The following is a 44,719-nucleotide window of genomic DNA, read 5'->3' as shown; positions in this document are numbered from 1 at the left end:
GGCATCCATCTCATGCTGGATGGGTTCCGCACCGAACAGGACGACCTGACCGACAAGATGGCCGAGCGCATCACCGCGCTGGGCGGAACCGCCTATGGCACCACCCAGGACATCACCAAGAGCAGCCAGCTCACCCCGTATCCAACCAACATCTACCGTATCGCCGACCATCTTTCGGCATTGATCGACCGCTACTCCGTCTTCGCCAACACGGTGCGCGAGAACATTGACGAGACCGACGAGGCGGGCGACCCGGACACCGCCGACCTTCTGACCGAGGTCAGCCGCGCGATCGACAAGCAGCTCTGGTTCCTCGAGGCCCATGTGCAGGAGCCGACCGGCGAGATGCGCGACGGCGACGGCAAGGGCGAGCGCTGAAACCCGAGATCCCGGCCCCTCACTCATGAGGGGCCGGGCGAAATACGGTCAGGACTTGTTCGGCGCGCCCAGCGTGTCGTTGGTCACCAGATCTCCGACGCCGATCCCCAGCTTCGCCGTCAGGCCACCCTGGAGCTCCAGGGTGGCCTTCGCGATTCCGCCGCTGTCCACATTGGCCATGCTGTAGGGCACCGTGTTTTCGGCGATATGCAGGATGCGGTTGTCCGGGCCGATGAACACCATGTCCTCCGGCACAGGGCAGTTCTTCATCCACATCTGTTGCTGCTGCGGCTGCGGCCAGACGAATAGCATGCCGGTATCGGCCGGGATGTCCGTGCGGAACATCAACCCGATCTCCTGCTCACGCGGCGTCGCGGCGATCTCCACCGTGAACGGGTGACGGGTGCCGTTGGCGCCGGTGATGGTCAGAGCCTGCTTCTTCAAGGCTGGCTGGGCGGCGGTGATCGGATCGGTCTGCGCCCAGGCCGGAAGGCCGGACACGGCGACACCCAGGCCCAGGACAACGGCCAGCATCGAGCTTTTCATCAACTCATCCCCATCAAACCGGCCAGATGCCGGATCTCGTCGCGCACAGGACCCTCGCGCGGCGCGTCTTGCAAGCGGGTGATCCAGTGTTCGGGCACGGGACGGTTCCGCAGGCGCGGGTAGCGCAGCGCCCCCAGCACCGATTGCGCCGCCGGCGGCAGAAGGTCCGGCACGACGAGACCGTTCAACCGGGCCCAGAACAACGCCCAGCACCGCCCGGCCGAGAACGGGTTGTAGCCCCCGCCGCCGGTCAGGATCATCGGCACGTCCAGCGCTTCGGCCAACCCGTGCAGAGCGGACACGACATCGGCCAGCGCCCCGTTGGACAGGGACAGACGCGAAAGCGGATCGTCCTCCAGCGCGTCCGCACCGCCCTGCACCAGGATCGCGTCCGGCCGATGCGCGCGCACCAGCGGCAGAATGGCGTGATCGCGCAGGACGCGAAGCTCGCTGTCGTTGAAGCCCGCGGGAACCGGGAGATTGCGCGCGCCGCCGCCGCCGCGATCCTCCACCGTGCCGGTGAACGGCCAACGCCCGGCCTCGTGCAGGCTGATCGTCAGAACACGATTGTCGGAAGCGAACGCATCCTGCACGCCGTCCCCGTGATGGGCGTCGAGATCCACATAGGCGATGCGTTCGCGGCCCAGCGACTGCCAGACCAGCATGCCGATCACCACGTCGTTCAGATAACAGAAGCCGGATGGCTGAGCGGGGCGGCCATGATGGGTGCCGCTGCCCGGGCAATGCACCACGCCGCCGCCGGCGGAAAGACGCGCAGCCAGAGCCAGACCGCCGGCGCCGGTCATCGGCCGGCGGAACATCTCCTTGTAGATCGGATTGGCGCCCAGCCCAATCCGAAAACGCTCCGCCACCGCCGCACTCACCGACTGCTCCCGCTCGGCGGCTTCCAGCGCGTCAAGATAGGCCGGATGGTGGAAACGCAGCACATCGGCGCGGTCCGCCAAAGGCGCGTCGACCAGACACGCCTCGTCCACCCAGCCGAGCGCACGGATCAGATCCAGCGCCACGGTGACGCGCGGCACCGACAGCGGATGCCAGTCGCCGAACGACGAGAAGCGGGTGATCTCCCCGCCGATCAGAACCGGCCGGAGGCGCGAATCGGGCAGGATCAGTTCTGGACGAACGGGTTGCTCGCCCGCTCCACGCCGATCGTGCTGGCGTCGCCATGCCCGGGAACGATCGTCACGTCGTCGCCCAAAGGCAGCAGCTTGGCCCGAATGGCGGCGATCAGCGCCGGACCGTCGGAGTACGGGAAATCGGAGCGGCCGACGGAGCCCTGGAACAAGGTGTCGCCGACCAGGGCGAAGCGATGCGCGCGGTCCACGAACACCAGATGCCCCGGCGTGTGGCCGGGAACATGCAGCACCTCCAGCGTGCAGCCGGCGAAATCCAGCGTCTCGCCCTCGGACAGATAGCGGTCCGGCGCCACGTCGCGCATGCCGGTGAGGCCCCAGCCCGACGCCTGGGCGGCCACCGTTCCCAACAGAAACGCGTCGCGCCTGTCCGGGCCGATCACCGGTACGGGGCCCGCCGGGAGCGGCGGAAGCGATGCCCGCAACTCGTCGGCCCCGCCGACATGGTCGAGATGGCCATGGGTGAGCAGGATCGCATCGATGGTCAGGCCCAGCCCGCGCACGCGCTCGAGGATCAGCGGAACGTCCCCGCCCGGGTCCACCACCACGCCGCGCTTGCTCTCCGCGTCGAACAGGATCTGGCAGTTCTGACGCAGGGGCGTGACGGGAACGATCTCGAGGCGCGGTGTCGGCACGGGCAATCCTTGGTCTCTGCCGGTCGATGATGAACGAGCAGACGCCGCCACGCCACAGCACCGGGGCGCAGGCCGCTCGGTCGGAAACGGCGTGCGGCAACCCTGTCCGCCAGGCGGACGAGCGGGAGAAGGGCCGCACCATTGACCGTCCATCCGGCTGACGCCACCAATGCGGCGTTCCAGGGAAACGCGCCGTCACGCGTCGTTTCGCCCCGGCGCCCGCGCGACCCCGTCGCAGACTGGCCTCGCCGGACGTGTCTCCGAAGAACGGGGCGACGAAGAACGGGGCCGATCCCGGCGCGCCCCTCACCGACCCAACCAAGGAGTTTCCTCATGGCCAAGATCCTGCGCACCGAGCCGAACGCCGTCATGTCCCGCGCCGTGGAATATCACGGCTTCGTCTTCACCCAGGGCATGGTGGCGCGGAACCTCGACGGCGACATCACCGCCCAGTCCCGCGACGTGCTGGAGCAGCTCGACGCCCTGCTGGAAGAGCACGGCACCGACAACACCCGCATCCTGCAGGCGCAGATCTGGCTGAAGGACATCGCCGATCGCGAGACCTTCAACGGCCTGTGGCAGAGCTGGCTGCCGGCCGGCGAGGCCCCGGCCCGCGCCTGCGTCCAGGCGATCCTGGCCGACCCGCGCATGCTGGTCGAAGTGATGCTCATCACGACCAAATGATCGCGACGGTTCCGGAACGGTAAGCGACTTGTCAGCAACTGTTGCATGAAAGCTGCTGTATTCATGCAACAGTTGGCGACAAAATCGAGGCGGTTGCGCAACGGTTCGATGGCCGACCGTCCGGGACTCGTGCAGAACGGACTCAATTCCTAAAATATTCCGTGAGGAAGCAGTTTTTTTGACGAATTGACGCCGAATTCGAGTTCGTTTGCATGCACGTCTTGCCAGGGTTGCATGAGCCTTGTTACCAGCCGTTCACGAGACGGTGAGGCAGGAGCCCTTCATGCAGGCGACCACGATCAAGACCATGGTTCGCGCCTCCGTGCTCGCCATCGCCTGCATCGCCGGCACCCAGGCCGCCGAGGCTCGCACCCATCATGCGACGCATCACGCCGGCCACCACGCACGCCACTACGCGATGAACCATGGCGGCGGCGCCGTGATCCAGTGCGTGGCTTTCGCCAAGTCGAATTCCGATATCGAACTGCGCGGCAACGCGGCGAACTGGTGGCAGAACGCCGAGGGCGTCTATGCCCGCGGTTCCGCTCCCGAAGTCGGCAGCGTGCTGAACTTCCGCGCCAACGGCCGCATGCGCCTGGGCCATGTCGCCGTGGTGACGAACGTGGTCGACAGCCGCACCATCCAGATCGACCAGTCGCACTGGAACGCGCGCGGCATCAGCCGCGACGTGTCCGTGGTGGACGTCTCGGAGAACAACGACTGGACCGCCGTGCGCGTCGAGCTGGCCCATAACGGCACCTACGGCTCGATCTACCCGACCTACGGCTTCATCTACGCCCGCCCGGACACCGGCCGCATCGTGACCGCCCGCAGCGACGTCATCGCGCCGAAGCTGGGCGCCGCGCCGTCCGATCTGCGCGGCAGCGTGACCGAGGTCGCCGAGGCGCCGGTGCTGGCGCGTGGCGTGATCACCCAGGGCACCGACCTGTCCGGCGCCGTTCTGAGCGACGACGCGCCGAACCGCGACCTGCGCTGACCACGCCGGGCAGCACCCCGCCCGACATTATATTTCACGGCGCAACTTAATCCCGCCCCAATCCGGCGCGTAGTCTCGGCTCCCCTCCCCGAGCGGACCGAAACGGATGCGCGACCCTCGTTCCCCGACCCGACCCTTGCGACGCGCCGCCCTTGCGGCCGCCACCGCGCTCGGCCTGCTGGCCTCCGCCGGCGTCGCCCTGGCCGCACCGGGAATTACCAGCGAAAACATCAACATGCGTGCCGGCCCGGACGTGGCCTATCCGCTGGTGGCGTCCCTGCCGCAGGGCATGCCGGTCGAGATCTACGGCTGCCTGTCCGGCTGGAACTGGTGCGACACGCAGGCCGGCGGCGCGCGCGGCTGGGTGGCCGGGGCCGGTCTGGCGCTGATGGTCGAATCCGAGCCCGAGCCGCTGGTCGGCTATGGCCCCCAGATCGGGCTGCCCTTCATCGGGTTCGATTTCGGCCGGTACTGGGGCCACCACTACCGCGATCGCCCGTGGTTCAGCCCGGAGGATCGCTGGCATGATCGTCCCTTCCCGGGTCCTGTCGGAGGACCGGGCGATCCCGAAGGCGGCCGGTTCCAGGGCGGGCCGATCCATGGCGGTCCCAATCTCGGCGACCCGGGCTATCGCGGCCCCTGGCATCGCGGGCCGGACGGACATCCGCCGTTCATGGGGCCGGGCGGGCATCCGCTCCCGGGCGGACAGGGCGGGTATCGGCCGCAACCCGGCGGGCCCGGCTGGGATGGGCCGGGCGGGCATCCTCTGCCCGGTGGACAAGGCGGCGTTAACCCGCCGCCGCCCGGCGGGCCGGGTCCAGGCCCGGGCCGACCCGGTGGTCCCGGACCGGGACCGGGCGGTCCCGGCGGCCCTGGTCCTGGTCCTGGTCCTGGCGGACCTGGACCCGGCCCGCATCCGTAACGGAGGCGTGCAGGCCCTCGTCGCTAAGGGCGGCCAGCGCGATGATAGGGATGACCGGTGCTGATCGCGCGGGCGCGGTAGAGCTGTTCCGCCAGCAGGCCGCGTACCAGCATATGCGGCCAGGTCATCGCCCCCAGAGACAGGCTGGCATCGGCGCGCGCCATCACGCTGCCATCCAGCCCTTCCGCGCCGCCGATCATGAAACACAGCGGCCGCCCGCTGCCGAGCCAGGACTCCAGACGCGCCGAGAAGCGCAGGCTGTCCGGCTGCTCGCCGCCCTCGTCCATCGCCACCAGCAGCGCCCCGTTCGGCAGAGCCGCCAGCAGCGCCTCCGCCTCGCGACGCTTGATCTCGGCCGGCGCGCCGCGCCCTTCCGGCACCTCCACCAGATCGAGCTTCGGTTGCAGACGCTGGCGGTAGCGCTCCAGCAGATCGCGCTCCGGGCCCGGCTTGATGCGGCCGACCGCGATCAGCCGCACGGGATCAGGCGGGCTCCGCGCCGGGTTCGTCGGCGTCCGCCGGCTCGTCCAGTTCGCGGCCCCACATGCGCTCCAGCGCGTAGAGGGCGCGCGCTTCCGGCTTGAACAGATGCACGACGATGTCGCCCGCATCCATCAGCACCCAGTCCGACCCGCCGGCACCCTCGATGCGGATGCGCTTCAGGCCGGCTTCTTCCAGCTTGGTTTCCAGATGGGCGGCCATGGCGCTGATCTGACGGTCGGCGAGGCCGGTGGCGATCACCATGCGGTCGGCGAACGAGGTGCGGCCGGTCAGGTCCAGCACCACGATGTCCTCGGCCTTGTCGTCTTCCAGGCTGGTGGTGACGATGCCCAGATATTCTTCCAGCTTGGACGGCTCGATCGGCGTGCGCGCGGCGCGGCGCCCGCCGCGCGGGCCTGCGGCGGCGGCCTTCTTCGCCGGGGTGGCCGGCGCGTCGGCGGCGGTCTTCTTGGCGGCGCTCTTTCTGGGGGCGGTCTTCCTGGAGGTGACGGTTTCCTCCGCGCCGGACTCGGGCGCTGCGGTCACCGAAACGTCGTCCGTGCTGGGTGCCGTCTCGGCGGCTGGCTTCCTGGCGATGGTCCCGTACTCCCGATGCGGATCGAACAACGGAAAACCTCTTCGGCCCGCTGCGTCCTTCCTGATCTCTGGGCGCTTTATCGGCTTCCCGCGTCCGCAGGCCAAGTGTTGTGTGCGGCCTTCCGCAATGCGGTCGCGGAAATGTCGGTCTCGGGCGCCGGCAGGAAGCTCCAGGCCGGGGCGTCCAGCGCCGCGAGCACGGTGGCTTCCCGCGCCGGACGCCGCGCGCGGGACAAGGCATGCGCGGCGTGCCCGGCCAGGGCGCGGTGGTTGTAGGACGGCCGCGGCAGCACGGCGATCGGCATCAGGGCCGCGATCTCGCGCCAGCGCCGCCAGTTCGGCAGCCCGTCCAGCCCGTCCGCCCCCATCAGCCACACGAAGCGCACGCGCGGAAACAGCCGCACCAGCGTGCGCAGCGTGTCGATGGTGTAGCGCGTATGGATCATGCGCTCGATGTCGGTCGCTACCACGCGCCTGCCATCGGCGATCGCTTCCGCGCTGCGGAGCCGTTGCGCGATCGGCGCCATGCCGGCGCGCGGCTTGAGCGGATTGCCGGGCGAGACCATCAGCCAGACCTGATCAAGCTTGAGACGGTGCAGGGCCAGCTCGGCCACCTGACGATGGCCGGCATGGGCGGGATTGAACGACCCGCCGAGCAGGCCGATGCGCAGCCGGCGCTTGTCGCCCCAACGCGGCACCGCCGTCATGAGCCCGGACCGTCCGGCTCAGGCCCGGGTCTGCCCGGTGCCGATCACCTCGTAGCGGAAGGTGGTGAGCTGCTCGAGCCCGACCGGGCCGCGCGCATGGACGCGGCCGGTGGCGATGCCGATCTCGGCGCCGAAGCCGAACTCGCCGCCGTCGCAGAACTGGGTGGAGGCGTTCCACATCACCACGGCGCTGTCCGTGCCGCGGAGGAAGCGGCGCGCGGCCTCCTCGTCCTCGGCGACGATGGCCTCGGTATGCGAACTGCCGTGACGGGCGATATGCGCCAGCGCCCCGTCCAGATCGTCCACCACGGCGATCGACAGCACGGCGTCGAGCCATTCGGTGTCGAAATCCTCCGGCGCCGCCGGATCGAGCGTCGGCACGGCCGCGCGAGCGCGGGCATCGGCGCGGAACCGGCAGCCGAGCGCCTGGAGGTCGGCGACGATGGAGGGCAGCAGCGAGGCGGCGACCGGCGCGTCGATCAGCAGGGTTTCGGTGGCGCCGCACACGCCAGTGCGTCGCATCTTGGCGTTACAGACCAGTCTGCGCGCCATGGCGGGATCGGCGGAGCGATGCACGAAGGTGTGGCAGAGCCCCTCGGCATGGGCCAGCACCGGCACACGCGCTTCGGTCTGTACGCGCTCCACCAGGGAACGGCCGCCGCGCGGGATGATCAGATCGACCTTGCCGGATGCACCGAGCATCGCCGCCACATGGGCGCGGTCCGCATCCGGCGGCACCTGCACCACGGCCGCCGGCAGCCCGGCCGCTTCGAGCCCCGCCACCATCGCCGCATGGATCTCGCGGGCGCTGTGGAGGCTGTCGGAGCCGCCGCGCAGCAGCACCGCATTGCCGGATTTCAGGCACAGACCGGCGGCATCGGCGCCGACATTGGGACGGCTCTCGTAGATCATGCCGATCACCCCCACCGGGGTGGCGACGCGGCGCATGCGCAGACCGTTCGGGCGGGTCCATTCGGCCAAAGTGCGGCCGAGCGGGTCCGGCAGGGCGGCGATCTCTTCCAGCCCACGCGCCATCGCATCGACGCGCTCCGGGGTGAGTGTCAGACGGTCGATGAACGCGGAACTGGCGTTCGACGCAGCGACATCCTTTTCGTTCGCGGCCAGGATCGCTTCCTGCCGGGCCCGCAGCGCGGCGGCCGCCTGCTCGAGCGCCGCATCGCGCTGCGCGCGCGTGGTTCCGGCCAGGATGCGGGCGGCCGCGCGGGCATCGGCGGCGGCGCGGTCGATCCAGCTCGTGTCGGCAGTCATCGGGAAGATCCTGTTAGGAAAGCGGCCGGACATTCCGGCAGCGGAAGGGGCGGAATCGACCAGCGTCCCGCCGCCCGAACGAAGGGTTCATCCTTCCGGTTGCGATTCGGGACGTCAACCGCCCGGGCGTGGAGACAGGAAGAGTCTTCTTTTTCTGAAGAAAAAGAAGCAAAAAGACTTTTGTCCATTGAAGTTTGAAATACCGGCTCGTTCCGGCTCCAAGCATTCAAAAGTTCTTTGGTTCTTTCTTCCAAGAAAGAACATATCTTCTGTTCTCCTCCTACGCAGGACGTTTTCAACCCTCGGGCGCGCGCATCCGGCCGGCCAGCACACGGCGCAACGGCGACAGGTTGCCGACCCGGAGCGCCGCGTCGCGTAGCAGACGGGCCGGCAGCGCGTCGCCATTGGCATAGAGCCGCATGATCGCCTCGGCGCCGGCGAAGAAGAACCGGGTTTCCGCCCGGTGCGCCGCCTCGTAGCGACGGAGCCCGGCAGGATCGGCGATGTCGCGCCCGGCTTGCAGCGACTCGCGCAGCGCAGCGGCTAGAGCCTGCTGCCCCAGCAGGCCGAAATTGAGCCCGTGCGCGGTGGTGGGATGCACACCCACGGCGGCGTCGCCGAGCAGGGCGAAGCGGGTGGACACGAAGCGGCTCGCGTAGGCGCTCAGCACCGGCACCGCGTGACGCCGCCCCGCCGGGCGCATCACCCCGAGCCGTCCCCGGTAGCGCTCGGTGATCTCGCGGCCGAACGCCGCCTCGTCCATCGCCAGCAGCGTTTCCGCATCCTCCGGCGGCACGGTCATCACCACCGAGGAGCGGCCGCCGTTCAGTGGCAGGGTGACCAGGGTGCGTCCGTATTCGAACCAGGCGGTGGCGACGGCCTCGTTGGGCAGGTCGTGAGTCACCGGACAGACCAGCATGTGCTGGCGATAATCGTGCAGGCTGGCGGAGATATTCTGCTGTGCGCGCAGGGCGGAGCGTCTGGTGTCCGCCGCCACCAGCAGGCGGCATCGGAGCGTGCTGCCGTCGGAGATCCTGGCCGCGATCCGGGCCCCTTCCGCCCGGCCGGCGACGACAGAGCGGCCCGACAGGAGGGTGACGTCGGGATCGCCGGACACGGCGGCGAACAGCGCCCGTCGCAGCCAGTGATTGGGGGCGAAGCGCCCGATCAGACCGTCCGCGCCCGGCTCGCCGAATTGCAGGGCATAGTCGGACGGGCCGTTCAGCACGCGCATGCTGCGCAGGGGGGCGATCGCGTCGGCCGGGATGCGGTCCCAGGCTCCGGCGGCACGGAGGATCGACACCGAATGGTCGGTCAGGGCGATCTCCCGCCCGTCATCCGCTGGATCGGCGAGAACGGCTTCCGGCTGCGGGTCCACCAGCGCGATGCGCAGTCCGGTGCCGCGCAGGGAAGCGGCGAAGGCCAGCCCAACCGGCCCGGCACCGGCCACCACGATGTCGAAGCGGCTGCCCGCCCCCCTTGCTCCGGCTGCCCCTGGCCCGGCTGCCCCCACCCCGGCTGGTTTTGTCATCGCTCCGGCCACCCGATCCATTCCGCCGCAGCTTTAGGCGCAAATCGCGACGCACGTCACCTGCGGGCGGCCGCGTCCCGTCATGCTCAACGGGACGCCGGGCTCGCCGGGGCGAAGCCGACCACGCCGTGCGAATCGTCGAACACATAGGTGTAGCCGTTGAGGAACCGCACCCCGGTGTTCACGAACGTGCTTTTCCAGTCCGGCTTGCTGCCGTCATTGCCGACCAGGGTCACGGCGGCAGGCGCCATGCCGCCGGTGCTGCCGCTTTTGAACCGGTATCCCACCGGCTGCCCCGCCGCGTTCGCCAGCGTGATGGCGATCGGCGTTCCCGCGACCAGGGTGGAGTCGGTCGAGGGCTTCGCAGTCGGATCGGCCGATGTCGCGGGCACGCGCACGCCGCCGGAGGTTGCCGAGGGAACGGTCATCAGCATGGTGTTGATGCCGGTATCGAGCAGCATGTTGCCGGTCACGGCCGGCTTGTCGCCGAGCACGATGCTGGCCTGTTGCGGCAACCACTCGCCCGGCAGGTTCGGATTGGACTTCAGCACCGTCAGCGTCGTGCTGTTCTGCGCCACGTCCGTCGCGTCCAGACCGATCTTCACGCCGAAGGCGGTGACGATGTAGCCGTTCACCGCCGACGGGGTTTCCAGATGCAGGAACGGATTGAATCGCCGCGTTCCGGTCTGGCCGTCCGCCGATGCGCGGCCGAAGCCGATCCCGACCATGCCGATTCCGCTGGGCGCATGGTTGGGCGTGCAGTGCCGGGCCTTGGGGGTGCATTCCTCGTCGATCACCGCCAGCACCGGCACAGGCGCCGAGGTCACGGAGCGTGTCGTGCCGTTCGAGGATGCCGCACCGGAGACGGTGATCGGCCGGTTCACGGAGATTCCGTACATGATCCGGCCGGACGAGGAGTAGCCGATCGACTGCAGCTTGCCGAGATCGAGCCGGGTGGTGTCGATCGGCCCGGGAGCGGAGCTGTTGCTGCCCGGCGGCAGCGCGGCGTTGATCGCCCTGACGATGTCCGGCTGCGATTTCCAGTCCGGGAACAGGTCGTAGAGCGACACCACCACGCCGGTCGATCCGGTATCCATCACCGCCCGGGTGCCGTGTCCGCTGATGCTCAGGGCGAGCTTGGGGGCGACCTGCCTGTCGGTCGTGAAGGTATCGTCGACGAAGCGCAGATAGCGGGGGCTGGCGGCGATGTCCGCCGCACGCGCCGGCGAGGCGATCGGCGCCAGGCCCAGAACCAGGGCCGGCACGGCGAAGCGGACGAGATGACGAGAAGCTCGAAACACGGCGATGTCCTTTCCTGCCGACGGAACCGTCGGCAGGAGAAGATGGCCGGCTAATGCTTACGATATCCTTACAGGGACGCCGTTTTCGGGACCATCGCCGCCGGCAGCCGGACACGGAAACAACATCCCTCGCCTTCCGCGGATTCGAGTTCGATCCGCCCCCCGTGCGACAGCACGATGCGCTGCACGATCGCCAGCCCCAGACCCGCGCCGCTGCGATCGCGCCGGTCCTTGCGCCAGAATCGCTCGAACACCTTCTGCTGCCAGGGCTCGGGAATGCCCGGCCCGTCATCCCGCACGACGACCGTGCCGTCGGGCTCGACGGAAACGTCGATCGTCGTGCCGGGACCGGTGTGGTTGATCGCGTTCTCCACCAGATTGCGCACGACCTGGAACAATTCCTGTTCGCGCATGCGTACGCGTCGCGGCGCCGTAGCGACGTCCTGCAGGCCGAGATCGCGGCGCCCCGCGATCGCCATCGGCGCCAGGGCTTCGAGAACGGCGTTGCACACCGCGACCGGATCGGCGCTGGCGGCATCGTCCACCACGATCTGTTCCAGCGAGGCGATCTCCAGAAGCTGCGCGACGATTCGGGTCATCACCGAGACATCGTCGAGCAGAACGCCGCGCGCGGCATCCGCCGGCAGCATCTCCATGCGCGCCCGCAGCACGGCGAGCGGCGTGCGCAGCTCGTGCGCGGCATCCGCGGCGAAGGCGCGCTGGAGTTGGTAGGCCGCTTCCACCCGGTCCAGCGCATCGTTGTAGGCGTCGGCGAGCGGCATCACCTCCTGCGGCAGCGCGTCGGTTTGCAGGCGGCGATCGATGCCGTCGCCGCCGCCGGCTTTCGCGGAGCGCCGCACCAGCTCGGCCATGTGCGACAGCGGCGCCAGCACGCGGCGCATGATCACGAGGTCGATCGCCAGCAGCGCCGCCAGCACGAGCAGCGTGACCGCGCCGGAATACCGCAGGAAATTGCGCAGGATGTTGTCGAACACCACGCCCGGCGCGGACAGGTTCCAGCCGAGCGCCAGCCAGTAGAGATGGTTGTCGAGGCGGAACGGGCGGATGATGGTGGACAGCACGGGTTCCTGCCGCGCCAGCGTCAGGAAGCGCACATGCGCGATCCGGTTGAGATGCACCAGACGCGACGCGGCCGGGTCCGCGCTGCGCAGCAGGATGTCGCCATCGCCGTTCAGCACCGCGAAGACGAACACCCCGCTGGCCCGCTGCGACAGCGGCGTTTGCGCGTAGTCGATGGCGAGACGGCCGTCCGGTGCGGCGGAGATGCCGGCGATGATCTCCGCCGATTGTTGCAGCAGGATATGCCGGGTGATGGTGCGCGTCCGGTATTGCAGCAGGGCGTTGGCGGCGCCGATGGTGAGCAGCGCGCAGGCGACGATGCCCACCGCATGCAGGGACAGGATGCGCGCCAGAAGCGAGCGGCTGCGCGACCGCCGCCGAGCGATCATGCGGCGCCTCCCGTCGCGGTGATCAGGTAGCCGACGCCGCGTATGGTATGGATCGCCACCGACGCGCCGTGCTGCTCCAGGCGCTTGCGCAGGCGGTGCACGTACACCTCGACCGCATTCGAGCCGAGATCGTCGTCGGCGCCGAACAGCTGGTCCTCGACGATGGATTTGGGCACGACGCGGTCGGCGCGGCGGAGGAGCAGTTCCAGGAGTTGCGTTTCCCGCTGCGGCAGATTGAGCGAGAGCGTGCCGATCCTGGTTTCGCGCGAGACCGTGTCCAGCGACACATCCGCCAGCGACAGGCTTTGGCCGAGCAATGCGCCGGGACGTCGCAGCAGCGCGGTCAGGCGTGCCTTCAACTCCTCGAAGGCGAACGGCTTCGCGAGATAATCATCCGCACCGAGATCGAGCCCCTGCACCCGTTCGGCGACGGAGCCGCGCGCTGTGAGCACCAGAACCGGCAGCGCCTTTCGGGCCGCGCGCAGGCGGCGCAGCAGATCGAGCCCGTTTCCGTCCGGCAGGCCGAGATCGAGAATCACCGCGACGTAATCGCGCGACAGCAGAAGCGCATCGGCATCGCCCAGCGTGGCGGCATGATCGACGGAGAAGCTGGCGCGCAGGAGTTGCGCCGTCAGCAGGCCGGCCAGCTCGGCATTGTCTTCCACCAGAAGCAGGCGCATCGCGACCGTATCCGCCCAGGGATCGGCTGCGACCGGCACATCGCCGTTCTGCCCGTTTCGATCCGGCGGCAGGATGAAACGCTCCGGCGCCATCGGCAAGGCATCCGGCGCACCCTGGCATCCGTCCGGATCGGGCGGCTCCGGGACGGGCCCGGGGGCGCGGCGCCGATCCGGCGGAAGGAAACGCCGCCACCATCCCGTCATCCTAGCCGCGCAAGGGGCCGTCGGGACGATGGAACACCGGCGCCGCGCCCTGGATCAGCAGTTCCTGCCAGCCCGTTTCCGCCACCGCCCTTCTGGCGGCCGGCGCCGGCTGCCGCGACGGGACGGGCTCGGCGGGCGCCGTGTTGGCGATGCCGACGGCGGCGGCCATGAATAGTGGAAGCAAAGGAAGAAGGGTCATGACGTCGCCCTCAGTAATAATAGTGATGATAGTAAGGATGATGCCAGTATCCAATATAGTAAGGTCGGGGCGGTACCACGACACAGGCGGACAGGGACAGCATCGCGGCGACGAGGACGATCGGCCGTGCGGCGCGCAGCAGGGTGCGGTTCATGGCTGCGTGCTCCTTCACGCCCAGTGCCCGGGGATCCAGTAGCCGCTCCAGCTGTAATGGCCGGGGATCCAGGGACGCCCATAAGCCGGGCGGCAATGCACGTAATAGTAGCCGCGATAGCAGACAGTGTTCGGACCGCCCCACCAGACACGCTGCAGGCTCGGTGTGGCGGCCACCTGTTCCGGCGCCGAACGAACTGCGATGGTTTCGGCGTCGGCGGCGTGGATGCTGGCGGCAGACATCAGGGCGCAGATAACGGCGCCGATCAGGGTGGTCTTCATGAGCGCGGTTCCTGAAACGGGTTGGTTCGAAGTCGCCCGTCGTTGGAGCCGATCATGCGGATCGGGGCTTACACGAACCTTACAACTCGGTATCGACCTATGATCTCCGCGCATGACGGCGTCTCGCCGCGCCGCGCCCGCCGGACCGTCCTGTTTCCGGTCTCGCTCTGCGCCGTTCTGGTGCTGGTGCAATGGTGGCCGGGTCTTGCAGATGGCCGGAGCCCGGTCTGGGGGGACACGGTGCCGTTCGGCTGGCCGCTGCTGCAGCTCCATGCCGAAGCCCTGCGCGGGCACGGCTCCCTCCTCTGGAACGACGGCATCTATGGCGGCCATCCGATCTTCGCCGAGGGCCAGGGCGGGTTCGCGCATCCGCTGAACATCCTGCTGGCCCTGTTCGTCACGCCGAGGCTGGGGGCGCCTTACAGCAACGTACTGCTGCATGTGGTCGACCTGCTCTGCATGGCGCTGGGCATGGCGTTGCTGGGGCGACGGCTCGGTCTCGGAACGGCCGCCAACGCGTTCTCGGCGCTCGCGGTTGTGTTCGCGCCGGCGATTCTGCTGCAACAGAACAACATCGCCATCGGCGGCACGCTCGGTTTCGTTCCGCTGTCCTTGTGGGCGTTCGAGCGGTGCTGGGACCGGCGCGATGCGCGATCCGCCGTGCTGCTCGCGTCCATGCTGTCGCTGGTGGTGCTGGCGGGCTATCCGCAGACGCTGCATGCGCTGCTGATCGTGCTGGCGGGGCGCGTGGCAGCACCTTCTGTCGCAGCGTTGCTGCAGCGCCCGCGCGCCGCCCGGCCCTGGCGCCTGGCGGCGGCTCTGGGGGGCGCCTTCTTGCTGCTGCTGGGGCTGACGGCGGTGCAGCTTCTGCCGCTGGCGCAGCTCGCCGCCGCATCGCATCGGGCCGGCGGCGTGGCGCTGGCGAGCACGTTGAGCTGGCGGCAGGTGCTGCGGTCCCTGGCCATGGGCGATCTCCGGCCCGGCGGCGAGTCGGTCGACGGCGCCTTCGGCCCCGGGAGCCTGCTGGTGTGCGTTCCGGCGACGCTGCTGCCAGTCCTGCGCGGCGTGCGCGTTCCACCGCGGCTGATCGGCTACGCGCTGAGCGCCGTTCTGTGTCTGCTCGCGACGGCCGGCGACACGCGGATCTTCGCGCTGCTGCATGCCGGCGGGCTGCCGGGAATGGGGTTCTTCCGCGTCACCGTGCTGTATGCGGCCGTGGCGACGATCCCGATCGCGCTTGCGGCCGGGTTCGTGCTCGATCGAACCCGCTTCCTGGCACGATGGGCCGTAGCACTCGTCGCGGTCGCCTGGCTGGCGATGCTGGTGCCGCTGCATCCGGTTCTGGCGCCGATGGCAGTCGGCACGGCGCTCGCGGCGCTGTTTCTCCTGGTGCGGCGGGCGCGCGGCGTGCCGGCGGCGATGCTGGCGCTGCTGGCTCTGGAAGTGGCGATGTTACGACTGCATCCGTTTCCGTTCGAGCCGGTGTCGATGCTGTCGGGGCCGGACGCGGCACGCGCGATCCGCGATGCGGCGCCGGACCCGCTCGACCGGAGGTTCTACGGCATCAGCGTGGCGACGATCGCCTGCCTGCTGTTGCCGCAGCAGCCCGGCGAGCCGGCCGGGATACGACGCATGGTGGAGGCGCTGGTGCCGATGACCGGGCTGAGCCGGGGAATTCCGTCCCTGGACGGCGCGCTTGCCCTGCCGCTGCAGCGACGCATGCTGGCGGAACCGCTCCTGGCCGGCTGGCGGAAGCAAGCCGCACCGCCGCCGGGAAGCCGGCTGATCGATCTGCTGGCGGTGGATTTCCTGTTTTCGGACCAACCCGTGCAAGCGCCTGCACTGGCGCTGATGCATGCGAACCCGGGCGACGCCGGCTGGATCTACCGGAACCGGGCCGCGCGCCCGTTCGCGCAGGGCTTCGCCACGCACGAGACGGTGGCGGATGCGGCCGAGGATGCCGCGCGTCTATCGACGCTGACGGCCCCGGCTCTGGTGATCGAGGACCCGTCGCGCCGGGCTCCGCCGGATGCGGCGAACGCCACGGTGCCCGTCGTGACGGTGACGAAAGCGCGCCCGACCCGGATCGCGCTGTCGGTGCGCTCGGACGGGCCGGGCTGGGTGGTGGTGACGGATGCGTTCTTTCCCGGCTGGACCGCCACGCTGGACGGTCATCCGGTTCCGGTGTTTCCGGCGCAGCTTCTGGCCAAGGCGGTGCCGGTGCCAGCAGGGCGGCACGTTCTGGTGCTGCGCTATCGCTCGCTACCGTTCGAGATCGGGCTCGCCCTGAGCCTGATCTCGCTCGGCGTGGCGGGTCTGGTCTTCGTCAGACGTTGAAGCGGAACAGCAGGACGTCGCCGTCCTTCACCACGTAGTCGCGGCCTTCGATGCGCATCCGGCCGGCTTCCTTGGCGCCGGCTTCGCCCTTGTAGGCGACGTAGTCGTCGTAGGCGACGGTTTCGCAGGCGATGAAGCCGCGCTCGAAATCGTTGTGGATCACGGCTGCGGCCTGCGGCGCCTTGGTGCCCACCGTGATGGTCCAGGCGCGGGTTTCCTTGGGGCCGACGGTGAAATAGGTGGCAAGGCCGAGCAGGCGGTAGCCGGCGGCGATCACGCGGTCGAGGCCGCTATCGGCAAGGCCCAGACCGTCCAGGAACTCGGCGCGGTCCGCGTCGGGCAACTGGCTCACCTCGGCCTCGATCGCGGCCGAGACGATCACGGTGGCGGCGCCTTCGGCCTTGGCCTTGGCCGCGACCTGCTCGGAGAAGCGGTTGCCGGTGGAGGCGGAGGCTTCCTCGACGTTACAGACATAGAGCACGGGCTTGGAGGTCATGAGGTTGAGGCGGCGCACCGCTTCTTCCTGGCCCTTGGGGATCGCGGTGCGGGCCGGCTGGCCTTCGCGCAGCACGGCGATGATCGGCTCCATCAGCGCCACCTGGGCGGCGGCGTCGCGATCGTTGTTGCGGGCCTTCTTCTGCAGCGGCACCACGCGCTTCTCGAGACTGTCCAGATCGGCCAGCATCAGCTCGGTTTCCACCACCTCGGCGTCGCGCACCGGGTCGACGGAGCCTTCCACATGGGTGACGTCGTCATCCTCGAAGCAGCGCAGCACGTGGATGATGGCGTCCACCTCGCGGATATTGGCGAGGAACTGGTTGCCGAGGCCCTCGCCACGCGACGCGCCGCGCACCAGGCCGGCGATGTCGACGAATTCGAGGCTGGTGGGCACGGTCTTGATCGACTTGCCGATGGTGGCCAGCGTGTTGAGGCGCGGATCGGGCACGCCGACGCGGCCCACGTTCGGCTCGATGGTGCAGAACGGGTAGTTCGCCGCCTGCGCCGCGGCCGTGGCGGTCAGGGCGTTGAACAGGGTGGACTTGCCGACGTTCGGCAGGCCGACGATGCCGCAATTGAAACCCATCGAACGATTCCTAGGACTTTGGGGCGCCATGCAGGGCTCTGCCCTGCACCCGGAAGGGGACGGTCGTCCCCATCACCCCTTTAACAACTGGGTTTGCAAAGGGCGACTGCCCTTTGCCGGGTCTGGGCGGAGCCCAGGTCTTCACTTCGGCTCGCCGACCAGCAGCGCCACCTTGCTCATGAACGCTTCCGGCTGCCCTTCCGCCAGGATCGGCGCCGCATCCGCCACCGCATCCAGCAGCGCCTCCAGCCAGGGCTGATCCATCTTGGCGAAATCGCCCAGCACATGGCCGGTGACCCGTTCCTTGGAGCCGGGATGGCCGATGCCGAGACGCACGCGCCAGTAATCCGGCGTGCCGAGCATCCGGTCCATCGAGCGCAGTCCGTTATGACCGGCCGCACCTCCGCCCTTCTTCACGCGGACGCGTCCGGGATGAAGATCGAGCTCGTCGTGGAAGGCGGTGATGGCGGCAGGCGCCACCTTGAAGAAGGCGGCGGCGGCCTGAACGCTCTCGCCCGACGCGTTCATGTAGGTCATCGGCTTCAAAAGCAGGATCTTGCGTCCGGCGATCTGGCCTTCCGCGGTTTCCCCCTTGAATCGCTTGCGCCACGGCGAGAAGCCGTGGCGCCGGGCGATGGCGTCGACCGCCATGAAGCCGATATTGTGGCGCTGCCGAAGCATCCCGGGCTCGGGGTTGCCGAGCCCGGTCCACAACAACACGAGCGTGCTGCCTTACTTCTTGCCGCCCTTCTTGGCCGGCGCGGCCGGAGCGGCCGCCACGGCGGGCTCGGGCTCGGCGACCACGGTCGGCGCCGCCACGGTGGCGATCACGAAGTCACGGTCGACGATGCCCGGCACGACGTCGTCGCCATGCTTGATGTCGGACCAGCGCACGTTGTCGTTGATGTCCAGGTTGGACAGATCGACGGTGAAGGAGGTCGGGATGTTGTCCGGATCGACCGAGACTTCGACCGTGTGACGGACGATGTTCAGCACGCCGCCGCGCTTGATGCCGACCGAGCTTTCCTCGCCGGTGAACACCACCTGCACCGCCACCTTGATGTGCTCGCCCGGCGCCAGGCGCTGGAAGTCCACATGGATGGGGCGGTCGGACACGGGGTGCAGCTGCACTTCGCGCATCAGGGCGCGGATCGGCGCACCGCCATCGGCCTTGATCTCGTAGAGGCGCGAACGCCAGCCGGTCTTCACCAGCTCGCGGAGAACAACGCGGGGGTCCAGCGCGATGAGGGAGGCATCCTGCTTGGCGCCGTAGATCACGGCGGGCACCAGCCCCTCACGCCTCGTTGCGCGCGCTGCCCCCTTACCAGCCTTCGCGCGCACCGACGCTTCGATCGTCGTAAAATTGGTCACTTTGAAAACTCCTGAACACGAAGCGCGCCGGCCTCCAGGGGTGCCGACGTGCGCGGGGGTTCATAAGGGCTGCGCGGCGGAACTGCAACGAGAGAGTTGGTTCGGGCGTCATGGCTCCGTTGCAGGAGAAAGCGAAGATGATGGCGGATCGGATCGGCGTGCTGGAGCGCGCGGTGGAGCATCCCGATCGGGACGCGGCGCTGGTGCTGCGCGTGGAGGAACCGCGCTCCGCGCCGCTTCTGGGCGTGCTGCTGGCCTATGCGGCGATGATCCCGATGCTGTCTGGCGCGATCGCCTTCGCGGTCGTTCCGCTGGAGGCGCGGCCGCTGGTTCTGGGCGCGACCATCATCTGGGGCGCGTCGATCGTGCTGTTCCTGTCCGGCGTACGGCGGGGCTTGAGCTTCCGGACGCCGGGCGGCGCCACGGTCTCGCAGGTGTCGACCTCGATGGGGCTGTTCGGGCTCGGCATCCTGGCCTTGTGCGGTTTGTGGCTGGCCACGCCGGTGCCGTCTCTGGTGCTTCTGCTGCTGGCTTTCGCCGGCATGGGCGTGCTGGACCCGATCGCCGCGCGACGGGGCGAAACGCCGCTCTACTTCGCCCGTCTGCGACCTTTGCAGATGGCGGTGCCGTCGGTGGCGCTGATCGCCTTGCTGGCCATGGTGCTGATGTAGAGCGGAACCGGACCGCTTCTCGAAGCGGGATGCATCGCCTAGGCTCGTCGCACTCCGGGCTTCAACCGGGATTTCGGGAGGGTCGATGGGCCTGCTTCCTGCAGCGCGGGTCACAGACCCGTTCGGACATACGCTGGCGATGGAGGGACTGGTCGCAGGGCTGGCCCTCGGAGCCCTGCTCGCCGCCGGCATCGCGGCGACCGGGGGGCTCGGCGCGGTGGCAGTCGGCGCCGTCGTGGCGGTCAAGGGATCGCAAGCGCTCGCCTCGCTCGGCGAGACCCTGGGCGCTCTGCTGGAAGGACCGCCGACCGGGATGCTGACCACCGGCTCGCCGAACGTGCGGATCAACAATCTGCCGGCCACCATGATGACGCTCGCCACCGGCGAATGCGCATGGCACGACGGCATCCCCCAACCCGTCGCCAGCGGGGCCATCCGTGTGCTGATCAACGGCATGCCAGCCGCCCGCGTCTCCGACACACTGGTCTGCCAGGCCGTGATCCTGAAAGGGTCACCCAACGTCTTCATCGGCGGGCCGACCCAATCACCGGCCTGTACGGCCCTGGCTGGCGAAAAGGCTGCCTTCGACCGATTCCGCATCGACGCCCAGGCTGCTGCTGCTGCTTATCAGGACCCGAACGATCGCACGCCGCCGGAAGGCTATCGCAACGCGACGGAAGCCGATCTGGCCAAGCTTGGCCTGAACCAGTCGATGATCGAACACCCTCGCGATCCCAGGACTGGCGAACCGAGCGAGTTTCGCGCCGCCGTTTTCATCAACAACGCGGACAATAAACCCATCGTTGCTTACAAAGGAACTACGGGAGCGGCGGACTGGAAGGTCAATCTTCAACAGGGCGTGGGCAAGGAAACATTCTACTACAATCGTGCTCAGTATATCGCCCGAAGAGTGCAGCAATCGCCTGGTGGTGAAGGCGCGCGATTGACCGGACATTCGCTGGGCGGTGGTTTGGCCTCCGCCGGAGCGGAAGCGTCCGGATTACCAACCACCACATTCAACGCCGCCGGACTGAACGCCAAGACCGTTCCTCATCCGGTCCCGGCCAGCATTGACGCAATACACGTCGATGGCGAGATCCTGACCGCAGCGCAGTCTCTGCCCGGCTTTCCGAAAGCGGCAGCCACTCGCCGCTGGACGATCGAACCGGTGGATCATGTCGCCGAGGATGCGATGCAATCGTTTCGAGACGGAAAACCCTGGCAAGGTGCGAAGGCTTTAGCGCTTCGTCGGGTCACCCTTCATGGCATGGATCAGGTACAGCCGGCCCTGGCGGCGCGAACGGCCCAGATCGAACAAGCTCAGGTCGAGAACGGATGCCTTTAAGACGCGCGCTCGGGCGACTTCTGCTGACCCTGCCCTTGTTGGGGGGCATCGGCCCAGCCTTTTCTGAAACGGAACCTCAAATGGCCCACAAAGCACAGTCGCCGATGCTGGCTGCAGTGATGTATTCCGAAACCGGCACGGTGAAACAACTGGCCGAACAGCATCAAGGGCTGAACGACCGCAATCCGGAAGACGACAGCACGCCGATGATCTACGCCGCGGGAACAGACCAGTGGCCCGTTGTCGAGATCCTCATCGATAACGGAGCCGATATCTGGGCGCATGATCGGTTCGGCGTTACGGTTGGCAGCTTTGTTCTGGATAGCCGCATCACGCCTGGTTCACCTGAAGACAAAGCGCGGCTACGCGTAATCGAAAAACTCAAGGCGAAGGGCTTTCCACTACCGCCGCCCAGCTGGAAGGAGATTCTGGCCATGAGCAAGAACGGCCAGTGGCCGCCGCATGGAGTTCAGCACTGATGTCGGAGAACGAGACCAGGATGTCCGTGCAGGGCATGACGATCGAATGCCCGGCCGGGTGGCACGATACCTCCGTGCTGATCGCCAGCGCCGAACAACCGGGCCGCTCCGGGGTGACGCCCAATTTCGTTCTGACCCGGGAAAAGCTTCCGGAGGACCTTTCGGGCGATCGCCTCCACCGTTTGAGCGGGTTCGTAGAACGCCAGCACACACGGATGAAATCAACGCTACCGCATTTCGCTCTGTTGTCGCGTCGCGATCCGACACCAGAATACGTCATCGCGGAATTGAAATTTTCTTGGCAATCGGATGGAATCACGATCGTCCAGGCGATTTCCTACGCGTTTTGCGACGAGACCACGCTGTACAGCTCGACCGCGACGGCCGGCGAAGCCGATTTCGACGATTACCGTCCGCAGTTCCGGCGCATGCTGCAAAGCTTCAAACCGTCCTGAAGGTATCTTGCACGAGATGAACGAATCGAGCCGGTCGAATGGACCGTCTCGGCCGCCCTCTCGTTGATCAGCGGTCTCAGGACAGGACGCAGCAACCCGGAACTATTGTTTCTCCGTCACGGATCGTAACATGCAGCAAGAGACACGATTTCGGATGCCGGCCGCGGTCATGTCTTCCATGACGGATACTGTGGGACACTTGCCCCGCAAGATCGCGGACTCGATGACGGCAATTCCGAAGAGGGTAGCATGCCGTTGGTCTACACCGACGGCAAAGATCAACGGGTGGTGATGGAGATCTTGATCGATCACGACGTCGATCTCTGCGCGCACGATCGCTTCGGCGTCACCGTCGGCAGCTTTGCCTTAAATAACCGCGTCAAGGCGGCCTCGCTGGAAGACCCGTCGCATTGCCGCGTGATCGACGCGTCGAAAGCTCGGGGCTTTCCCCTACCACCGACGAGCCGGACAGTTGCCCTCGCCACGAGCGACCACGGCAACTGACCGATCCGGTCTGCTTCGCCCGGCCGTCATCCGTCGCCCATGCCGCACCGGTATCGGAAAGCGACGGCCGCAGTATTGGCAACCGTTCTGCGGTGTCTCCAGTTCAGGATGGCAAGGCAGCGCCACGCCCGGACGCGGCATGCCCGGCACCTTGCCCCTTCCGAAAAGGACCCGGTTCCGCCATGCCCACCAGCACCCTCGACAGCGTGATCTTCCGCGACCTGTTCGGTTCGGCGGCGATGCGGACGGTCTGGTCCGACACCGCGCGAACCCAGTTCTATCTCGACTGGGAAGCGGCGCTGGCGCGGGCCGAAGCGCGGCTGGGCGTCATTCCGGACGAGGCGGCGACGGAGATCACCCGCGTCTGCCGGGTCGAGAACATCGATTTCGAACGCTACGGTCTGGAAACCGCCACCATCGGCTATCCCGTTCTGGCGCTGGTGCATCAGATCGCAGCACTCTGCCACGGCGATGCCGGCAAATACTGCCATTGGGGCGCCACCACGCAGGACATCACCGATTCCGCGACCATTCTGCAGATCAAGGCGAGTTTCGACCTGATCGCCACCGATCTCGACCGGGCGATCGCGGCTGCGGCGCGGCTGGCGCGGCAGCATCGCTCCACCGCGATGGCGGCCCGGTCCAACCTGCAACAGGCCGTGCCGATGACGTTCGGCTTCAAGATGGCCCGCCTGCTGGCGACCCTGCAGCGGCACAAGGCGCGTCTGGCGGAGATACGGCCCCGCATCGAGGTGGTCGAGTTCAGCGGTGCCGCTGGCACGCTGGCCACACTCGGCGACAAGGGGCTCGCCGTTCAATCCGCCCTGGCCGAGGAGTTGGGGCTCGCACAGCCGGAGATCGCCTGGCACACCGAGCGCGACCGCATCGCCGAGGCCGGCTGTTTTCTCGGCCTGCTGACGGGAACGCTGGCGAAGTTCGCCACCGATCTCAAGCTGATGATGCAGACGGAGATCAGTGAAGCGTCGGAGCCCTATGTCGCCAATCGCGGTTCGTCCTCGACCATGCCGCAGAAGCGCAATCCGATTTCATGCTGCTATATCCACGCCTGTGCGGCATCTGTGCGTCAGGGGGTCGCGGCACTGCTGGACGCGATGGTCGAGGACCATGAACGCGCCACCGGCCCCTGGGAGATCGAATGGGTCCAGCTTCCCGCGATCTTCACCCTCGCGGGCGGCGCGCTGGCGCAGGCGTGCTTCGTTCTCGAGGGCCTGGAGGTCCATGCCGACCGTATGCGCGCCAATCTCGACCTGACCAGGGGTCTGGTGGTGTCTGAAGCGGTGATGATGGGGCTGGCGCCGAAGCTCGGCCGCGACAAGGCGCACGACGTTCTCTACGAGATCTGCCACGACCCGGCGATGGGAAACAAAAGCCTCGCCGATCTTCTGCTGGCACGCGACGACGTCACGGCCGAACTCTCCGAGGAGGAGATCCGTCGCCTGACCGACCCGGAACACTATCTCGGTCTGTCCGAGACGATGGTCGATCGTGTTCTGGCTGCCGTATCGCCCTGACCGGCGCTGAAGGACACCCCGGAAGTCGCGCCTGGAATCGGACCCTCGGGCGCAGGCGCTACGGCGCCGCGTTCGATCCCGACCAGGTCGCGGACACGCCCAGCCGTTTCAACGCCGCCGCCGGATCCTGCTGGTAGGTCTGGCCGTAGCCGGACAGTTCGGCGATCGGTATCGGCGGTTGCGGCGCCAGCGCCACCTTGAGCGTGCCGCCATGGGCGACGAACTGGTCCACAGCGTCGCGCAGACCGGCATCCGGCAGCATCGTCGCGATCTGCGGACTTTGCAGCGTGGCGACCGCCATCTGACGCATCTGGTCGGCACTCATGTTCACCGTCTTTCCGCGCGCGGCGAAACTCCGTTGCAGCAGGCCGCCATCCGTCAGCCGGACACGCAGGCCGGCCAATTGCCCGGTCTTCAACACTTGCAGGAACACGCCGGACGGTGCGCTTCCGTTCTGTTGCAGCTGCTTCGGAAACAGGTTGGCGAAATCCATGCCGATCTCGAGCCGGCCCAGCTCGCGTGCCGATACGGTCCAGGACGACAGTTGCGCCTTACCGGTCTGCGGATCGCTCGTGCCCCGCAACGACATCGACCAGTGCACCGCGTTCAGGCCGATCGCATTCAGCATCGCCATGCCCTCCGCCGTCGCCGGCGTGGAGGTGGCGCCATTGATCTGCATGTCGATGTGGCCCGGCCCCGTGCCGCTCACCGTATCCTTCAGGATGACGCGGTCGATCGACAGCACCATCTTGTCGCCCCGGCTGAGCGTGAAGGTTTCCGCTTCGCCGTCGAACGCGCCGTTCCCCTGCTCCGCCGGCCGGCCATGTTCGAGCGCGTCCACGACGGCGGCCAGATCGAAACCGGATGCCTGCAGGGACGCGAGCTGCGCGCTGCCCGGCGTCTCGGGGCTCGACACGATCATCGTCCCGGTCTGCATCGCCAGATGGGAATGGCGGCCCAGACCGTAATCGTCGATCCGCATCGTCGTCGCCGTCAGTCTTCCGTTTGCGCCGGAGAGATCAGGGTTCTCCATCCGCAGCGACGACCAGCTCAGCTGGGCCGGGTCGATCGTGGTCGCGACAGGCGCACCGGCCTCGCCCTGCGGCCGGTAGGCGACGGACTCGGCATCGACCCGGCTCGCCTTCAACGTGCCCGCCGCGTTCGTCACCACCAGGTTCGTGGCGTGCAGGGAACGGAACCGGTTCGGCCCGTCGGGCGCCAGGTCCAGCGTGTCGGCCGTCACCCGCGTGCCGTCGCCGCGCTGGAACACGACCCGGTCCAGCGTGGCGGAGCGGCTGAGCGGATGGACGCTGGATGTCGCGTAGTCGAGGGAACCGTTCGGGCCCAGTTCCTGCCGGATCTGCGCCACGGCCCGTGCGATCTCGTTCTGCCCGCGATGGACGGCGTAGAGATAGACGCCGCCGGCTCCGGCCACGACGAGAACGGCTGCTACGCCCGCGACAAGACCGGTCTTCGCCATCGTTTCCTCCCAGCAGGGCTCGGCGTTTCCCCGTTCGGACCGTTCCGGAAACCGGAACGGCAACAGAAACGCTCCGAAACAGTTCCACATCCGGCCATCCCTGCCCAGCCGCGACCGGAAACCCGACCATGTCCGCTTTCGCCACGCCGACACTGTTCCACAACCCGGATTGCGGCACCTCGCGCACCGTGTTGCAGATGCTGCGCGAGCGCGGACATCCGCCGGAGATCGTGCTCTATCTCCGCGAGGGCTGGACGCGGCCGTTGCTCGAGAGGCTGCTGGCCGAGATGGGGATCGGCGCCGGCGCCCTCCTGCGTCGCAAGGAGACACTGGCCGCCGAGCTCGGACTGCTGGAACGGGGAATCGCCGACGAACGGGTGCTGGACGCCATGCTCCTCCATCCGCGTCTGGTGGAGCGGCCGATCGTGCGCACCGCGCTCGGCACGATCCTGGCGCGGCCGCCCGAACGGGTGCTGTCGGTCCTGCCGCGCGAGACCTGAAGCCGCCTGGTTGTGGGAAAGGCGGCGGTTTCGGTCCATGCTCGCCGCCTCCAACCTGGAACCGTTCCTCGCATGACAGCGCGCTCTCGTTTCTCCCTCGCCCTTCTTCTTGGCTGCGGCGTGTCCCTGCCCGCCCTTGCCGGCGCCGCGCCGCAAAGCGCGTTCGACGCCGTGTCGATCTCGCCGATCGGCGCCACCGTGGCGACCGTCACCCACGACCCGGCGCAGGGGCATGACGGGGAAACGACCCTTCTGCTTCGCCCGGTCGCCGGCGGTCCGGCGGTGCGCGTCGCCCTCCCCTGTGGCGGCGCCGGCTGCGAAGCATCGGCACCCTCCTGGTCTGCGGACGGGAAACGCCTCGTTTTCGTGCTGCAGGTGCCGAACAGCGAGGAGCAGTCGCTCTGGGAAACCGACGACACGGGCGCCGCGCCGCATAAGCTGCTCGGCTTCGCCGGGCTGCTGGACACGCCGCGCTTCTCCAAACAAGGCGTGCTGAGCGTCCTGGCGGTCGAGCATCCGCACAAGAAGACCGGCGCCACCGCCGCCGCGGCCACCATGACCGGCGAGGTCGGCGATGTGGTGGACGAGCAGCGCATCGCCCTGGTGGAGAACGGCGCGCTGCGCTTCGTGTCCCCCGCCGGGCTCTACGTCTACGAATACGACTGGCGGCCGGACGGCAGCGGCTTCGTCGCCACGGCGGCGCCGGGCGACGGCGACGCGAACTGGTGGGTGGCCAAGCTGCACGCCCTGGGCACGGACGGATCGGACCGCATCCTGTTCACGCCGGGCGTATCGCAGCAGCTGGCCGATCCGGTGGTGTCGCCGGACGGCAGATCGGTGGCGTTCATCGGCGGCCTGATGAGCGATTTCGGCGCGACCGGCGGCGATGCGTTCCGGCTGGATCTCGCCGACGGCGCCAAGCCGGTGAACCTGACCCCAGATGCCAAGCTGAGCGTCACCGCCCTGTCGTTCGGCTGCGGCAACACGCTCGCCGCCACCGTCCTGCGCGACGACCGATTCGAACTCGCCACGCTGGACCGGCCCTTTTCCGATCCGCACGCGCTGATCTCCGTGCCGGTCGGGCAATCCGTGTCGCTCGGCGGCTGGCAGGAGGCGATCGCCTGCGGCGGAAACAGCGCCGCGACGGTGCTGGAGGATTTCACCCACGCTTCCGCGCTGGCGCTGTCGCACCGGACCGGCAAGGCGTTCTCCCCGCTCGCGCCGGTGGAGCCGCAACAGGCGGCCGACCAGCCGGCGATCACCGCGCGCTCGCTGCACTGGCGCAGCGACGGACGCACGGTGCAGGGCTGGCTGCTGGAACCGGTCGGCGGCGCGCCCGGCAAGCGGCCCTTGATCGTGAACGTGCATGGCGGCCCGTCGGCGGCCTCGATGCCGCATCCGGTCGGGCACGGCTACATGGCCCCGCTTCTGGCCGCGGGCTACGATGTGTTCCTGCCCAATGCGCGCGGCTCGTACGGCCAGGGCGAAGCCTTCACCTACGCCAATTTCCGCGACGTGGGCCACGGACCGCTGCGCGACATCCTGGCCGGTGTGGACGCGGCGGAAAAGGCCGCCGATCCGGCGCATCCGATCGACGAGAAGCGCCTCGGCCTGTTCGGCTATTCCTATGGCGGCTACATGGCGATGTGGGCACCCACGGAAACCGACCGGTTCCGCGCCATCGTCGCCGGCGCCGGCGTGTCGGACTGGCTGTCGATCGAAGGCGAGGAAGGGATCGCCACCTCGGACATCCCGTTCTTCGGCGTCTCCGTCTACGACGATGCGAAACCCTATCTCGCCGTTTCGCCGATCCTGCACATGAAGAACGTGCACACCCCCGTGTTCGTATTCGTGGGCGATCGCGACATCGAATGCCCGATGCCGCAGAGCCAGGAATATGCTCAGGCGCTGCGCATGCTGCACAAGCCGGTCGAGTTCGTGGTGTATGCGGGCCAGGGACACGGCATGGCCAACGACGCCGACCGCAAGGATGCGCAGAAGCGAACGGCGGAGTGGTTCGCGAAATGGTTCGCGACCGCCACACACTAGCCATGTAAAACGAAAATGCTCTCAACGACCGTTTCGTTGAGAAGTCCCGTCCGCCATCCGGTAAAGTTTCAACTTCGAGGATTCGTATCGGGCGCTAAGGATCGCCTGCACACGTTCCACTATCGCATCGCTGACTGTCCCTGTTGCTCCTGCATCAATACAATCGAACATGGGACAGCCAGCGACTCGATAGGCCATACAGGTAATCGCATCGGGACCTTCGGCAGGATAGTGATGGAAAGCAGCATAAGCGACAACATGCGCTGCCAATGTTTCCACAATTGCCCTACGTATAGCAGAGATTACAATAGCCGAATGGCACGCTCGATATCTATTAAACAAAGCCGTCTACGGCGTGTAAGTGCTGCAAATCCTCAAGAGGGTGCAGTTCCTCAATCAGCAACCCACTCAACCATGCGATTGGTCGTCGGTCGACATCGCGAGCGTAAAGCTATTCCGCCTTTACCGTGGCTATTTCGACCTTTCCCACCAATAATTTTTGCAGGAACCGCAGCATGCCCGTGATGCGCGGTGCGGTGACGGGCAGGTCTGGAATAAATGTGTGTCGACGAGCACCAACTGATGCTATACCCGGTTCATATTCTATGTCCGCCTTCAGGCACTGTCTAAATCAGGCCAATTCTGATCGCGGCGAGATTGCCCGGTGTGCAGTGTCGGTTGTTAGTGACGCGGGAAACGCCGTGGATGTTAGCTACTACCCGAATCTCGTCTAGATGCGTTTGTGAAGCATGCCGCCTTAGTTATTTTCTTGTGTATCCACAAGGATCGCTTCCTCCCCGAACATCCTAATATCGGCCATAATTGAGGTGAACTGCGTGGAAGCCATGAACGCTTCCGGATCGCGCAGAATCGCCTGGTCGATCTTTGCTCGCTGAGGCGCTGAAAGCCCGTCCATCGCGTGAGACATCAGGAGGGCCTTTTCCTTAAATAGACCAAGAAGTCCGACGGGGATGGTAACCTTAGCGTTCTGCCGCAGGATGCCGTGGCGGACATGTACCTTCGTACCTAACCATGGACCCGGACCTCTCTGGATCATCCCGAAAATCGTGAACCGGCCGAGCTTGGCATACGTCATCAACGATTGCGATGTGCCAACGATGTCGAGGGTGATCGCCCCGCTCAAGAAGCGATTGATGTTGGTCGGTAGGTCCGGGATGGACGTCGTCGCGATATCGTCTGTAATGAGCAGATGTTGCTCGAACGGTCCGGGATGAGGAGCATGTCCCACGAGGAAGGCATGCCACCGTTCCAACGCCTCATTCAGCAGAGGTATCTGCTCCGCGGTGTATTTGGCTGCTTGGTTCCTGCCACGAGTAAATCGGAGAACACGCCAGGACACCGATACGCAGAACTTTAGCAGCCAATCCTCGTATGCCACCTGCTGCGTTGAGGCGAGCCAGGGGTGGAACAACTTCGTCGCAAAGGCAGTTTCATAGCTGCTGAACAGGCCCTCGCACGAGCGGCATAGCCAGGGCTGTTTGAGGCCATCCTGCACTCGACGATTTATATTGTCGGTCATTCGGATATGGCCGGTGCCGGCCCTAGCTCGGAGATTACGATAGATGAAGGCGGGGAGAACGTGACTGTCTTGCAACTGAGCCTGTTGGAGGCAGAACGCGCAAATGCCTGTCGTAGCGACCATGGTCGATTCCTGGTTGGCGTTTCCGGTATCTGGATGTGTGCAAGGCAGGTTAGATGGGGCACGACACTCGTGACGCGATACGCACGTGCATATGTAATAGTTTAACAACTCGCGGAATGGGGAGAGACAGCGGGCGCACCGGCCCACAGTCGAGCGGTTAGCACCTAGCCGCGAAGGATTCCTGTTCGAATCTAATTGGCGCTGAGTGACACCGTGGAAATCGCATTGGTCGGGCTGCCACCCGGCGTCAGCGTCCGTGTGGACCACGCCAGATAGACCAGCGTATTGCGCTCGCGATCGAAGAGCCGCGACACGCGCAGCTCCTTGAAGAACAGAGAGGTACGCACGCCGAACACCACTGCACTCGACGGCAGCGAGGCCGGCGCCGTGGCGTGGCCGCTGTTCTGGCAGGCGAGCGAGAAGCGCGACGGATCCACCGCCACGCCAAGCGAGCCTTTCACGCCGCCGGTCTCCGCATGGGACAGATAGCAGGACACGCCGGGCACGTCGGGATCGTCGTAGCGATCGACCGCGATGCGGTCGTTGCGGCCGAGCATGCGGAAGGTGGTGTCCGCCGTGCCGATCCGCGTCTGCGCCCAGGCAGGCGAGGCGAGCAGGCAGATTGCAGCGACGAGGATTGCGGGCTTCATGCCGCCTCTCCCCAGCAACGCAGCTTGCTCGTGCGGCCGATGCCCGGATTGAAGCAGTTGCACGGGTCGAGCTCCCGATAATGCCCGGAAAGGTTCGGCGGCGCGTGATAGAGATGGCCGACATTGTGCTCGGCCGGCGCATGGCCGCCGCGCGCGACCAGCGTCTCGAGAATGCGCTCTTCCAGATGCTGCGGATCAACGCCCGCACTCGGGATGTAGTCCTGGTGCAGCACATGGCAGAGGAAATGCCCGTAATACAAACGATGGGTGGTGAGCGCATCGAACTCGGCTGGCAGATGCTCGAACCAATGCTCGGTGTTGCGCGGCAGGGCGACGTCGAGCGGGACGATGGCCGGCACCGTGCGCGGATTGAGCGCACGATAGCGCACCGCGGCGCCGGCGGCGGCGAAACGATGCAGAAAGGCGCGCGAGGCTTCGGCAGCGCTGCACCGGAAGAAACCGGCTTCGCCGAGAACCTCGCCCAGCAGGGCCTGCATCGCATCCGCGTCCCCGGCAGAGACCTTGATCATCAGATGATGATGGAACCGGTCGCGGAACTGCCGCATGCGCGCGGGCAGATGGTCTGGAAACAGCGCGCCGACGCGCTGCATCAGCCGGTCGGACAGCGTATCCGGCAGGAACGGCACGCGCTCGGCGATGCGGTCCACTTTCGCCTTCAGCGCGAACAGGGCGGGCAGGCGCGCGGTGCCGAACCGGCTGATCGCCAGAACCGTGTCCTTGCCGTAGCGATCGGCCAGATCGAACGCATCGCGGTGGATGTATTCGCAGGCGATCGGCAAACGCTGCGGCGCGGCGAGAATGCGACGGCGCAGGGTGGCGAACCGGTCCGGCGCTTCCGTGCCGGCATAGAAGCACACCGCATCGGGTTCGGCGGGGAAGGTGTCGAGACGCACCGCGAACAGGATCAAACGCCCGGCGGACCCTGCGGCATCGTGCAGACGGCCCGGGTCGGCGTTGAAGCGCGCGGGCTCCGGCGAGTTCGTGTCGCGCACGCGATTGGCGTAGTCGGCATCATGGGCGCGTCCGCTGTCCCAGGATACGGCGTCCTCGCTCCATCCGTCGCGGTCGAGCCGGTCGAGAACGGTTTCCGGGTCGTCGCCGAGCGCGATGCCGAGCTTGTTCACCAGTTCCAGTTTTCCGGTCTCGCCGACGCGGCCGAACAAGGACAGCTCGGTGTAGACCGGACCGCGACGCACCAGGGCGCCGCCGGAATTGTTGGCGACACCGCCCATCACCGACGCGCCGAGACAGGACGAGCCGATCACCGAATGCGGTTCGCGGCCGAGCGGCTTCAGCGTCCGTTCCAGAAGATCGAGCGTGGCGCCGGGAAAACACAAAGCCTGCTTGCCGCCGCCCAGCAGACGCACGCGGTTCATGCGCAGCGTGCTGACGATCACGATCGGCCGGTCGTAGTCGTCGCCGTCCGGGGTGGAGCCGCCGGTGAGGCCGGTATTGGCCGCCTGCATCAGCACGATGCAATCCGCATCCACGCAGGCCTGCACCGCCCGCCATTGTTCCAGCAGCGTGCCAGGCCGCACCACGGCGAGGCACGGGCCCTCGCCGGTGCGGTAGCCGCGACGGAAACGGCGGGTGCGCGACGCTCCGGTCAGAACATGCTTGCGGCCGACGATCCCGGTCAGCGCTGCGACAAGCGTGTTTCCGTCGGTACTCATCGGTCCGGTTATCCCACGTTCACGAGCTGCCACGGCAGGGGATCGGGTTCGCCCGGCCGCAGCCAGAGCGGCGACGCGTTGGGCAGGCGCACGTTGGCCGGCAATCCCATGGCGGCGCGCAGGGCGCGGAACATGGCGCCGTGGCACACGATCAGGACGGTGCCCTCGCCGGCCGTGGCGCGATCCACCGCAGCCACGGCGCGGGCCACCAGTGCGGCGAACGGTTCCGCGCCCTCCGGCGTGTAGTCCCCCGCGATCCAGCTGTCGTACCAGTCGCCCATCGGCTGACCTTCCTGCACGCCGAAGCAGACTTCCTGCAGGTCGCGATCGGTGCCGATCGGCAAAGCGATATTGTCGCGCGCCAGAAGCGTTTCCGCGACGATCTCCGCCGTCCGTAATGCGCGGATCAGCGGCGAGGACACGATGCGGGTGATCGGCGCGTGGTCGGCCCAATGCGCGGCCATCGTCGCCGCGGCCCGTTCCGCCTGGGCGATGCCCGTGGCGTTCAGGGGAATGTCGGACCGGCCCTGACTGAGGCCACGGGCATTCCAGTCTGTCTCGCCATGGCGGAGATACCAGAACGGGCGGGGTGCGAGGCTCGGGATCATGGGCGGAGTTGGTAGCATGGGGCGGCCAACTGGCAAGCACATGGCTGACCACCGTCGAAGGGCCGATCGTTTCCCGATCGGAAGCGTTACAACACGCCCTCCGTCACGTCGGCGAAGCCGCCGTCCAAATCCGGATGCGCGCCAGCGCCGCGTCCACGATCGCATCGAACCGGTCCGCATCGTCGAAGGCGCGGGCCGACAACATCGCGCCATAGATCGTCGCCATCAGGATCTCGGCCTCGGCGGAGGCGCTCAGCGTCAGGCGCATCGTCTTCTGCGTTTCGCCCAGAGCGAGCACGCGACGCAGCCAGTCGGAGAGATCGGCGAAATGTTGCCGCACCGCGACCGCGACCGGCTCGGGCAGGCCGGGCAGTTCCGCACCCAGAACGGCCGCCAGACAGAACGGCACGGTCCCGTCGCGAATGCAGCGCCGCCAGAACCCCACATAGGCCTGCAGCTGCTCGGTGGCGACCGGCGCCGAAGCGTCCAGAGCGGCGATCTGCGCCGCGATCCGAGCCCTCCCCTGTTCCACCACCGCCACGACCAGATCGGTCTTGGACGGGAAGTGGTAGTGGATGCTGGCTTTGCGGATGCCGAAGCGTTCGGCCAGATCGGCATAGCTGAAGCCGTTATAGCCGTGCCGCGCGATCAGATCGGCGGCGCCTTCCAGCAGTTTCGCGGCGGTTTCGCCCGTCGTCGCGCTCATGCCTGTTCTCCGATCACGACCACGTCCGGGCGTCCATACCGCTTCATACAGGCAATCTCGTCGCCGTCGAGCGATTGACCCACCGTTGTCTACCTTCTAGTAGGTAGCTATGATTTCCGAGGACAGAAGATCATGCCGACCGACACCGACCGACCGCTTCGCAACTACTACCTCGCCCGCTTCGCCGTATCGGCGCTCTGGGTCGCGGCGATGCTGTCTCTCGGACGCCGCTCCGACACCGTCGCCGCCATCCTGCTGATCGCCTACCCGGCCTGGGACGCGGTGGCGAACGCCGCCGATGCGCTCCGGAGCGGCGGGCTGTCGCGCAATCCGAGCCAGGCCGCGAACGTGGCCGTCAGCAGCCTCGTCGCCATCGCCGTCGCCGCGACGCTCGGCCGCGGCATGAACGCCGTGCTGGCCGTGTTCGCCGTCTGGGCGACGCTGTCGGGTTTCCTGCAGTTGCTGACGGGGGCGAGACGCTGGCGATCGCACGGCGCGCAATGGGCGATGATCCTCAGCGGCGCCCAGTCCATGCTGGCAGGGGCGTTGATGGGACGTGCCGCCGCCCGCTCATGGTCGGCCGGCCTGCCCGACATCGCGCCCTATGCCGCGTTCGGCGCGCTGTATTTCCTGATCTCGGCGCTCTGGCTGACGGTCGCGGCCTCGCGACGCGGGGCATCCGCCTGAACGCCTCGCCGGATCCGGTCCGGGTTTCCCGGGGCGTCCGCCGGCCGGATCATGCAAACGGCGACGCCTCGTCTCGCCTTGCCCGGACGCCGTCGGGCCGCACGACATCCCCGCCGCGCGGAAGACCCCGTCGCGGCGGCGTGCCGGTCAGTCGAACAGCGAGCTGACCGAGCTTTCGTCCGACACCGCGCGCATCGCGTTGGCGAGCAGCTGCGCGATGGTGATCTGGCGCACGTTGGAGGCCAGACGCACCGCCTCGGTGCCGAGAATGCTGTCCGTGATGGTCATCATCTCGATCGGCGAGGAGGCGACGCGCGACACGGCGCCGCCGGTCAGCACGCCATGCGTCACATAGGCGCCGACGCCGGACGCGCCCTGGGCGATCAACGCCTCGGCCGCGTTGCAGAGCGAGCCGCCGCTGTCGATGATGTCGTCCACCAGCAGGCAATGACGGCCGGACACGTCGCCGATCACGTTCATCACCTCGGACACGCCGGCGCGCTCGCGACGCTTGTCGATGATGGCCAGATCGACGTTCAGGCGCTTGGCGAGCTGGCGCGCGCGCACCACGCCGCCCACGTCCGGCGACACGATCATCAGATCGCGCGAGCCGTAGCGCTCCTTGATGTCGCGCACGAACAGCGGCGCTGCGAACAGGTTGTCCACGGGGATGTCGAAGAAGCCCTGGATCTGGCCGGCATGCAGATCCATGGTCAGCACGCGATGCGCGCCCGCTTCGGTGATCAGGTTGGCGACGAGCTTGGCGCTGATCGGCGTGCGCGGGCCGGATTTCCGGTCCTGGCGGGCATAGCCGAAATAGGGGATCACGGCGGTGATCCGCCGGGCCGAGCCGCGACGGAGCGTGTCGATCATGATCAACAGCTCCATCAGATTGTCGTTGGTCGGGTAGCAGGTGCTCTGGATCACGAACACGTCCTCACCGCGGACGTTCTCCTGGATCTCGACGAACACCTCCATGTCGGCGAAACGCCGAACCACCGCCTTGCAGAGCGGCAGACCCAGGCTGGCGGCGACCGCTTCGGCGAGAGGCCGGTTGCTGTTGCAGCTGACGATCTTCATGTGCGGCTCCGCGGCGGCCCGAACCGGCCGGTCGGGTGCCGGCGGCGAGGCCGCCGCCTTCTAGCAACCCGTCTAATTTCTGTCACGCACCGGATCGTGGGAAGGACATCCTGGCCGGCACGCACGGGCGTCATGCCTTCGGCGGCGGCGGCAGGGCGTCGCTCGGCGGCGCGGCCAGAGGCTGGTTCACCAGCGGGCCATCCGGCGATTTCGTGCCGCTCTGGCGAGGCTTCGCGCGGCCCTCGTTGTTGCTGATCACCTCACGAACGCCGCCGGCCGCCTCGGTGGCGGCGGCGATGGCCACGTCGCCCCAGGCGCCGTCGAGCGAATGGGCCGGAAGATCGTGCAGCTGCGTCGCCTTGCCGGCCTCGTGCGCCGGACGCCCGCCGCTGCCCACCACCGTGCGCGTCACGGTCCAGACGATCTCCACATGCTGCACGCCGTTGAACGGCTTGCTGACCGTCACCTGGCCGGACACCAAATAATCCGCATGCGCCTCGTCGGTCTGCAACGTGTCGTGCTCGTCCGGCAGCAGCGCTCGCATCTGCTCGGCCAGCTCGGCATTGCCGTTGCCGGGCGCGCCGGTCACGCCGGTGAGCCAGATCCGCGTCGAACGGTTCAAAAGGCTGTTGGGATCGGTCTGCGCCGCCTTGGCCTGCAGATCGATCAGCATGGCGTTGATGTCGTCCGCCGCGGCCCGGGCGTTCGCGGAAAGCATGGCCGGATCGGCGGACGCCCATTGCGCGGCCGGCACGGGCGTGCCGTCGCGCTCGGCGCGCACGCGTCCGTTCGGGCCGACAATGGCGTAATGCGGCACCACGGCCGCGCCGTCGGTCCGCGCCGTCACCGTCACCGACCAGTCGTTGCGACGGCGCGGCTGCGCCACGGCCGGAACCTCGTGCGTCAACAACCCGGCCACCAGCGCCTTGGTCCAGGACGCGGCTTCGCCATCGGCCAGCAACGCCCCGCCCGGCGTCGGGACATCGAGACGCGGCGGCGGCGGTGCGGCCAGACGCAGGGCGGCGGCACCCGGATTGCCGGCGAAAGGCTGCGGCAGATCGCCGCATCCCGCCAGACACACCGTGCAGAGAAGGGCGAGCGCGGAGAACGGGCGATTCAGGCGGATCATGGATGGGTCCGTTCGGGAGCGGCCGCGATCACGGAGATCTGGTGGCCGATCGGGCCGCCGCCCGCGAGCGTGCGGCGGCGATGGGAGAAGAACAGGTCGGGCTCGGCCAGCGTGTCGCGGCGGAGCGCATGCACCGAGCCGACACCGGCCTCGCGCAGCCGGGACACGCAATAGCCGGCCAGATCGAAGAAGAAACGATCGCCCGTGCCGGGCCGGAAGAACCGCTCCGCCTCCGTCGTGCCGGCGGCCAGAACCGCGTCGCGCAGATCGGGGCCGACCTCGTAGCTGGGCTGGCCGATGCACGGCCCGATCACTGCGCGTACCTGCCCGATCTCGGCCCCCAGCGCCTGCATGGCGTCCAGCGTGCGTTCCAGCACGCCGCCGACCGCGCCGCGCCAGCCGGCATGGGCGGCGCCCACCACGTTGCGCGCCACATCCGCGAACAGGACCGGCGCGCAATCGGCGGTGATCACGCCCAGCGCCAGACCGGGCCGGTTCGTCACCATCGCATCGGCACGGCCGCCCTCCCCCGGCGCCCAGGGCTCCGTCACGGTGATCACGGCATCGCCATGCACCTGGGTCACGCCCAGAAGCCGCTCCGGCGCCACACCCACCGCGTGCGCCACACGGCGCCGGTTCTCGCGCAGGGCTTCCGGCGCGTCGCCGCTGGTGACGGAACAGTTCAGGCTTGCGAACGGTCCCTCCGACACACCGCCGAGACGGGTGAAGAAGCCGTGCGGACAAGGGCGCAGCACGTCGTCAATAAGGGGATCGAGAAGAGCGCTGGGGTCAGGCACGAACGCCATCCTCCTGGGTCGATCGGGGTGGGGAAAAGCCGGGCGACACGCCCATGGACGGATGACACAGCGCCATCGCCTTGAACAACTGCCCCATGCGGTCGGGCGCGGCCAGACGGTGCGCCGCATCTACGAGCGCGCGCGCCTGTTCCGGCGGCTGGTTCCGGGCCAGACGCTCGGTGCGCTGGAACAGGCCGAGCGCGGACAGGAACGCGCCCTGGCTTTCCGGCCCCCAGACCGCGGCGCCTTCCGCCAGCGCGATGGCGCGCAAGGCGGGAAAATCCACATGGGCGGTGAGATCGGCCTCGCCCGGCGCATCCAGGGGCGGCGCGGGACGGCCGTCGCGCAGCGCCTGCAGGGTGTCGCCGGCGCCGGGGCGGTCCGGCCCGTAATCCAGCAACAGAACCGCACCCGGCCCGGCGGCGACGCGACGCGCGAGCCCGGCCACGATCGCCCGCGCCGGTTCGGAGAATTCCACCACCTGCCCCGCCACGACCGGAACGGCTCCGGGCGGCGGCGCGTCCGCCGGTTCCAGCACGAAGCCGCCATCGCGCACGAAGCGCTCGCGCCAGCCATCGGCCGGGGTCCAGACCATCTGCCGGATCGGCAAGGCGTCCAGGAACTCGTTGCCGATCAGGATCATCGGCCCGTCGGGGATGGTGTCGACCGTGTCGTGCCAGTCCGGATCGGCGCCCGCGAGCGCGTCCGCCTGGATCGCGCGCAGGCGCGGCGAGGTTTCCACCAGATGCACGCGCAGGGCGGTACGGAAATCGGGCGCGACGCGGGCGGCGAGACGCAGCGCATCGGCCATCAGCGTGCCACGCCCGGGTCCTGCCTCGCAGAACAGCACCGGATCGGGACGGCCCATCCCCTGCCAGCACACCGCGGCCCAGGCGCCGATCAGCTCGCCGAAGACCTGCGCGATCTCCGGTGCCGTGATGAAATCGGCGAACGGGTCGCGCCCGGCGTAATAGGCCGCATTGGCCCGCGCCATGAAGCGGTCGAGCCGCTCTGCCGGAGCGGGCGCGGCGTCGCTCAAACCGGCTCCGACGGCGGCGGCAGCACGATCGGCTGCAGCACCGGCGCGCGGCGGGCATACAGGATCAGCGTGCTGCCGGCGATCGCCATCGGGATGCACAGAAGCTGGCCCATGGTGGTGCCGAAGGCGAGATAGTTCAGGAACGCATCCGGCTGGCGGAAATGCTCGCAGAAGGCGCGCAGGATGGCATAGCCGAGCAGGAAGATGCCGCTCAGCAGCCCGGCGCGCTCGCGCACGGAACGGTGCCTGGCGAACAACGCCATCACGATCAACAGAACCACCCCCTCCAGCAGCGCCTCGTAGAGTTCGCTGGGATGGCGCGGGATGTTGTCGACACGGGGAAAGATCATCGCCCAGGGCAGGGACGCCGGGGCCGGACGCCCCCAGAGTTCACCGTTGATGAAATTGGCGCAGCGCCCGAGCCCGAGCCCGATCGGCACCACCACCGCGACGCGGTCGGCGAAGCCGAGGAAGTTGATCCGGTGTTTGCGCGTGTAGAGCAGCAGCGCCGTCACCACACCGAGCATGCCGCCATGGAAACTCATGCCGCCATGCCACAGCTCGAGTGCCGAGGCCGGATGGGCGAGATACAGCGAGGGCTGGTAGAACAGGATGTAGCCGAGCCGGCCGCCCAGAACCACGCCGAGCGTGGCCCAGGTGAGGAAATCGTCCACCTGGAGCTGTGTGGCGACCTGCGGCGCGCGCAGCACCAGGCGGCGCATCAAACGCCAGCCCACCACCAGGGCGACGATATAGGCCAGCGCATACCAGCGGATCGCCAGCGGCCCCAGATGCACCAGCACCGGGTCGAATTCCGGAAACACGAGAACGGGGATCATCGGCGGAACGCTTCCTGGCGGGATCGGGTCAAGAGAACGGCGCGTCGTCGCGCAGAAGAGCGACGTAGCGCCGCACGCCTTCTTCCAGCGCGGTGAACTGCCCGGCATAGCCGGCATCGCGCAGGCGGCGCATGTCGGCCTGGGTGAAGCTTTGATACTGGCCCTGCAGCGCCTTCGGCATGTCGATGAACTCGACCCGTCGCGGCAGGCCGTTCGCGTCGCACACGGCATGGGCCAGGTCGAGATAGGTGCGCGCCACGCCCGTGCCGAGATTGAACAGCCCGCTCGCCGACGGCGTGTCCAGCAGCCAGCACAGAACGTCCACCACGTCGCCGACCCAGATGAAGTCGCGCGCCTGCGCGCCGTCGGCCAGACCCTCCCGGTCGGAACGGAACAGTTTCGCCGAATGCCCGGCCAGGATCTCGTCGTGCTTCACCTTCACGACCGAGATCATGTTGCCCTTGTGGTTCTCGTTCGGGCCGTAGACGTTGAAGAACTTCAAGCCGGCCCATTGCGGCGGCGCGGCGCGGCCTTCGGCCAGTTCGCGCTGCACCCACAGATCGAAACTGTGCTTGGACCAGCCGTAAAGGTTCAACGGACGCAACGCACCGAGCCGGTCGGGCGCGTCCGAGAACGCCTCGATCCCGTCCGCGGCGCCGTAGGTCGCAGCGGAGGACGCATACAGGAACGGCACGCCGTTGCGCGCGCACCAGCGCCACAAGGATTGCGACAACGCGACATTGGTGCGCCAGACCAGATCGCCGTCGCGCGCCGTGGTTTCGCTGATCGCACCCAGATGCACCACCGCCTCGACCGGTTGCGGACTGTCGGCGAGAAACGCGTCCAGCTCTTCCGGCGGCACCAGATATTGCGGCGGGAACTGCGCCAGATTGCGCCATTTCCCCTCCGAACCGAGCCGGTCGACGATCGCGACCGCCCGCTTCTGCTTCTGCAGAACCGCGTTGAAACACGAGCCGATGAAGCCGGCGCCGCCGGTGAGCACGATCATGCGGCGCTTATAAAGGGCTCGGGAGCGGGTGGCGACAGCGCCACCCCGGCGGCGCCCGGACGGTCAGTGGAGAGGGGCAGCGGGTGACATGATGCCTCGCCGACGCCATATGAGTTCGGACGATCCCAAACCCTGGAGAAGCATCATGGCCGAGCGTTCGCGGATTTTCGACGACATGGCCGGCGTGGCCGGCGGCGCGTTCTCCGCCCTGACCGGAATCGGCGAGGAACTCGGCGCGCTGATCCGCGCCCGCGTGGACGAGGCGCTGAGCCGTTTGTCGCTGGTCCGTCGCGACGAATTCGAAGCGGTGAGCGAACTCGCCGCCAATGCACGCGAGAAGCAGGAAGATGCCGACGCACGCATCGCCGCGCTGGAAGCCCGCATCAGCGCGCTGGAAGGCGCATCGGCCCATGCGGCGACCGACCAGCACGGCCTGGACGGCGCCCCGGGCGGCCCGCCGCCGCGGGAGGAAGGCGGCTTCGACGACGCCCCGCCGCCCGCCACCTACTGACACGGCCGGTCTTCGGCGAAAGGAAAGGCGGGGCGCTTCCGGGCGCCCCGCCTTTTTCATGTCCTGCCGGTCAGTAATAGCGCCAATAGCCGTGATACCAGCGGCGATGATGCCAATGCCGGCCGTGCCAGTAGTAGTGCGGTCCGACCCAGCCCGGCGGCGGACGCCCGTAATAGGCGCCCGGCGGGGGTGGAGGCGGCGGTCCGCCATAGACCGGTCCGGGCGGCGGCGGTGCCGGCGGAGGCGGGGCGCCGTAGGCGGGACCCGGCGGCGGCGGCGGCCCATAGGGCTGGGCCGCGGCGGCGGTGATGCTTCCTGCCAGCGCCAGGGCGGCGATCAGGGCAGTCCGGGTGACAGGCATGTCGGCGTTCCTTTCGTGAACGTTCGTCCCATCAACGCAACGCCCGTGGCGGATCGGTGGTTGGGTTGTAACGAAAGGAAAGGCTCCACCGTCCGTGGCGGATGCAGCGGCCCTTGCCGTGCGGGTTTGACCCCCATACGCTCCCGAAAGGTCCAACATTCAGGAGACGGGGCGCCTGATTCGCAACGGACCTGTGGCGAGACGGGCGTGTCGGTTCGGTCCTGGGGTGGGACCTGGTTTGCAGACACAAGGGGTCCGGACCATGCGTCCGGGCTGACCTCCATCGCCGGGGAGCCCACCATGCCTGCTGTCGACACCCATATCAGCCAGCCCTCCGCCAACCCGCTCGATCTGATGGAACAGATCGTCGGCGGCTACGAATGGGCCTTCGATCGTCGCAACGACACCGAAATGGCGGCGGAAGCGCCGGGCAAATGGTGCGATTACGGGCTTTATTTCTCCTGGTCGAACGAGATCAGCGCGATGCACTTCACCTGCGCCTTCGACCTGAAGGTGCCGCCGGGACAGCGGCGCGCCCTGTTCGAACTGCTGGCTCTGGCCAACGAACGTTTGTGGATCGGCCATTTCGGCATGGACCTGGATGACGGCATGCCGCTGTTCCGCCACGCCGTGCTCCTGCGCGGGGCCCAGGGCGCCTCGATGGAAAGCCTGGAAGACATGGTCGACATCGCCATCACCGAATGCGAACGCTTCTATCCGGCATTCCAGTTCGTGCTCTGGGGCGGCAAGACCCCGGCGGAAGCGCTGGAATGCGCCATGCTGGAATGTGCGGGAGAGGCCTGAACATCGTGTCCGACACCAAGGCGCCGATCCCCCCTCTCCTGCTCGTCGGCTGCGGCCGCATGGGACAGGCCATGCTGGCCGGCTGGGACAGGGACGGATTGGCGCCGTCCTGGATCATCGACCCGAACACCGACCTGCCGCCCGGCTCGCCGCACCGGATCGCCAAAAGTGCCGAGGACATTCCCGCCAAATTCCGGCCCGGCGCCGTGATCCTGGCGATCAAACCGCAGGTCGCCGAGGAGGCGATGCGCACCCTGTCGGGACGCGTCGGCGAAGCGGTGGTGCTGTCCATCATGGCCGGACGCACGCTGTCGGGCCTGCGCGACGCCCTGCCCGACGTCGGCGGTCTGGTGCGCGCCATGCCCAACACGCCGGCGGCGATCGGGCGCGGCATCTCGGTCGCCGTGGCCGACCGCGACACCGGCGCCGAACACAAGGCGCTGTGCGACCGGTTGCTGCGCGCCGCCGGCACGGTGGAATGGGTCGAGGACGAAGCCCAGCTCGATGCGGTCACCGCCGTTTCCGGCAGCGGCCCCGCCTACGTGTTCCTGCTGGCCGAACTCCTGGAAAAGGCGGCGCGGTCCCAGGGTCTGCCGCCCGCCCTCGCCCGCACGCTGGCGCGCGAAACCGTTTCCGGTTCCGGCGCCCTGCTTGCCGCCTGGCCGGACCAGGACGCCGCCGCCCTGCGACGCAACGTCACCAGCCCGAACGGCACCACACAGGCCGCGCTCGAAGTGCTGATGCGCGACGAAAACTGGCCGGACGCCACCGAAAAGGCGATCGAGGCGGCAACGAGGCGGTCTCGCGAACTCGCGTGTTGAGCCCGCATCCGTTATTGCGCCACAAAGTTCGCGTTGGCTGACCGAAGCCCGCGATTCAAGGACCGCATCCGATGGACCAGCAGCACTTCGACTCGACCCTGATCCGGGCCGCCATGGCCAGGGCCGAGGCGGTGGGCTGGCGCCGCGTCACCATCGTGGAAGCCGCCAGACAGGCCGGGCTGCCGCTGGACGAGGCGCGGGCGCGCTTCCCGACCCGCGCCAACGTGCTGCTGCGCCTGGGCCTGCTGGCCGACCGCGCGGCCCTGGTCGACGAAGGCAACACCGGCACGGTGCGTGAGCAGTTGTTCGACATGCTGATGCGACGCATCGACGTGGTGCAGCAGTATCGCGGCGGCATGCAGTCCGTCCTGCGCGCCCTGCCGTTCGATCCCGCCCTGGCCCTGCTGATCTCGGCCGCGACGCTGGACAGCATGCGCTGGATCGGCGCCGCTGCCGGCGTCGACACCGCGGGCGTGATGGGCGCCCTGCGCGCGCAAGGCCTGGTGGGCGTGTGGCTGCACACGGTGCGCGCCTGGGACAAGGACGAGAGCGAGGATCTGTCGGCAACGATGGCGGCGCTGGACAAGGCGCTGGACCGCGCCGACCAGCTCGCACGCCTGTCGGAGAAACCCTTGTTCGAGCGCGCGGCTCTGCCGGGCGCGAACGGCGAAACCGGCTCCGGGCTCCCGGCGGCGGACGACCCATTCGAGGAATCCTGATCGAACCGGCGCGGTTTCAGTCTCCAACCGCAACATGCGGGAGGGCTTGCCCGGACAGAAGGCTGCCCTTATCAAGACCACCGCGCGATGGGGCGTCGCCAAGTGGTAAGGCAGCGGATTTTGATTCCGCCATGCGGAGGTTCGAATCCTCCCGCCCCAGCCAGCCACATCCCCTCGAAGAACCGGACCGAGTCTTCCACCGCCGGACGAAACGCCCAGGCGGCGGAAAACCTCGCCGTTTCTTAGACGGCCTTCTTCAGATTCGGGCTTGCCTTGAAGCGGACGGTCTTGCCAGCCTTGACCTTCACCGGCTCGCCGGTGCGCGGGTTCAGCGCCTTGCGGGCCTTGGTCTTACGAACGGTGAAGGTGCCGAACGACGGAAGCGTGAAACCGCCTTCCTTCTTCAGTTCGCGCACAATCGCGGCGATCAGATCGGCGGCGGCCTGATTGGCGGCAACGCCGGTGCAGTCGAGCGAATCCTGGATAACGCCGGCGATGAAGGCTTTGCTCATGTGACCAATGGGCTCCCATTCGATGAACCAGGGCGCTCTCGCGAGCCATCTCGCGCGTCGACCCCGTTTCGGTTTCCGCTTTCTACGCTCTGGGTCAATGCGACGCCAAGGTGTATTTGGAAACCGTAAGGCGCAAAGCTGCTGACTGCGACTAGATTTATGTTCACTTAACGTCCGAATGCCGCCCTCAACTTGATATATCAAGCCGGATCCGCATGAGCCCTGCCGCCGACAAAACCCGCGTCTGCCTGTTCGCGGCCTTCGATCCGCGCACGGCATCGGGCGACAGCGTTCGCATTCTTTCTGCTACGGACTGCTATGTTCGGGCGCTCGCGGAAAGCGGTTATGCCGTACATATGGCATGGTCCGGTGCGGGCCGGCTCGATGCGCGCGACGCCGAGCGGCTCGGCGCGCTCGGCGTTCGCGTCCACCATCGGCCGAATATTGGTCATGACTTCGGCGCATGGCAGTCTCTCGTGCGACATGGATGCACCGAAGGCGCAGCGGAGGTGCTACTCGCCAACGACAGCGTGTTCGGCCCCGTGTTTCCGCTGGCGCCCCTTTTCTCCGCCATGCGAGAGCGACCGAACGACGTGTGGGGCATGACCGAATCGCGCGAAGGGCGCTGGCACCTCCAATCCTGGTTCCTGCTCTTCCGCAATGGAAGTTTCCGGTCTCCGGCGGTCCGGCGGATCTTCGAACAACCTTTCGACGAGATGACGCGCGACCAGATCGTCCTGCATGGCGAACTGGGTCTCGGCGCCGCCATTCTGGCCGAAGGTCTCGACTGGGACTCGCGATGGCGCGCGCCGAACCGAAGACTGCGCAGGCTGGTGCCCGGCAATCCGATGCATCTGGACTATCTGTCGGTGGTGCGGTCGGGCGCGGTGCCGTTCCTGAAAGCCGATCTGCTGCGGGACAATCCGGCCAGGATCGGCTGGGCGGATCGCTGGCGCAGTCTGCTCGGCACAGGCCCGCTGGACGTCGCGATGGTGGAGGAGGCGCTGGCATGCAGACCCGGCCTGCCGCACCGGCGGCAGACCACGATCATGCGCGCGCTCTACGCGGCGATCAGCTGCGATCAGCCGGAAGCGG

At 67.8% G+C, this 44,719-nt stretch carries 51 protein-coding genes and 1 tRNA gene (3 of these 52 cut by a window edge); 20 read left to right on the top strand and 32 right to left on the bottom strand.

Features of this window, described 5'->3' with window-relative positions; genetic code table 11:
• Nucleotides 1-378, top strand: partial view of a DNA starvation/stationary phase protection protein gene (dps, locus tag ACZ5BM_RS13525; RefSeq protein ID WP_498908640.1) — the 3' portion only. Its footprint begins 159 nt before the window's first position; 378 of the gene's 537 nt are visible here — the last part of the coding sequence; the start codon falls outside the window, past its left edge; the stop codon is at nucleotides 376-378.
• Between the two features lie 48 nt (nucleotides 379-426).
• Here dps and ACZ5BM_RS13520 read toward each other — a convergent pair whose 3' ends face one another.
• From ACZ5BM_RS13520 to ACZ5BM_RS13510, 3 genes are all read right to left on the bottom strand, one after another.
• Complete coding sequence (locus tag ACZ5BM_RS13520) at nucleotides 427-912, bottom strand: DUF192 domain-containing protein (RefSeq protein ID WP_498908639.1); 486 nt, start codon at nucleotides 910-912, stop codon at nucleotides 427-429.
• An 11-nt stretch (nucleotides 913-923) separates the two neighbouring features.
• Nucleotides 924-1,967 carry an arginase family protein gene (locus ACZ5BM_RS13515; protein WP_498908638.1) on the bottom strand — a complete coding sequence of 348 codons (1,044 nt, stop codon included), beginning with the start codon at nucleotides 1,965-1,967 and terminating at the stop codon, nucleotides 924-926.
• Between the two features lie 86 nt (nucleotides 1,968-2,053).
• Nucleotides 2,054-2,713 carry an MBL fold metallo-hydrolase gene (locus tag ACZ5BM_RS13510; protein ID WP_498908637.1) on the bottom strand — a complete coding sequence of 220 codons (660 nt, stop codon included), beginning with the start codon at nucleotides 2,711-2,713 and terminating at the stop codon, nucleotides 2,054-2,056.
• 333 nt (nucleotides 2,714-3,046) lie between these two features.
• Between ACZ5BM_RS13510 and ACZ5BM_RS13505 the strand changes: the two genes are divergently transcribed.
• The 3 genes from ACZ5BM_RS13505 to ACZ5BM_RS13495 all read left to right on the top strand — a co-directional run bounded on the left by ACZ5BM_RS13505 (nucleotide 3,047) and on the right by ACZ5BM_RS13495 (nucleotide 5,316).
• Complete coding sequence (locus tag ACZ5BM_RS13505) at nucleotides 3,047-3,397, top strand: RidA family protein (protein WP_498908636.1); 351 nt, start codon at nucleotides 3,047-3,049, stop codon at nucleotides 3,395-3,397.
• 283 nt (nucleotides 3,398-3,680) lie between these two features.
• Nucleotides 3,681-4,394 carry a CHAP domain-containing protein gene (locus ACZ5BM_RS13500; RefSeq protein ID WP_498908635.1) on the top strand — a complete coding sequence of 238 codons (714 nt, stop codon included), beginning with the start codon at nucleotides 3,681-3,683 and terminating at the stop codon, nucleotides 4,392-4,394.
• 106 nt (nucleotides 4,395-4,500) lie between these two features.
• Complete coding sequence (locus tag ACZ5BM_RS13495; RefSeq protein WP_498908634.1) at nucleotides 4,501-5,316, top strand: SH3 domain-containing protein; 816 nt, start codon at nucleotides 4,501-4,503, stop codon at nucleotides 5,314-5,316.
• Nucleotides 5,317-5,339: 23 nt separating this feature from the next.
• Here the strand turns inward: ACZ5BM_RS13495 and ACZ5BM_RS13490 are convergent, their stop codons facing one another.
• From ACZ5BM_RS13490 to ACZ5BM_RS13440, 11 genes are all read right to left on the bottom strand, one after another.
• On the bottom strand, nucleotides 5,340-5,795 hold the full coding sequence (locus tag ACZ5BM_RS13490; RefSeq protein ID WP_498908633.1) for a 23S rRNA (pseudouridine(1915)-N(3))-methyltransferase RlmH: 456 nt from the start codon (nucleotides 5,793-5,795) through the stop codon (nucleotides 5,340-5,342).
• 4 nt (nucleotides 5,796-5,799) lie between these two features.
• On the bottom strand, nucleotides 5,800-6,342 hold the full coding sequence (rsfS, locus tag ACZ5BM_RS13485) for an RsfS/YbeB/iojap family protein (protein ID WP_498908632.1): 543 nt from the start codon (nucleotides 6,340-6,342) through the stop codon (nucleotides 5,800-5,802).
• 128 nt (nucleotides 6,343-6,470) lie between these two features.
• Complete coding sequence (locus tag ACZ5BM_RS13480; RefSeq protein ID WP_498908631.1) at nucleotides 6,471-7,100, bottom strand: nicotinate-nucleotide adenylyltransferase; 630 nt, start codon at nucleotides 7,098-7,100, stop codon at nucleotides 6,471-6,473.
• A gap of 18 nt (nucleotides 7,101-7,118) precedes the next feature.
• Entirely contained in the window at nucleotides 7,119-8,369 is a 1,251-nt protein-coding gene (locus ACZ5BM_RS13475) for a gamma-glutamyl-phosphate reductase (protein ID WP_498908630.1), read from the bottom strand.
• Between the two features lie 295 nt (nucleotides 8,370-8,664).
• Entirely contained in the window at nucleotides 8,665-9,900 is a 1,236-nt protein-coding gene (ubiM, locus tag ACZ5BM_RS13470) for a 5-demethoxyubiquinol-8 5-hydroxylase UbiM (protein WP_498908629.1), read from the bottom strand.
• Between the two features lie 86 nt (nucleotides 9,901-9,986).
• Nucleotides 9,987-11,201 (bottom strand): hypothetical protein, encoded by a 1,215-nt coding sequence (locus ACZ5BM_RS13465; RefSeq protein ID WP_498908628.1) that lies wholly within the window; start codon nucleotides 11,199-11,201, stop codon nucleotides 9,987-9,989.
• Between the two features lie 68 nt (nucleotides 11,202-11,269).
• Nucleotides 11,270-12,670, bottom strand: coding sequence for a sensor histidine kinase (locus ACZ5BM_RS13460; protein WP_498908627.1), 1,401 nt, complete (start codon nucleotides 12,668-12,670; stop codon nucleotides 11,270-11,272).
• Nucleotides 12,667-13,443 carry a response regulator transcription factor family protein gene (locus ACZ5BM_RS13455; protein WP_498908626.1) on the bottom strand — a complete coding sequence of 259 codons (777 nt, stop codon included), beginning with the start codon at nucleotides 13,441-13,443 and terminating at the stop codon, nucleotides 12,667-12,669. Before ACZ5BM_RS13455 ends, ACZ5BM_RS13460 begins: the two co-directional genes overlap by 4 nt.
• A 112-nt stretch (nucleotides 13,444-13,555) precedes the next feature.
• A complete protein-coding gene (locus ACZ5BM_RS13450; RefSeq protein ID WP_498908625.1) occupies nucleotides 13,556-13,753 on the bottom strand; it encodes a hypothetical protein in 198 nt (65 codons plus the stop codon).
• 10 nt (nucleotides 13,754-13,763) lie between these two features.
• Entirely contained in the window at nucleotides 13,764-13,907 is a 144-nt protein-coding gene (locus ACZ5BM_RS13445) for a hypothetical protein (RefSeq protein WP_498908624.1), read from the bottom strand.
• A gap of 14 nt (nucleotides 13,908-13,921) precedes the next feature.
• On the bottom strand, nucleotides 13,922-14,188 hold the full coding sequence (locus ACZ5BM_RS13440) for a hypothetical protein (protein ID WP_498908623.1): 267 nt from the start codon (nucleotides 14,186-14,188) through the stop codon (nucleotides 13,922-13,924).
• Nucleotides 14,189-14,287: 99 nt separating this feature from the next.
• Here ACZ5BM_RS13440 and ACZ5BM_RS13435 point away from each other — a divergent pair, with 99 nt between their 5' ends.
• Nucleotides 14,288-16,525 (top strand): hypothetical protein, encoded by a 2,238-nt coding sequence (locus ACZ5BM_RS13435; protein ID WP_498908622.1) that lies wholly within the window; start codon nucleotides 14,288-14,290, stop codon nucleotides 16,523-16,525.
• Here the strand turns inward: ACZ5BM_RS13435 and ychF are convergent.
• The 3 genes from ychF to ACZ5BM_RS13420 all read right to left on the bottom strand — a co-directional run bounded on the left by ychF (nucleotide 16,515) and on the right by ACZ5BM_RS13420 (nucleotide 18,980).
• A complete protein-coding gene (gene ychF / locus ACZ5BM_RS13430) occupies nucleotides 16,515-17,609 on the bottom strand; it encodes a redox-regulated ATPase YchF (protein WP_498908621.1) in 1,095 nt (364 codons plus the stop codon). The genes ACZ5BM_RS13435 and ychF overlap by 11 nt on opposite strands.
• Before the next feature lie 141 nt (nucleotides 17,610-17,750).
• A complete protein-coding gene (gene pth / locus ACZ5BM_RS13425; RefSeq protein ID WP_498908620.1) occupies nucleotides 17,751-18,329 on the bottom strand; it encodes an aminoacyl-tRNA hydrolase in 579 nt (192 codons plus the stop codon).
• Between the two features lie 12 nt (nucleotides 18,330-18,341).
• Nucleotides 18,342-18,980 (bottom strand): 50S ribosomal protein L25/general stress protein Ctc, encoded by a 639-nt coding sequence (locus ACZ5BM_RS13420; RefSeq protein ID WP_498908619.1) that lies wholly within the window; start codon nucleotides 18,978-18,980, stop codon nucleotides 18,342-18,344.
• A gap of 137 nt (nucleotides 18,981-19,117) precedes the next feature.
• On the opposite strand from ACZ5BM_RS13420, the gene ACZ5BM_RS13415 reads away from it, so the two are divergent.
• The 6 genes from ACZ5BM_RS13415 to ACZ5BM_RS13390 all read left to right on the top strand — a co-directional run bounded on the left by ACZ5BM_RS13415 (nucleotide 19,118) and on the right by ACZ5BM_RS13390 (nucleotide 23,966).
• Nucleotides 19,118-19,651: a DUF3429 domain-containing protein gene (locus ACZ5BM_RS13415; RefSeq protein ID WP_498908618.1), complete on the top strand. Its 534-nt coding sequence runs from the start codon at nucleotides 19,118-19,120 to the stop codon at nucleotides 19,649-19,651.
• Between the two features lie 85 nt (nucleotides 19,652-19,736).
• Nucleotides 19,737-20,996, top strand: a complete 1,260-nt coding sequence (locus ACZ5BM_RS13410) for a PAAR domain-containing protein (RefSeq protein WP_498908617.1) — start codon at nucleotides 19,737-19,739, stop codon at nucleotides 20,994-20,996.
• 80 nt (nucleotides 20,997-21,076) lie between these two features.
• The gene (locus ACZ5BM_RS13405) at nucleotides 21,077-21,475 is read left to right on the top strand and encodes an ankyrin repeat domain-containing protein (RefSeq protein WP_498908616.1); all 399 of its coding nucleotides are present in this window, start codon (nucleotides 21,077-21,079) and stop codon (nucleotides 21,473-21,475) included.
• Complete coding sequence (locus ACZ5BM_RS13400; protein ID WP_498908615.1) at nucleotides 21,475-21,930, top strand: DcrB-related protein; 456 nt, start codon at nucleotides 21,475-21,477, stop codon at nucleotides 21,928-21,930. Before ACZ5BM_RS13405 ends, ACZ5BM_RS13400 begins: the two co-directional genes overlap by 1 nt.
• 249 nt (nucleotides 21,931-22,179) lie before the next feature.
• Nucleotides 22,180-22,434 (top strand): hypothetical protein, encoded by a 255-nt coding sequence (locus ACZ5BM_RS13395; RefSeq protein WP_498908614.1) that lies wholly within the window; start codon nucleotides 22,180-22,182, stop codon nucleotides 22,432-22,434.
• A gap of 182 nt (nucleotides 22,435-22,616) precedes the next feature.
• Nucleotides 22,617-23,966 carry a class-II fumarase/aspartase family protein gene (locus tag ACZ5BM_RS13390; RefSeq protein WP_498908613.1) on the top strand — a complete coding sequence of 450 codons (1,350 nt, stop codon included), beginning with the start codon at nucleotides 22,617-22,619 and terminating at the stop codon, nucleotides 23,964-23,966.
• 58 nt (nucleotides 23,967-24,024) lie between these two features.
• Here the strand turns inward: ACZ5BM_RS13390 and ACZ5BM_RS13385 are convergent, their stop codons facing one another.
• The gene (locus tag ACZ5BM_RS13385) at nucleotides 24,025-25,446 is read right to left on the bottom strand and encodes an aq_1923 C-terminal domain (protein ID WP_498908612.1); all 1,422 of its coding nucleotides are present in this window, start codon (nucleotides 25,444-25,446) and stop codon (nucleotides 24,025-24,027) included.
• A gap of 128 nt (nucleotides 25,447-25,574) precedes the next feature.
• Between ACZ5BM_RS13385 and ACZ5BM_RS13380 the strand changes: the two genes are divergently transcribed.
• Together ACZ5BM_RS13380 and ACZ5BM_RS13375 are read left to right on the top strand one after the other, a co-directional pair.
• Nucleotides 25,575-25,946 carry an arsenate reductase family protein gene (locus tag ACZ5BM_RS13380; RefSeq protein ID WP_498908611.1) on the top strand — a complete coding sequence of 124 codons (372 nt, stop codon included), beginning with the start codon at nucleotides 25,575-25,577 and terminating at the stop codon, nucleotides 25,944-25,946.
• Nucleotides 25,947-26,501: 555 nt separating this feature from the next.
• On the top strand, nucleotides 26,502-27,995 hold the full coding sequence (locus tag ACZ5BM_RS13375; protein ID WP_498911636.1) for a S9 family peptidase: 1,494 nt from the start codon (nucleotides 26,502-26,504) through the stop codon (nucleotides 27,993-27,995).
• Between the two features lie 757 nt (nucleotides 27,996-28,752).
• Here ACZ5BM_RS13375 and ACZ5BM_RS13370 read toward each other — a convergent pair.
• From ACZ5BM_RS13370 to ACZ5BM_RS13350, 5 genes are all read right to left on the bottom strand, one after another.
• Nucleotides 28,753-29,658, bottom strand: coding sequence for a hypothetical protein (locus tag ACZ5BM_RS13370; protein ID WP_498908610.1), 906 nt, complete (start codon nucleotides 29,656-29,658; stop codon nucleotides 28,753-28,755).
• Nucleotides 29,659-29,849: 191 nt separating this feature from the next.
• The gene (locus ACZ5BM_RS13365) at nucleotides 29,850-30,308 is read right to left on the bottom strand and encodes a CreA family protein (protein ID WP_498908609.1); all 459 of its coding nucleotides are present in this window, start codon (nucleotides 30,306-30,308) and stop codon (nucleotides 29,850-29,852) included.
• Nucleotides 30,305-32,002 (bottom strand): D-lactate dehydrogenase, encoded by a 1,698-nt coding sequence (gene dld / locus ACZ5BM_RS13360; RefSeq protein WP_498908608.1) that lies wholly within the window; start codon nucleotides 32,000-32,002, stop codon nucleotides 30,305-30,307. The genes ACZ5BM_RS13365 and dld overlap by 4 nt, the downstream gene beginning before the upstream one ends.
• Nucleotides 32,003-32,010: 8 nt before the next feature.
• Complete coding sequence (locus tag ACZ5BM_RS13355; protein ID WP_498911634.1) at nucleotides 32,011-32,607, bottom strand: histidine phosphatase family protein; 597 nt, start codon at nucleotides 32,605-32,607, stop codon at nucleotides 32,011-32,013.
• Between the two features lie 106 nt (nucleotides 32,608-32,713).
• Complete coding sequence (locus ACZ5BM_RS13350; protein ID WP_498908607.1) at nucleotides 32,714-33,316, bottom strand: TetR/AcrR family transcriptional regulator; 603 nt, start codon at nucleotides 33,314-33,316, stop codon at nucleotides 32,714-32,716.
• 282 nt (nucleotides 33,317-33,598) lie between these two features.
• On the opposite strand from ACZ5BM_RS13350, the gene ACZ5BM_RS13345 reads away from it, so the two are divergent.
• On the top strand, nucleotides 33,599-34,003 hold the full coding sequence (locus tag ACZ5BM_RS13345) for a DUF308 domain-containing protein (RefSeq protein ID WP_498911632.1): 405 nt from the start codon (nucleotides 33,599-33,601) through the stop codon (nucleotides 34,001-34,003).
• 147 nt (nucleotides 34,004-34,150) lie between these two features.
• On the opposite strand, the gene ACZ5BM_RS13340 is transcribed toward ACZ5BM_RS13345, so the two are convergent.
• The 6 genes from ACZ5BM_RS13340 to rfaD form a co-directional block, all read right to left on the bottom strand.
• The gene (locus ACZ5BM_RS13340; protein WP_498908606.1) at nucleotides 34,151-35,083 is read right to left on the bottom strand and encodes a ribose-phosphate pyrophosphokinase; all 933 of its coding nucleotides are present in this window, start codon (nucleotides 35,081-35,083) and stop codon (nucleotides 34,151-34,153) included.
• A 130-nt stretch (nucleotides 35,084-35,213) separates the two neighbouring features.
• Nucleotides 35,214-36,212, bottom strand: a complete 999-nt coding sequence (locus ACZ5BM_RS13335; RefSeq protein WP_498908605.1) for a hypothetical protein — start codon at nucleotides 36,210-36,212, stop codon at nucleotides 35,214-35,216.
• On the bottom strand, nucleotides 36,209-37,009 hold the full coding sequence (gene pgeF, locus ACZ5BM_RS13330; RefSeq protein ID WP_498908604.1) for a purine nucleoside phosphorylase YfiH/LACC1 family protein: 801 nt from the start codon (nucleotides 37,007-37,009) through the stop codon (nucleotides 36,209-36,211). The genes ACZ5BM_RS13335 and pgeF overlap by 4 nt, the downstream gene beginning before the upstream one ends.
• Complete coding sequence (locus ACZ5BM_RS13325; RefSeq protein ID WP_498908603.1) at nucleotides 37,002-38,048, bottom strand: class I SAM-dependent methyltransferase; 1,047 nt, start codon at nucleotides 38,046-38,048, stop codon at nucleotides 37,002-37,004. The genes pgeF and ACZ5BM_RS13325 overlap by 8 nt, the downstream gene beginning before the upstream one ends.
• On the bottom strand, nucleotides 38,045-38,887 hold the full coding sequence (gene lgt / locus ACZ5BM_RS13320; protein ID WP_498908602.1) for a prolipoprotein diacylglyceryl transferase: 843 nt from the start codon (nucleotides 38,885-38,887) through the stop codon (nucleotides 38,045-38,047). Before lgt ends, ACZ5BM_RS13325 begins: the two co-directional genes overlap by 4 nt.
• A 28-nt stretch (nucleotides 38,888-38,915) precedes the next feature.
• Nucleotides 38,916-39,896: a Rossmann-fold NAD(P)-binding domain-containing protein gene (rfaD, locus tag ACZ5BM_RS13315; protein WP_498908601.1), complete on the bottom strand. Its 981-nt coding sequence runs from the start codon at nucleotides 39,894-39,896 to the stop codon at nucleotides 38,916-38,918.
• A gap of 145 nt (nucleotides 39,897-40,041) precedes the next feature.
• Between rfaD and ACZ5BM_RS13310 the strand changes: the two genes are divergently transcribed.
• On the top strand, nucleotides 40,042-40,407 hold the full coding sequence (locus ACZ5BM_RS13310; protein WP_498908600.1) for an accessory factor UbiK family protein: 366 nt from the start codon (nucleotides 40,042-40,044) through the stop codon (nucleotides 40,405-40,407).
• A 70-nt stretch (nucleotides 40,408-40,477) separates the two neighbouring features.
• On the opposite strand, the gene ACZ5BM_RS13305 is transcribed toward ACZ5BM_RS13310, so the two are convergent.
• Nucleotides 40,478-40,768: a hypothetical protein gene (locus tag ACZ5BM_RS13305; RefSeq protein ID WP_498908599.1), complete on the bottom strand. Its 291-nt coding sequence runs from the start codon at nucleotides 40,766-40,768 to the stop codon at nucleotides 40,478-40,480.
• A 300-nt stretch (nucleotides 40,769-41,068) separates the two neighbouring features.
• On the opposite strand from ACZ5BM_RS13305, the gene ACZ5BM_RS13300 reads away from it, so the two are divergent.
• The 4 genes from ACZ5BM_RS13300 to ACZ5BM_RS13285 all read left to right on the top strand — a co-directional run bounded on the left by ACZ5BM_RS13300 (nucleotide 41,069) and on the right by ACZ5BM_RS13285 (nucleotide 43,275).
• Complete coding sequence (locus ACZ5BM_RS13300; RefSeq protein ID WP_498908598.1) at nucleotides 41,069-41,572, top strand: type III secretion system chaperone family protein; 504 nt, start codon at nucleotides 41,069-41,071, stop codon at nucleotides 41,570-41,572.
• A gap of 5 nt (nucleotides 41,573-41,577) precedes the next feature.
• Complete coding sequence (gene proC, locus ACZ5BM_RS13295) at nucleotides 41,578-42,393, top strand: pyrroline-5-carboxylate reductase (RefSeq protein WP_498908597.1); 816 nt, start codon at nucleotides 41,578-41,580, stop codon at nucleotides 42,391-42,393.
• Between the two features lie 71 nt (nucleotides 42,394-42,464).
• On the top strand, nucleotides 42,465-43,112 hold the full coding sequence (locus ACZ5BM_RS13290) for a TetR family transcriptional regulator (protein WP_498908596.1): 648 nt from the start codon (nucleotides 42,465-42,467) through the stop codon (nucleotides 43,110-43,112).
• 88 nt (nucleotides 43,113-43,200) lie between these two features.
• Nucleotides 43,201-43,275, top strand: a tRNA-Gln gene (locus ACZ5BM_RS13285).
• Nucleotides 43,276-43,354: 79 nt separating this feature from the next.
• On the opposite strand, the gene ACZ5BM_RS13280 is transcribed toward ACZ5BM_RS13285, so the two are convergent.
• On the bottom strand, nucleotides 43,355-43,624 hold the full coding sequence (locus ACZ5BM_RS13280) for an HU family DNA-binding protein (RefSeq protein WP_422865027.1): 270 nt from the start codon (nucleotides 43,622-43,624) through the stop codon (nucleotides 43,355-43,357).
• A gap of 215 nt (nucleotides 43,625-43,839) precedes the next feature.
• Between ACZ5BM_RS13280 and ACZ5BM_RS13275 the strand changes: the two genes are divergently transcribed.
• Nucleotides 43,840-44,719 carry the 5' portion of a rhamnan synthesis F family protein gene (locus tag ACZ5BM_RS13275; protein WP_498908595.1) on the top strand. 20 nt of this gene lie beyond the right edge of the window, so 880 of the gene's 900 nt are visible here — the first part of the coding sequence; the start codon lies at nucleotides 43,840-43,842; its stop codon lies beyond the right edge, outside the window.
• A protein-coding gene (locus tag ACZ5BM_RS13270; RefSeq protein ID WP_498908594.1) for a glycosyltransferase family protein crosses the window boundary here: on the bottom strand, nucleotides 44,696-44,719 show its 3' end. The gene runs 2,799 nt beyond the window's last position; 24 of the gene's 2,823 nt are visible here — the last part of the coding sequence; the start codon falls outside the window, past its right edge — the gene reads right to left on this strand; its stop codon occupies nucleotides 44,696-44,698. The two genes, ACZ5BM_RS13275 and ACZ5BM_RS13270, sit on opposite strands and share 44 nt — an antisense overlap.

Source organism: Lichenicola sp. GTC18331, from assembly GCF_055386855.1.
This window is presented reverse-complemented; position numbering and strand designations above follow the sequence as displayed.

Bases quoted from the DNA above. Each gene is read 5' to 3' on its own strand.
- ACZ5BM_RS13310 (WP_498908600.1), top strand. From the start codon at position 40,042: ATGGCCGAGCGTTCGCGGATTTTCGACGACATGGCCGGCGTGGCCGGC.
- ACZ5BM_RS13400 (WP_498908615.1), top strand. From the start codon at position 21,475: ATGTCGGAGAACGAGACCAGGATGTCCGTGCAGGGCATGACGATCGAA.
- ACZ5BM_RS13415 (WP_498908618.1), top strand. From the start codon at position 19,118: ATGATGGCGGATCGGATCGGCGTGCTGGAGCGCGCGGTGGAGCATCCC.
- ACZ5BM_RS13300 (WP_498908598.1), top strand. From the start codon at position 41,069: ATGCCTGCTGTCGACACCCATATCAGCCAGCCCTCCGCCAACCCGCTC.
- ACZ5BM_RS13520 (WP_498908639.1), bottom strand. From the start codon at position 912: ATGCTGGCCGTTGTCCTGGGCCTGGGTGTCGCCGTGTCCGGCCTTCCG.
- ACZ5BM_RS13335 (WP_498908605.1), bottom strand. From the start codon at position 36,212: ATGATCCGCCTGAATCGCCCGTTCTCCGCGCTCGCCCTTCTCTGCACG.
- ACZ5BM_RS13340 (WP_498908606.1), bottom strand. From the start codon at position 35,083: ATGAAGATCGTCAGCTGCAACAGCAACCGGCCTCTCGCCGAAGCGGTC.
- ACZ5BM_RS13460 (WP_498908627.1), bottom strand. From the start codon at position 12,670: ATGATCGCTCGGCGGCGGTCGCGCAGCCGCTCGCTTCTGGCGCGCATC.
- ACZ5BM_RS13390 (WP_498908613.1), top strand. From the start codon at position 22,617: ATGCCCACCAGCACCCTCGACAGCGTGATCTTCCGCGACCTGTTCGGT.
- ACZ5BM_RS13375 (WP_498911636.1), top strand. From the start codon at position 26,502: ATGACCGGCGAGGTCGGCGATGTGGTGGACGAGCAGCGCATCGCCCTG.
- ACZ5BM_RS13450 (WP_498908625.1), bottom strand. From the start codon at position 13,753: ATGACCCTTCTTCCTTTGCTTCCACTATTCATGGCCGCCGCCGTCGGC.
- ACZ5BM_RS13350 (WP_498908607.1), bottom strand. From the start codon at position 33,316: ATGAGCGCGACGACGGGCGAAACCGCCGCGAAACTGCTGGAAGGCGCC.
- ACZ5BM_RS13445 (WP_498908624.1), bottom strand. From the start codon at position 13,907: ATGAACCGCACCCTGCTGCGCGCCGCACGGCCGATCGTCCTCGTCGCC.
- ACZ5BM_RS13435 (WP_498908622.1), top strand. From the start codon at position 14,288: ATGATCTCCGCGCATGACGGCGTCTCGCCGCGCCGCGCCCGCCGGACC.
- rfaD (WP_498908601.1), bottom strand. From the start codon at position 39,896: ATGATCGTGCTCACCGGCGGCGCCGGCTTCATCGGCTCGTGTTTCAAC.
- ACZ5BM_RS13305 (WP_498908599.1), bottom strand. From the start codon at position 40,768: ATGCCTGTCACCCGGACTGCCCTGATCGCCGCCCTGGCGCTGGCAGGA.
- ACZ5BM_RS13290 (WP_498908596.1), top strand. From the start codon at position 42,465: ATGGACCAGCAGCACTTCGACTCGACCCTGATCCGGGCCGCCATGGCC.
- ACZ5BM_RS13440 (WP_498908623.1), bottom strand. From the start codon at position 14,188: ATGAAGACCACCCTGATCGGCGCCGTTATCTGCGCCCTGATGTCTGCC.
- dld (WP_498908608.1), bottom strand. From the start codon at position 32,002: ATGAGTACCGACGGAAACACGCTTGTCGCAGCGCTGACCGGGATCGTC.
- lgt (WP_498908602.1), bottom strand. From the start codon at position 38,887: ATGATCCCCGTTCTCGTGTTTCCGGAATTCGACCCGGTGCTGGTGCAT.
- ACZ5BM_RS13370 (WP_498908610.1), bottom strand. From the start codon at position 29,658: ATGGTCGCTACGACAGGCATTTGCGCGTTCTGCCTCCAACAGGCTCAG.
- ACZ5BM_RS13475 (WP_498908630.1), bottom strand. From the start codon at position 8,369: ATGACTGCCGACACGAGCTGGATCGACCGCGCCGCCGCCGATGCCCGC.
- ACZ5BM_RS13500 (WP_498908635.1), top strand. From the start codon at position 3,681: ATGCAGGCGACCACGATCAAGACCATGGTTCGCGCCTCCGTGCTCGCC.
- ACZ5BM_RS13395 (WP_498908614.1), top strand. From the start codon at position 22,180: ATGCCGTTGGTCTACACCGACGGCAAAGATCAACGGGTGGTGATGGAG.
- ACZ5BM_RS13480 (WP_498908631.1), bottom strand. From the start codon at position 7,100: ATGACGGCGGTGCCGCGTTGGGGCGACAAGCGCCGGCTGCGCATCGGC.
- ACZ5BM_RS13505 (WP_498908636.1), top strand. From the start codon at position 3,047: ATGGCCAAGATCCTGCGCACCGAGCCGAACGCCGTCATGTCCCGCGCC.
- ACZ5BM_RS13365 (WP_498908609.1), bottom strand. From the start codon at position 30,308: ATGAAGCCCGCAATCCTCGTCGCTGCAATCTGCCTGCTCGCCTCGCCT.
- ACZ5BM_RS13405 (WP_498908616.1), top strand. From the start codon at position 21,077: ATGGCCCACAAAGCACAGTCGCCGATGCTGGCTGCAGTGATGTATTCC.
- ychF (WP_498908621.1), bottom strand. From the start codon at position 17,609: ATGGGTTTCAATTGCGGCATCGTCGGCCTGCCGAACGTCGGCAAGTCC.
- ACZ5BM_RS13280 (WP_422865027.1), bottom strand. From the start codon at position 43,624: ATGAGCAAAGCCTTCATCGCCGGCGTTATCCAGGATTCGCTCGACTGC.
- ubiM (WP_498908629.1), bottom strand. From the start codon at position 9,900: ATGACAAAACCAGCCGGGGTGGGGGCAGCCGGGCCAGGGGCAGCCGGA.
- ACZ5BM_RS13455 (WP_498908626.1), bottom strand. From the start codon at position 13,443: ATGGCGCCGGAGCGTTTCATCCTGCCGCCGGATCGAAACGGGCAGAAC.
- ACZ5BM_RS13380 (WP_498908611.1), top strand. From the start codon at position 25,575: ATGTCCGCTTTCGCCACGCCGACACTGTTCCACAACCCGGATTGCGGC.
- ACZ5BM_RS13495 (WP_498908634.1), top strand. From the start codon at position 4,501: ATGCGCGACCCTCGTTCCCCGACCCGACCCTTGCGACGCGCCGCCCTT.
- ACZ5BM_RS13410 (WP_498908617.1), top strand. From the start codon at position 19,737: ATGGGCCTGCTTCCTGCAGCGCGGGTCACAGACCCGTTCGGACATACG.
- ACZ5BM_RS13385 (WP_498908612.1), bottom strand. From the start codon at position 25,446: ATGGCGAAGACCGGTCTTGTCGCGGGCGTAGCAGCCGTTCTCGTCGTG.